The sequence below is a fragment of the Endozoicomonas sp. 2B-B genome (genome assembly GCF_053470045.1).
In genome coordinates, this window is record NZ_JBLZMU010000001.1 from 3376017 (window position 1) to 3433687 (window position 57671).

The window sequence follows — 57671 nt, forward strand, 5'->3', positions numbered from 1 at the left end:
CTGGAATCAGTTCAAGATCGGAGTCATCTTCTACTTCAACAGTAATACTGGAGGACAGGGCAGTGCCAGTGTCTTCAGGAAAAATTCTCTGACGGGAACCATCCGGTAATAGCTTCCAGACAACGCCTGAAACTTTCCCGATTCTGGCACCTTCAGATGGAATGACCAGCTTTCTCATGACCTTACTTCCCGGGTGGCATCCGGTCTGCGGGCAGAGTGAATTTCAGTGAGTCGAGCAGTCTTCCGGTGATATGCAGTAGTCGGTACTTGGCTTCCAGCTCATGGGTTAAAGCCCGGTTCCAGGCCATGTTGGCTTCCAGCTTTTCGTTTTCGGCATTCAGGACATCCACTAAGGTCCGCTCTCCCAGGATAAACTGTCTGCGATAGGCTTTGACGGTCATATTGATGGCCTCAAAGTGCTCTTCCAGTTTGGGAAGCTGTCTTTTGAGTTGCTGGCGAGCTTCCCAGGAAAGCCTGACTTCTTCCTGAACCTGTAGCCTTGCCTGTGAGTAAATGTCCTCAGCCTCCTCTCGCCGGGTCAGGGCAGCCTTCATCAGACCGGTATCTCTGCCACCACTGAACAGGTTGTATCGGGCGTGAAACATAATAGCGTAATCATCGTCTCTGCCCTTGATCCCGTTAAGGTTGTAATTCCAGGAACGACCCGCTTCGATAGACAACTCGGGATAAAAGCGTCCTTTGCTGGCCTCGTACTCATGATCGGCAGCCTTTTGGTCAAGTGTGGCTGACTGCAGGAGTGGATAGTCGCTTGTAGCCACTCTCAAAGTGTCGTCCAGTGTTTCTGGAATCAGGCTGGTATCGGGATCTGGTGCGATCAAATTATCTGGTTGAATACCCACCAGTTTCAGGAACTGTATCCTGGCGTCGTTCAGGTTATTCTCGGCAGCAATGACATTGGCATGCGCTACTGCCAGACGCCCTCTGATCTGGCTCAAATCGGCTACGCTCTGAACTCCATGCTCTGAGCGTTTAAAGATCGAGTAATAGATCTCTTCATGGGCATCCAGATTCTGATGAGCCATTTTCAGGGCTTTTTGCTGCATCAGGATCGTCAGAAAAGAGCGAGTCACATCAAGAGCCATTTCGGAGGCGATATTCAGGAGGCGGTATTGCTCTGAGTGAGTTGCTGCCTTCGTTCTGCGGTCATTGTTCAGGGTTGAGAAACCTTCGAAAATCATCTGGCGCAGTACAACAGAGGCTTCCCGTCGTCTGAGGTATTCGTCAGTAGAAGGTCCGCCGCTGCGGGTTGCCGGGCTGTCAGTGCGCTCATGACCGACGCCAGCATGAAGATCCAGAGTGGGGAGATAGCTTGATTTTGCAACGGTTTCATCGTGTTTGCGTTCCTGAACCTTATGAAGAGCCTGTTGCATTTTCGGGTTAGTGATGAGGGCAATACTGACCACTTCTTCAAGGTTCTGCCCGTGGGTCTGGTGGCTGGAAAGAGTGAGAAATACGACAAGAGCCAGACCTACTGACGGCTGACGTCGTTGAAATGGCAGTTTCATGTGAGCTAATTCAGTAAAGAACGGTGGCGAAAAAAACAGATGGAGCTAGAACTATTTAAGGGTAGGTGATTTTCCTCCGGTCTGCTTTTTCTTTATTGCTGCATGAATGGTGAGACCTTTCGAGGGATTATGGCGGTCCTGATATTCATGCTCTACTCTAACTTAGCGTTCCACTGTCGTTGAGAACATGACTAAGGCGAGCGAAATGAGCCGGGATCCCATACTGAATTGCCTGGTCTGGCTGGCAAACTATTATGAACGGTCGGTCTCTCCTGAAGTTGTTTTATCGGGTCTTCCTCTTGAGGATGGATTTATTCCTGAGCATCTGCTTAGAAGAGCGGCTGAAAATGCAGGACTACTGACGTATGAGAAAGCACTAAACCTTTCCGAAGCGGGTCTGCCAAAGGGTAGCCTTCCTTGCCTGGCATGGTGGCAGGATTTGCCCATCATTATTCTTGCTGTTGAGGATGGGAAAGTCAGGCTGCTGAATCCTTCGGAGCCATTAAAACCTTACAGTTTTTTAGTTGAAGAGTTTCAGAAAAGCACCCGTGATGTTCTTATTCTGTTTAGTCCTGCCAGTATCAGAGACGATCGAGAACCGGACCTGGAGCCCGCTTTGCATGAGCACTGGCTCTGGGGGGCTCTTCTGGCCGGAAGGGCCATCTATCGGGAGATATTGCTGGTTTCACTGCTGGTTAATCTCTTTGCGCTGTCTGTTCCCCTGTTTGTTCGTCTGGTCTATGACCGGGTGATCCCGGGTATGGCCATGGGAACGCTCAATGCTCTGACATTAGGAATATTGTTGGTCATTGTCTTTGAGTTTTCCTGCAGATACCTGAGAAACCGGTTTATTGATCTGGCTGCCAAAAAGTCTGACCTGCTGATAGCCAGCCGGATTTATGCCAAGGTTATGGCTATGCAGTTATCAGCCAAACCTGCTTCCACAGGAGCATTCGCCCGGCAGCTTCAGGACTTTGACGCCATCAGGGAATTTCTTACGTCCACCTGCCTTATCGCTGTGGTGGATATTCCTTTTGTTTTGGTTTTTCTTTTGGTGATTGGTCTTCTTGCCGGCGGACTGGTCTGGATACACATTGTTGCCATTGCGTTGATGGTTCTGGTGAGTTTGTTGATACAACCCGCATTGCGCCGCACTATAGAAGAGGGTGAGCGCTTGTCAGCAAGAAAGCAGGGAGATCTGGTTGAAAGCCTGACCGGTATGGAAACTCTGAGGCTGGCGGGTGCACAGTGGCGTTTCCAAAAACGTTGGGAGCAGGCTGTAGGTCAAATGGCCACCTGGGGGTTAAAGACTCGGACGATCACCGGAACAGTGACGGTGGTTGCACTTTGTGCACAGCAGCTGACGACAGTGGCCGTTATCTATTACGGGGTGAATGCCATCAGCATTGGCATGATCAATCTGGGGGCGCTCATAGCGGTTATGATGTTAACCGGCAGAGCTATGGCTCCTTTCATGCAACTGGCTCTATTGGCAACCCGCTACCATCAGGCAAAGACTGCCTTCAGGGTCACCGGGCAATTAATGGCTCAACCGGATGAACAACAGACCGGCCATCATTTTCGCAATCTGGGTCGGCTCGAAGGCAGGATTGGCTTTGAGCAGGTGTCCTTCAAATATCCGGGCGCAGCAGTGCCTGCGCTGGTGGACTTGACTCTGAAGATTCCATCAGGTGAAAAAGTAGCTATTGTGGGACGGTCTGGTTCCGGCAAGTCAACGCTGGCCAGAACTCTGGCTGCGCTCTATACGCCCGAACAGGGACGAATCACCTTGGATGATATTGATATCAATGATATTCATCCTCGCCACTTGAGGAAGAAAGTTGGTTTTCTTGCCCAGGAGCCCTGGCTTTTCCATGGCACGATAAAAGACAACATTATTCTGGGTCATAACGACATTGAAGAAGCAGCTCTCTTAGTTGCAGTAAAGGCATCTGGAGTCAGTGCTTTTACAGGGATGTCACTGGCTGGATTGGAATACCATGTTGGAGAAGCTGGACAGAGGCTCTCTGGTGGTCAGCGTAAAGCTGTCGCTTTGGCCAGAGTTCTTTTGAATAAGCCCGATGTGCTGGTGCTGGATGAGCCCACTGCTCATATGGACAGCCTGTTGGAGGACCAGATACGTCAGACTCTTGCTGATCTTCCAGCCACCACCACATTGATATTGATGACGCATAGAAGCAGTCTTTTGGATGTGGTCAGTAGAGTTATTCTGCTAGATGGAGGGCGATTGGTTTCAGATAAGGCCAGAGAAGACATCAGGGCTGAGTCGTCATGAAGGAAGAAAGTCGCTGGCAGAGATGGTTACTAGAAACAGCTGGAAGCCGCGATCAGGCTAGACTGCTTGATCTTTCTGTTCACAGCCGATGGTTTGTCTGGATGCTTCTGGCTCTTCTCGTTGTGCTGATTCTCTGGTCATGCTGGGCGGAACTTGACGAGGTTGTCACCGGTTATGGTCGGGTAGTACCTGACAGCCGGGTGCAGCTGGTACAGAGTCTGGACGGTGGCATATTGAAGTGGATAGGGGTCAGGGAGGGGGATCATGTCAACAGGGGCGATACACTGGTGCAGGTAGATGAAACCCGTTACCGGTCCAGCTTGATGGTGAATGAAACCGAACTGGAAGACACAGCATGGGAAGTTCTAAGACTTGAAGTGGAATTGAATTCACTCCACGAGAAGGAAGGTCAATGGCAGATTACTCGATCCGAATTACCGGATAAATTCCATGCAGAACCTGTTGATTTGATGAGACTTGAACAGCAGAATGCCATTCTTGACAAGAGATTAGAGTCGTTTATAAGTCAGCTCGATATATTGTCTATCCAGGAAAGTCAGAAGAGTCAGGAGCTGAAAGAGCATCGACAGAAAATAAAAACCCTGAGCCGAAGTGACAGCCTTATCGAAGAAGAACTGAAGCTGAAAGAGCCTCTCGTTCGCGAAGGGCTGGTCACTCAAGTGGATATTCTGGGGCTGCAGCGTCGAGCCAATGAATTGAAAGGCGAGCTAGAGAGTGCAAAATTGATGGAGCCCAGGCTGGCATCCGCTTTGAGTGAAGCCCGCAGTCGCTACAGAAGCACAGCTGTGCGCTACCGGGCAGATGTCCAAAAGGAACTGCAGTCGGCTCGCGAGCGTTTGGGAAGATTGACTGAAGGGCAGGTGGGGCTTAAGGACAAAGTCCACAGAACATCGCTTTCAGCCCCTGTCAGTGGGCTGATAAAAGTGGTCCATGTGAATACGCCGGGCAGTGTTATTCAACCCGGTGCCACGTTGATTGAAATTGTCCCTGAAGGGGACAGTCTGGTGGTTGAAGCTCAGGTGAAACCATCGGATATTGCTTTTCTGAGATCAGGTCAGAATGCCCAGGTGAAACTGACGGCTTATGAAAATGCTTCCTACGGAAGTCTTAAGGGAACATTGGAGTCGATCAGTGCGGACACGCTGGAAGATGATCGGGGGCAGCCTTATTACCGGATCAGGGTAAAGTTACCCACCACTGAAGATCAGTGGCCTGTTCTGCCAGGTATGACAGCCGTAGTCGATGTGCTTACCGGGAGGAGAACCGTCATGAATTATGTGATGGCGCCAGTCCTGAAAGCCATACAATGAAACGAACTTGAATCAGGCACAATATGTATTTCCGGATTGTAGTTGGTGGCTAACTTGCAGGTGGCTGAGCCAGTGTATACAGGGTATACCTCATCGACATTTGACCCACGAATCAACGACTATGCGGGTAATCCAGGCTCAGGAGGTGAGAATGTTGAGTATCTGGATTATGTAATGCTCAGCACTGAATTTGGTCGTAAGCAATCCACGATTAACCGAGTGGATGTCCCTCGAACCACCGATGACGCATTGTGGAAGCACTGGAATCTGTCAGATCACTTTCCTGTAACGGCAGTGATTAAAGAATGAAGTATGGTGTATGGCTATTCGTGATACTAGGGCTCGGTTATACAGTCTGGTTCGTAAAGAGTAGTGAAGGGGAACTAAGCAGAGCTCCTTATCTTGCGGTTACAAAACAGGATGCTGAATTACCAACGCTTGAGCATAGTAAAGCGTCGGCAAAGACTGATAATGAGACTGCTATGAGTGAGCAGCCTTTTGACAGCGATGCGCTGAGTGTTGGTGAAGGTCGCCAGTTGCGACAGGCTCTGGCGGATTTTTGGCAACGTTGTCAACAACAAAACAATTGCTCTGAACAGTTAATAAAGCTCAAGCATCAATTGACCGACGAGCGGTTTCATCTGGTGAGTCAATACCTCACCATAAATGCCCGGTGGCAGCGAGTATTGGGAGATATGGCGTTGTCAGATCTGAAAACGCTGAAAGAGCAAGTGAATAAGGTCAGGCAAGAAGCGTTCCGCGTCTGGACCAAGGATGGCTTTGCTTTTTTTGCTGATGAATTTGCCTTATACGACTACAAGCTGGATGCGCAAAGCCTGAAAGAGCTTCCTTCTGATGAGTTTGTTGATCGTTACCTGTCGTTACGAGAAAAATGGCAGAGTGAAGACGATGTATTTGGATTAACGACCAAGACAGCTCAGTATGAACAGGCGTTATCGCTAATGCCTGAGCAATATACAGCTTCAGAACGAGAGCAAGTCAGAACAGCGCTGGCTCAACATTATTTAAGTCGTGAACAAGAGTTTGTGATAATAAAGCGGCAACAGCAATTGATTGAGCAGCAACAAAACGTTCAGGATTATCAGGCAGGGTTACGAGAGCTCAAAGCACAACTGGCCATGCAGAGGGCTGGTCAGGACTCTGAGCTTGCTGGGGAGCGTTGGCAGTCCTACTATCAGAAACAAGTGGAAGACTATCGACGTCGTTTTTTTGCACAAGAGGAAAGCAAATGATGCTCTGCTCATTGGGATAAGAGGTGATGCCAATAGTCGTTCTGAAAAGCCTCTAGAGGCTAATGTCTATTTGTAGACCTGATGTGCCACCACTTCATTAAATTAGGCCTCGTCCTTAAAATCTGTGGGTCATCAAATTGCCTCCAGCGAGCCTGCACGTCGTCTGGCTCGGAGCTGCCTGATCTGTTTTTTATCTTCACCTGCCAGTGTTACCCGAACATAAATTACGTGCTCTTCTGCAGCCAGGCGAGCTTGTTCAGCCTGGCCTGCCAGTATGGCTGCCATAATGTCTCTATGCTGCTGAAGCAGCTGGGTACCCGTTTCCTGATTGTTATACATACCGCCAATATTGGCGGCAATATTATGCTCCAAAAGGCTGAAAATACCGCGCATGGCTTGCAGAAGGATAATGTTGTGAGAGGCCTCAGCAATAGCGAGGTGAAATGCAAGGTCTGCCTGACTTTCCTGATCAGTCCCCGTACTCTCTTCCAAGAGCCTGAAGGCCTTCTGCAGATTTTGTTTATCCTCTTCTGTTGCTCTTTGGGCAGCGTAGAATGCACAGGTACCTTCCAGAAGTACCCGAAATTCCAACACATCATCCTGAGCGTTCGGGTGCTTGCCCAATATGTCTACCAGTGGGTTGGTAACCGATCGCGTCAAGATATCTGTTATGTAATGTCCGCCGCCCTGACGGGACCGGAGAATGCCTTTGGCTGCCAGTGTCTTAAGAGCTGTGCGTAGTGATGGGCGGGAGACTTCTAGTTGCTCTGCCAGTTTTCTCTCTGGTGGAAGACGATCTCCTGGTTTGTAAACACCTTCCAAAATCATGGTTTCCAGCTTTCCGGTAATACGGTCTGCCAGGGTTTGTTGTTTCACTTCTCTTTCTCTCTATTAGCCCTTGGTGGTATTGGAACCGCCTCGATCTGTAGTTGCAAGATCTTTATTCAAATGAACAAAAATTAACATTTATTCATTGACAGTGATCATACATGATCATTACTCTGCGTGAAAATTGGGTAATTGGTAAGACCAATCCTTTTTTTAAGTGTTTTGTTGACTGCAAAATTAGTATAAGAGAGGTAACCTCCCATGAGTCCAGGTGTTCAGGCTTTGTTGGCTTTTGCTCCCATTCTTGTCACCGCTGTTCTGCTGCTTGGCTTTCGCCTGCCAGCCAGAACTGCGATGCCTGCAGTCTTTCTAATAACGGCAGGTATTGCTGTGTTTGCCTGGGATGTTTCATTTAAACGTGTCATGGCTTCCTCGCTGCAGGGGCTTGTCTTTACCATTGCTGTGCTCTGGATAATCTTTGGTGCAATTCTGCTGCTGAATACACTCAAACATTCCGGCGCAATAACTGCTATCAGGGCTGGCTTTGTGGGGATTACGCCAGATCAGCGTATTCAAGCCATCATTGTCGCCTGGCTATTTGGTTCGTTTATCGAAGGTGCATCGGGCTTTGGTACTCCAGCGGCTATCGCAGCGCCTCTTCTGGTTGCGATAGGCTTTCCGGCACTGGCCGCCGTTATGGTCGGCATGATGATTCAAAGTACACCAGTGTCGTTTGGTGCTGTGGGTACACCCATTATTATTGGGGTAAACAAAGGTCTGGATACCCAGACGATTGGTGAGCAACTGGTGGTTCAGGGGGGCAGCTGGGACGCCTTCTTGCAGCTGATTACCAGTGAAGTTGCCATCATCCACGCAGTAGTCGGCACATTGATGCCTCTGTTCATGGTAATGATGATGACCCGCTTCTTCGGACAAAATAAATCCTGGAGAGAAGGTTTACAGATTCTGCCATTTGCTATTTTTGCCGGTCTCTCATTCACCATTCCCTATGTCTTCACTGGCATTTTTCTGGGTCCTGAATTCCCGTCTCTGCTTGGTGGGCTGATAGGTCTGTCAGTCGTCACAACAGCGGCTAAAGCTGGCTTCCTGATGCCAGAGAAAGTATGGCAGTTTGCACCGGCTGAAAAGTGGCCTGTTGAGTGGACAGGGAAACTGGAAATCAAACTGGACAGCTTAAGTGCTAACAGGGACATGTCCCTTTTAAAAGCCTGGATGCCTTATGTACTGGTTGCAGTCCTGCTTGTTCTTAGCCGTACCAGTGACACTGTTAAAGCCTTCACCCAATCTGTTTCTTTAAGCTTCAGCAATATTCTGGGAGAAGCGGGTATCAGTGCCAGCATTCAACCTTTTTATCTACCCGGAGGAATACTGGTAGCAGTGGTATTATCTACAATTTTCTTACATCGTATTTCCCTAAAAGATATGAGAGCGGCTGTTGGGGAATCTACAGGTACTCTGCTGGGAGCAGGTTTTGTACTCATGTTCACGATTCCTATGGTTCGCATACTGATTAATTCTGGTGTAAATGGTGCAGGCCTCAGCAGTATGCCCGTGGCTATGGCCAGCTTTGTGGCAGACACTTTTGGTAGCGTTTACATGGTCTTTGCGCCGACTGTTGGCGCACTGGGTGCTTTCATTTCTGGATCCAATACTGTCAGTAACATGATGTTGTCTCAGTTCCAGTTTGGTGTGGCCGAAGCTTTGAGTGTTTCTGGTGCCATGATAGTGGCAATGCAGGCTGTTGGGGCTGCAGCAGGTAACATGATTGCCATCCACAATGTGGTGGCTGCCTCTGCTACAGTTGGTTTACTGGGGCGTGAGGGCGCAACTCTGAGAATGACCATCCTGCCCACCATCTACTACGTGATATTTGCCGGTATTCTGGGCGCATTAGCTGTGACCACTTTTGGAATCACTGATCCTCTGGTCAAATGACCAGAAATTCGGAGCCAGACTGCCTGGCTCCTGTTGTCGAGGTTTTCTGTATGTCTGAACTTTACGTGAATGCTATGGGCGACAGCAGTCAGCAACCCACATCCAGTCCCCGCAAAAAAAGAGTCTACCCTTCACCGCCTGAGACAGTGTATTTATACGGAACCTGTCTTGTTGATCTGTTGCAGCCTGAAGCGGGTCTTGATGCTTTAAAGCTGCTGGAGAGAGAAGGCATCAAGGTTGTGTTTGCAGAACAGCAAACCTGCTGCGGCCAACCCGCCTATACCTCCGGATACGATGATGAAGCCCGTGAGGTGGCCCGTCTACAGATGGGCATCATGCCAGAAGATTGGCCGGTTGTGATTCTGTCCGGTTCCTGTGGTGGCATGATGAATCAGCATTACCCCAAACTCTTTGCTGGCCACCCTGAAGAACAGCAGGCTCTGAAGTTTGCAGACAGGGTGTTTGAATTCACCGAATTCCTTGTGCATGTACTGGATTATCAGCCAGAAGATAAAGGTAAGTCGGAAATGGTCGCCGTTCATACTTCCTGCGCTGCACGAAGAGAGATGAATGTTCATCAAACCGGCTGGGCTTTGATTGATACTCTCACCAATGTTACCCGCGTTACCCAGGATCACGAATTTGAGTGCTGTGGATTTGGCGGTTCCTTCTGTGTGCGTTACCCGGATATTTCCGGCGCTATGGTAAACGACAAAGTAAAAGCTATTTCTGATACCGGAGCAGACCGGCTGGTGAGTGCAGACTTTGGTTGCCTCATGAATATAAACGGTGCCCTCGAGTTCCAGCAAAAGGAAATGAGAGGAGAACATTTTGCCTCTTATCTCTGGGAACGGATCGGAGGTGACAATCTATGAACGAACGCATTCCGGCCCGGAACCTGAGCTTTGACGAGCGGGTTGAACGTGATCTGAATAATCCACTGCTGCGCACCAACTTCCGGGAAGCCATGGACTTCCTGATGGATAAGCGAAGTGATCGCTTTACTGATGATCAGCAGCTGCAGAGCTTGCGTGATCTTGGGGCAAGCATTCGCAAGAGAGCGCTGTCAAAACTCCCAGATTTGCTCGAGCAGCTGGAAATGAAATTACGTGAGAATGGCGTTCGTGTGCACTGGGCTGAAACGCCTGAGCAGGCGAATCAGATTGTTCTGGATATTGCCCGGCATCACGGTGCTAAAACCATGATCAAAGGCAAATCGATGGTCAGTGAGGAGACTGAGTTAAACGAATTTCTTGGGCATGAAGGCATCACTCCGGTAGAAGCAGATATGGGGGAATATATTCTTCAGTTGGCTGGGGATAAGCCTTCTCATATTGTGATGCCCGCCATTCACAAGACTAAAGGAGACATTGCTCAACTGTTTGAGGAAAACCTGGACGAGTGTGAATACACAGAAGACGTTGATGAGCTGATTCAGGCTGCCCGCAAAGAACTACGAAAACGCTTTCACGAAGCGGATATTGGGCTCACCGGCGTAAATTTTATGGTGGCTGAAACGGGTACACTTGTTCTGGTTGAGAATGAGGGCAATGGTCGCATGGCCACCACTGTGCCAAAAATCCATATTGCCATGACCGGCATAGAAAAGGTTATTGAATACCTGGACGACCTGCCGCCTTTGCTGACTCTGCTGACCAATTCGGCCACCGGTCAGCCGATAACCACTTATGTGAATATGATTTCTTCTCCCCGTAAAGGCAGGGAAGACGGGCCAAAAGAAGTGCATCTGGTTTTGCTGGATAATGGTCGCAGCATTCCCTACGCCGACCAGGAAATGCGGCAAACTTTACAGTGTATTCGTTGTGCTGCCTGCATGAATCACTGCCCGGTTTACGCACGCCTGGGAGGCCATGCCTATGGCACCACTTACCCTGGCCCGATAGGTTCAATACTTTCTCCTCATCTGCTGGGCCTGGAAGAAACCAGAGACTTACCCAGTGCTTCCACTCTGTGCGGTGCCTGCTCAGAAGTCTGCCCGGTACGTATTCCAATTCCCGATATACTCAGACGACTGCGCCATGAGGGAGTCCGTAAACTCAAGAAAGGGGAAAAGGCGGTTATTCGCGGCCAGGGTGCCAAGTACACCCATACAGAAAAAGCGGTCTGGCTCAGTTGGAGTAAGCTCTACAGCTCGCCTGCCCTCTATAGAGGTTTTGTACTTTCAGCCACACTTCTCAGGGGCCTTACGCCATCGAAAATGAAAGGCTGGACAGATTTTCGAGCGTCTCCCCAACCTTCAAAGAGAAGCCTGCACAGTCTGGTAAAGCAATACAAAAAACAACAGGAAGGCGCTGAGCAATGAGTACTGGCATTGAATCCAGAACCAATATTTTAAATCGCCTGCGCAAGGGGTCAGGCAAAGACCCAAGTCTTTCTCTGGCTGACGATTGTGGGCAGACAGCTTGTTATGATTGGGATAAGAGTCAGCGCATGCAGAATTTTATTAATGCTATGACTGCGGTAAAAACAGAAATTCACCTCACCACTGAAGCGCTTTGGCCAGAACTTCTTACCGTGATACTCTCTGAGAAAAACATCAACAGCTTACTGGTGTCTTCCGAGAAAGAAACCGGTAGGCGTATGGCAACCCATAAATCCGTTGTTGAATCCGGGTTAATTTTGCAAACCGTGCCAGACGACCCGTTAAGCCTGAAGGACGAACTGTTCTTTGATATTCCGGCAACACTGACAACCTGCCGAAGTGCCATTGCCGAGACTGGCAGCCTGGTTATTTGGCCTGATGAGTTTGAGCCCCGGGCAATGTCGTTAGTCCCGCCTGTCCACTTTGTCCTGCTAAAAGCAAAACATATATATAGTACCCTGGCCGATGTTATTAGGCAGGAAGGCTGGGCCACAGGAATGCCTACCAATGCTTTACTGATTTCCGGACCATCCAAAACTGCAGATATTGCCCGCATTCTCGCTTACGGTGCCCATGGTCCGCGTGAACTCATTGTCCTGCTGGTGGAGTAGGTAGCTTGTTGTCCTGCTAGTGAGGTATAAGAGAGAACAACTGAGCGTTGCTGTGACCGGTTCTCATCTTCATTCGCGTAAGACCTTCAACGGCTTGGGGGGCTTACGCGAATTGAGGATGAAGATGCTAAGAATCTGTTGCTTTGAGATGGGAAATCCAGATAATTTTTCCTCTCACATAGGGTTATTGCTCAGCTCTGAGCCTTAACTCCATTCTTCAACACTCATTTCCTTCGATCATGTTGGTTTCATCATGCATCAATTCATACGTCACATCACCTGTGTTTTTCTCTTCCTGCTCACTCTCCAAGAAAGTAGCGCCGACGTCATTCTTCATGCTTTCAACTGGAAATACTCGGAAGTCAGCGAGAAAGCTCATGAGCTATCCAAGCTGGGGTACAAGATGGTGCTGGTATCCCCTCCACTGAAAAGCACCGGTAAAAAATGGTGGGCTCGGTATCAGCCCCAGGACTACCGTGTGATAGAAAACCCTTTGGGTGACACTAATGACTTCAAGCAGATGCTTAATGCCCTTAAACGTTATGATTTGGTCGTATATGCTGATATCGTCCTGAATCACATGGCTAACGAAGCTTCTGAAAGGAGTGATCTTAATTATCCCGGGCAAAAAATCCTTACACAATATACAGTCAGCCCTGCGAAGTACTCCTCCCTGAGGCTTTTTGGCGATCTGAGCAAGAACCTCTTCTCTGCCCCGGACTTTAACCCTTCAAAATGCATCAATAACTACAACTCGCCTTATGAGGTTCAAAACTGGCGGCTTTGTGGCGCACCTCCAGATACGGGTCTGCCCGATCTGGTGAACAATGACTGGGTTGTTGAGCAGCAACAGAACTATCTCAGGAGTTTGCGTGACATGGGGGTCAAGGGCTTCAGGATTGACGCAGCGAAGCATATACCTCTTGAGCATGTAAATCAGGTCATTACAGCTGACATCAGGCATGGCATGCACATATTTGGAGAGATCATTACCAGTGGTGGAGAGGGAAGCCCTGAATATGACAGGTTTCTGAAACCATACCTGGATGGTACAGGTTTTGCTGCTTATGATTTCCCGCTATTCAGTAGCCTTTATAATGCTTTCAAAATCGGAGGTAGCCTGAACCTTCTTGTTGATCCCCTTGCCTATGGTCAGGCTCTTCAGTCAGGAAGAGCAATAACTTTTGTTACTACGCATGACATTCCTAATAACCAGGGCTTTCGTTACCTGATCATGGACGAGACTGATGAGCAGTTGGCCTATGCCTATATCATGGGACGTGATGGAGGAGTTCCCCTGGTGTTCTCCGATCATAACGAGAGCGGGGATAATCGCTGGGTAGATGCATACAAGTCCAGCACCTTGAAAGCCATGCTCGAATTTCACAGAGCCAACCAGGGGCTACCAATGAGAATAATAGGGCAGGGTGATTGTTTTCTTCTGTTTAGCCGAGGTGAGCCAGACGCCGCTGCGGTGGTCGGTATCAACAAGTGTGAACATGGCCAGGAGTATTGGGTAAATACGGAGGAGTACAAATTCTTCTGGCATCAAACTTACTTTGATGCCATGGAACCTGCTGACACATTCATAGTAAACAGCCAATGGCATAGGCTATACATACCGGGGCGTAGGGCTAAAATGTGGATGCGGCGGTGATGATCTAACACGATAAGAACTTTTGACTGGCGCATTGCTGAAGTGCATTGTTAAAGGTACAACCAGACGAAAAAAAACGCCAATCTTGCGATTGACGTTTCCAGAGAAGCTTTGAAATGGCGTCAGCCTGTTGTTGGCCTTCCTTGCATGCATCTTGCAAGCAAGTCCTTTGCTCCCCCTTTGTCCATTGGTTGTAGTTTCTCAAACCTGTCTGGTTTTCATCATCTGTGGTTATACCTGATTTTCTTCGGCCAACCTGGTTCGATCCGGCTAATTTTTGCTGAAAGTCGCCAGATGCCTTCATGAGCTGCATTAAAAAGATAATGAAAGTACTTGGGACAGGTCTGTTGAATGCCTGCTTCTGTCATAGCCCTGCATGATTTACCTGCGGTGTGGGGTTTTGTGTAAGGAGGTTCGATTCGTAACAGATGGCTGCCCGTAATCCACCAATCTATAGATACTGTAAGTTTTCTAATGATTCGCAATCCACTGGGATTCCTTGAATTCTACATATTGGCACGCAGTATGCTGCATTCTACTTGCACGGCAAGCTCAGACCCGTTCCAGGAGGGATGTAATGGCCAAGGATGGCCACCAATAATAATTACAGCCGGGAAACCTGAGATATTTCAAGCCCTGCCAGCCAGGGCTTAGTTTTCTTAACATAGTCATAAGCGACTAGAGCCGGGTGTGGATTGTCTGGAAAAGCGATTATTTATTCAGGCTGGAGTCAGAAAGCGTTCCTATCTAACCATTTCAGCCCTTGAGCACAAAGTATTTATTCCGTCTTTGGATACTGAGGCTGAACGGGTTTATCTTATGGCTTCAATGGCTTTCTCAAAACTCTGGAACGTCATGGTCGATATAAAAAAACATTTGCTCTTTTCATGTTGGAAAAGACTGCCTTTCGAATTACCGTTCTCTAGCATGTATGATTAAATGTCTTAGGCCATTGTTGCAGGCTATAGCAATTGCTGTTGCAGTAACAAACACTAATCCATTCACAATAAATGTCACTAAAACTGCAGATGCTTCCGTCTCTTTAGTAGCTGAAATCGGACATCTTGCACATTGGCATGGAGAATGCGGGTCAAAGAACTCTTCATTTGTGCCATCAAAAGAACTGAAGTTTACAAAATTATAGAGTCTGGTTTTCAAAGGTTGTTCTAATAAGCGAGGATCAGAGATATTCTGAACATACATTTCAATTCTTGATATATTTCCGATAGGCAAGTCAAGTCGATTACGCACTTCGTCCATGACATTAACGAAAAGAGCATCGACTAATACTATTCCATGAACCAGGCAGCCTCCAAATGCATTGGCCGCACTTCTTCCTGTTTTAGTGCAAATGGGACACTGACATTGGAGTGAGTTGTCTGAGAAGCTAACGAACTCGCCTTTAGTCTTAAATGAGCGCACAGATCTGTTGCCTGATAAAACAAATTCGCTCATCGTATTGGCGTTGTTCAATAGGGGAAAACCTTTTTTAGGGTCAAACTTTAATACACCCTGTCGGTACATATCCTCTATCAAAGTCTCAGTGTTAATAAGGACAAAAACACGGCATCCTGTGAAGTTATAAGAAGGTTGTTCTATATAGTCAGTAAAAGTGTTTTCCAGTGGCTTTGTGTAGAGTGTTGAAAATATTGAAACAAATAATGCCCCTACAGGACTGAATCGAGTGAAAGTTGGATAGTAACTTCGGATCATTAACCAGCCTTTCCTGATCCAATGTGGAATTTCTTCATTCAGTCCATCAAGCTCATCCAGGTGGTTTACTATTTTTCCTATCTCTTCATGAATAGCTCTAGCTTTGTCAGAGTTCATCTGCACGGCCGAAGTCGTAAAGTAGATTTGAGTACCATCGGGATTTGCGCTATAGACAGCGGATTGCCTGAAAGTTTCTAAGGCATTTTTGATTGCTATAGGGGGAGCCTGAATGGGTAGCTCGCTTTCAATAACAGCAACATGATTTTTATTGAGACTAATTGCTCCTAAAACAGTTAAAGACAAGGAAGTTGATGTTTCTGCAAGTATATTGGTTATGACAATTTCGGTATAGCCTGAATAAATTTCAGGATCATCGGAGTTTGGTTGTTCACCCGTTTGGTTGATTGTAACAGCCTCCATTGAAATGGGCGTAACCTGACTCACAGTTTTTGAAAAAGTAGCTGCTTTGTTATTTTTTTTTGAGATGCAAAGAAAGTACTGATATGAACTGTCCCCCTTCAGTTTGGTGCCGTCTTCATCGCAGTATTCCGACAGGCTGTTAGAATATTTAAACTCCCAGGCAGGAAAAGCTGTCGACACAAAAAAAAAGACAATAGGACAGAGAAAAGTGTTTTTCTGTATTTTATTCTCCGGAATTGAGGTAAAAGCCAAATTGTAGCCATGAAAAAAATAACCTGCTGAAATACTGCCTAGATATAAGTCTAAACAATAGACGTCATTGGTAAATATTTCTAATCTCTGCTGTCTGCTAAAGCATAACTCAGCACTAGAAGCTTCTATTTATGGAGTCTGGTGTTAAGCTGGAGTTTATCCCACAGTTTTAATTAAGGAGTCTGATATAACAGTTGCAGGAATATCTCTGCTATGGACAGTCATGACTTAACCAATCATGCTCACAGGGTTGTGGCATGCGGTGCAAGAGAGACAGTCAGACACGGAAAAACGCTCGATTCTGATGATTACGAATGGAATACCAGAGACAGACAAGCATGGTTTGATTGCTGATCTCGTGAAACTCTTTGAGTATTCAGTGGAAGATGGAGTGGGGCAGTTAATCGTTATTAACGTGAGTTCGATGCTCGGCAAGCCATAGGTACACCCTCTGTTAGTGCTGAAATATCAATATGAGGCTTTGTGGTTTGTTGGGTGTAGGCTATGAGACCTGCTATCAGATTTATAGCAAAGCAGAATGGTGATTATATCATTCTGGTTCAAAAACCAGGTAGAAGTCATCAACATCACAGAGTACATTGGTCATAGACATGGGAGCCTCTGCTTAGCTATGTGTAGTGTGCGATCGGAAAATAGCTAAATTACTTGGGCTCCATTGACTTTTTTGAGTCGAACTCACGTTGATTATGTTGCAACAAAAATAGCTGGAGTTACGCTTATATATCATAATTTTCAACGCACTACTCCAGCATGTATGACTAAATGTCTTATGCCATTTTTGCAGACTATAGCAATTGCTGTTGCAGCAACAAACACTAATCCATTCACAATAAATGTCACTAAAATTGCAGATGCTTCGGACTCTTTCGTCGGTTCATTTGGACAGCTTTCACATTGGCACGGAGAATGCCGACCAAAAAACTTTTCACTCGTGTCATCAAAAGAACTGAAGTTTAAAAAATTATAGATTCTGGTTTTCAAAGGTCGGTCTAATAAACTAGGATCTGAGACGTTCTGAACATACATTTCAATCTTTGACATATTACCAATGGGCGAGTCAAGTCGATTAGTCACTTCATCCATGTTATTAACGAAAAGGTCATCGGCTGATACTATTCCATGAACCAGACAGCCTCCAAATGCACTGGCCGCATTTCTTCCTGTTTTGGTGCAAATGGGGCACTGACATTTTAGTGAGTTGTCTGAAAAGCTAACGAACTCGCCTTTAGTCTTAAATGAGCGCACAGATTTGTTGCCTGATAAAACAAATTCCCTCACCGTATTGGCGCTGGTCAATAGGGGGAAACCATTTTCAGGATCATACTTCAATACGTCCTGTTGGTACATATCCCTTATCAATCTCTCAGTGTTGATAATGACAAAAACACGGCAGCCTGTGAAGTTATAAGAAGGTTGTTCTATATAGTCAGTAAAAGTGTTTTTCAGTGCCTTTGTGTAGAGCGGTGAAAATACTGAAACAAATAACGCCCCCACAGGGCTGAATCTAGTGAAAGTCGGGTTGTAACTTCGGATCATTAACCAGCCTCTTCTGAGCCAATGTGGAATTTCTTCTTTCAATTCATCAAGATCATCCAGGTGTTTTACTATTTTTCCTATCTCTTCATGAATAGCTCTAGCTCTGTCAGAGTTCAACTGCGCGGCAGAAGTAGTAAAGTAGATTGGAGTACCATCAGGGTTTGTGCTGAATACAGTGGATCGCCTGAAAGTTTCTAAGGCATTTTTTATTGCTATAGGGGGAGCCTGAATGGGTAGCTCGCTTTCACTAACAGCAACATGATTTTTATTGAGACTAATTGCTCCTAAAACAGTTAAAGACGAGGAAGCTGATGTTGCTGCAAGTGTATTTGTTATAACAATTTCGGTGTAGCCTGAATAAATTTCAGGATCATCAGGGTTTGGTTGTTCGCTCGGTGGGTTGATTGGAACAGCCACCATTGGAATTGGCATAACCTGGCTCACAGCTTTTGAAACAGTAGCCGCTTTGTTCTTTTTCTTTGAGATGCACAGGAAATACTGATATGGACTGTCTCTCTTCAGTTTGGTGCCGTCTTCATCGCAGTATTCTGACAGGCTATTAGAATATTTAAACTCCCAAGCAGAAAAAGCTACTGGCACAAAAAAAAAGACAGCAGGGTACAGAGAAGTATTTTTCTGTTTTTTATTCTCCGAAATTGAGGTAAATGACAAACTTGAGCCATGATAGAAATAACCTACTGAATTACTACTTGAGTATAAATGTCAACAATAGACGTCATTGGTAAGTATTTCTAATCTCTGCTGTCTGGTGAAGTATATCTCAGCTCCAAAAGCTCCTGTTTATCGAGCCTGATGTTACTACCCGGATCCCATAGCTCCAGGTAGAGAGCCTGATATAAGAGTTGCAGGAATATTCTCTGCTCTGAACAGTCATGACTGAACCACCATGGTCACAGGGTCGGTGTTTTTCATGGTGGTTGTTCCGATAACCAGATTTCTGGCAGATATTTTCTTGCAGCCCACGTCTCTGATTCCTGATCTGGATTCTGAGCAATATGGCCTATTGGCTCCCAGTTCCGGATTTGACCTGATTAATGTAATGGATTCATTTCACATGCTTTCTTGTACACTTGTCTTCGCTGTTCCTACATCGCTTTGTTACGTCCAATATGACGCTGCTCGGGTGTAACAAAGCGAATAGCGCTGTGACGTTTTTTTCTTGTGAAATCTGTCAAACGATAGCACCCATTTCCGACTCTCTTTCAGTAACAGGTCAGATGGTTTGCTTCAGCGTAGCTTCCTGAAAGGATCGGAGGGCATTAAGCTGAAGGCGATCTTATGCGGAGCAGGTCATAACTTCCGGCTGATCCTTAAGAAGTTAAGGCTTTATTTGTCTGGATATTCTGGGTCTTCATAAATGTTAAAAATCAAGCTGGGATATATTCTGCCTTGTTTTTTATTTTTTAACCTGATTATTGAGGTACGATTGATTAGAAGTGCCTCTGTTTAGAAATAATATCAGGACATCATTTTACTTTTCACCGTTATTATGGACGACTACTGCCAAATTCTATCAGGAAGTTATGAATTCCGGAAATGAACATTGTCGGCGGTATCTTTGCGAATTATCAACCCTTTTATACTTTTTATGTATTTATATATCTATTTTTTATATTTTTTTTCAATTGATTGCTAAGTTTTAAAGTTGATTTTTAATTATGAAGTCAGTCCATCACGCTTTTCAGCATACGCATTTGATAAACTGCTACGCCAATGGGTGTGCAGTTATCGTCCAATAACACAGGGTTGTACTGTTTATCCAAAGGCTCCAGAAACCGGCCGTTATTGGTCAGCACGTAGCGACCAAAAAGCCAATTTGTACTTTTCTTGTGATTGAAGGAGTATTGTCTCAGGGCTAACACGAAGGTGTCTTTTTCTGCCCCCCAGCGATTAGGCCCGTCATTAACCCGTTCAAATATAATGATATCTCCGGGCAAGAACATGGGTTCAAGATCGTGATGGTTATAGCCTATAGCAAAGGCATTTTTGCTAAGTGTTAGATGGCCGGGAGAATCTATCCAGTCCAGGGACTCCATCTCAAGATTTTTACCGGAGAACCACTGACACAGCTTTTCAGCGGTATCCAGAAAAGGGATTCTATGAATGACCCTCATGGTATCGCCGTATAGCAGGTACTGAGGGGTAGTATCCAGTGCCGTGGCGATTTTCTCTATGGTCTTCTGGCGAGGCATGTGTAGGCCACGCATAGCCTGGTTCAGGGAGCCGGAGGATACTCCTGAGTGATAAGCTAAATCCTGATAAGTATGGATTCCTTTTCCGGGCATTAACGCTTTCACGCGCTCTATCCAGTCTCTCAAGTCTTCTCTGTTGTCTGCAACCATACTAGCAAAATCTCATGTTGAAACCTCGGGAGTGGGTTAAGTCTGGCTCAAAAAAATGATGTTGCAATCTAGAATTTAAATTCTATTATATGAATGTAGCTCGTTGATCCTTTCTCAAAAGAACTCCCCACTTAGCTCCATATCCGAACTATCTGATGGAGGTACGCCATGCACTATGCACTATGCAAACCCTCACACTGTCTTCTATCTTGCTCAACTCGATTTAACAGAAAATATTTTGTAGCTCCGATTTCCACCTGCCGTCGAAACACTAACGTTACTCTTTTCATGACCCCCCTCACTCCTGGTGATCTATCTTTTCAGGCTTTGATATCTAAATTGACGCCTGAAGCAGCTTGCTTATGCACTCAGGCATTTTTCTGAATAAGGCTTAATGGACGCTCCTATGAGAACAAAGAATCCATTTATGGATGGCAAGATGACTGATCGAATCAAAACCATTAGTAACTTTCAGGAAGCAGAGGTGCTGATGTGGCAATCCTTATCTCCTGAAGTGATTAGAACCAATGCAGAACTGTTCCGGCAATATCTCATTGATACCGGACTGCTAATCCACTCAGCCATGGAGCAGATTCTGGATCTGAGCGAAGAGTTGGTTGAAGAGGAGTTTGAGAATTTTTCCTGTGACAATCCACAGCAGGAAAAATCAAGGGATAACAGTTTTCAAACCATGCCGGAGTGAAACAGGTTTCAGAATTCATGAATCCATCCCGGGGATCTGAACGGCCAGAAAGACTGGTCAGGAGGAGAGTAAGATGTTTGGAATCAGTTATAGCCAGGCAGGGAGGCGGCTATGAATCCGTTGTTTAAACCCATGGACCGTTTGCTGGAAGAGTGGGCGGGATGGCGAATAACCTATGAAATTTATGAGGGCACGGGGGATAGCCCAGTGTCGAGGCTTTTGAACCCCGCACCCTCAACGACACCTGGTTCAAGGATTCTCTGGTCAGGGGCGATGAACAGCCAGTTATCTGCCCTGAACAAAGCTTTGATAGGGCGTCTGGGTGTTTATTATACAACGGTTACTGCCATTCTGTATGGAACAAGCGGAACAGATCGCCAGAAGGCAAAAGCTCTCAGACTTTCTTACAGCACCTTGTCCAGGCTCAGGAAAAAAGCCCGCCTGGTCGCATCCGCTTTTATTGAAGGAGATTTGATACCACAGCCCGAAGTCGAAAGAAATCGAGCCTGATAAATACTGGCGGCAAAGGAGTGCCGCTAATATTCACAGAGTTGGAAGGGGATAAATGAAACGAGTGGAGTTGTCTGAAGGAGGTAACAGCTCAAAACTTTATTAGTTGTGACTTGATGTGACACAACTCCTTAACTTAATGAGTTACCCGTTTAAGTTTGAGCTACCACTAACTAACAAACAAAAACAAAGCTAACTCTCTATTAGTCAGAATAATGATCCTACTGTCAAAGCATCTTTCAGTGCCCTCCAGCGACCCAGCTGACGGAACAGATTTTTCTGGACTCTGTTACCACACAAGGCAGGTGTTAACCAACACAACATCGACTTCTTCCGGATTTTCCGTTTACTCCAGAGTGTCAGTTTCTCCGAACAGGTCCGCCATTCGAGCTGAGTCGAAATCGTTCATCTGGCAACCGTGTGTCTTGATATAAAGCTTTTCAGGGATTAGGTGATAATCATTCGGTTACAGTTCGTCATTCAATCCTGTTTTGGGGGTGTAGACAGGCATTAATGTCATTTTTACAACCCCTTTTTTCATGATGACATAACTTTGTACGTCGGTTCTTTGCAGACGAACGGTATCCAGAAGGTCATCCGCATTTGTTCTGTCCAGGGCATGATAGAAGTCTGTTTCCTCCGATGAGGAGTGATTACTAAGTGTGCCAAGAGCATCCTGGATTTGGCCTATTTCAGGATAACTGACACCGGCCAGTTGCATTCCGACTGAAAAAGCCTTGCTAATGATTTTGCCGATCAGTCTGAAGGGTATTTCCCAGTCATTTTCCATCAAAGTCAATTGTACGGAGTCTGCATCCAGCCAGATAATTAGCTCCGTTTTGCCTTTATTGACGCCTTTTTGTACTGCCCAGGGGATCTCAATCGTATCTTCACGAATTGGCTGGTCGCCATTGTAGTAAATCAGATGCATGTAGATTTCAGGTTTAGCGAAATAATCGCCGATCTTTTGCATGTTCAGCTCTAAAAGATAAGTACGTTCAGGCAGGCGATCTGTGGTAGTGGTTTTGGGGTCGACAATGGGTTTTGTATGAACCACTGGTGTACTAAGTCGGGTAGGGCGATAAACCAGCAGGATGATATCTTTATCCAGATCATCGACGTTCTTTATAGTGAAGTCGCAGTGTCTATCCTGGCAAGATGAAGAACTGGCTACTTTCGCTTTAAGTGGCTGATCAGGCTCCTTTGGCAACAGGAAACCAATATAAGGGCTATCGGTTTCTTTGACCTTGCGGTAACGCAGTTTCATCATAGAATCTTTGCTTCGTTTACCCAGGTGGTAACAGTCTGAAACTCTATCGAGCGCTTCTATCTGCTCAGAGATATCTGCCTGAACGGTTTTGGACAATTCCGGATAATGTTTTTCAATGATTTCAGGGATGCTCTGCAGGGTGAGGTCCCCGACTTCATCTAATTGCGAGAAATTGGTGGTCTCTTTACTAATATCATCCAGACGTTTCCATGGCTTAAGGCTTCCGATGAAGTGCTCTTTCATATCAGTAAACCTTTGCTCTTTCTCTTTCAAACTAAGAGCTTCAATATCGGAACATTCACTGTCGGCAAAAGCGGGAGGGATAGAAAGAGACAAGAATATAGCAATAAACAGCGAGAGTCGTGTATTCATGAGGAACCTGACATGAGAGCTTGAGGAGTGAATGCGCAAGGCAGCGAGAGCAAAACGGCAGAATGTGAAAAGATTTATAGATAAGTTTGTCGAATCTGTCAAATTCCGCCATGGGCTATTGAGGTTTTGTTCGTAGGCTTGAGAAAGGCTCACAGATTCGTATCATTGCAGTTCCCAGAAAGCCTTGATACGAACCATTTATGCCCCGCCGTCATTAAGAAAGGTGTGATATTTCTATCACACCCTCTCGTGAAAGCTGAAAATTATCAATAAATGCTTAAGTACTCCTGAAACAGCTGGTTAATGTACTTGATGCTTTCGTTGTCACTGAACTCCGGCAGATATTCATTCACTGCATTTCTGACCTTGGCCTCAAGCTTGCCGACAGACAGATCCGGTTCATAGACATAGGGTTCCAACAGCGCCAGCAGCTGGTGATTGCTTGTGAATTTGTCTCCGATTTTATTCATAACACCTTTGGAGCCCGGTGCTCCTGATGAGGGAGGCAGGATGCGACTGACATAAGTGACCCGGTGAAGCAGACGCCATGGTTTTTGTTTCTCATTGTCTGCCAGTTGAACTCCGGGCTTTAACACCTGCCGCAAAGCTACGGCTGAAGGGCTGCCATTCTGCAGTAGCCAGGTCGGGTCAATGACCTGGTTTCTGAGACGCTCAAATGACTCTTCGCGAGGTTGCAGAAAGAATGTGTATCCGCGGTAGGCATCAACTTTTCCCGGTCTCAGTATGGGGGCTGATATGGTGTAGTTGGTTCCAGGGTAACCGGGATTTGCCAGGGTTCTGACACTCTTGAAGGCAGCATCGCCCACTTTATTAACGCCGAACTTGTTTTTCTCGGCATTATTCACGGTATACAGTTGAAGATCCCGGTCAGGAGACACATCGGCAGTCAGACTGAACCCGGCGCTCTCTGTTTTGGACTTAGTGCGGGATAATGTCAGGTTGACATCGGCTGTCGCACCCACATCAATACCAAACCCTACACCGGAGAACAGGGCTTTTAATTTGTAGTCGGCTTTCACACCAAACTTAAAATCAAAGCTACCGGTATATGATTCACTGATGCATTCTGTATAACTGCTGGATTCATTGTACATGCCTCCATCCGCTGTCCAGATGTACTTGCTGTATATGTCGACAGCGTGCACTAATTTCGGCGGGGTGTACTCTTTATGATCACCTTCTGAATCATTGGCATAGCCGACAACGGCGCTCTCTTTTGCCTCTGGTAATCCCAGTGCGTAATCGAATGTTCTCAGCTTCGCTGAATTCCAGCTTTCATACTCCGCTTCAATTTCTGATTGCTCGTCATCAACCTCCTTGACCAGCTCATAGGTTTCCGATGGTTTGTAATAACTGTACTCACCATAGCTTCCGCTCTGCAGATAGTCCGGGTCCTTGACCAGCTGGTAACTGGTGTCGGCTGTAGTAAAACCAAGTTTGCCGTCCAGGGTTCCCTGCTTGATATAGTTAGGGTTGATCGGGAAGGTAATAATGTTCCGATCCCTTGGTATCTCTTTATTGGGAACCACGAACATACCCACCAGAGCCTTGGTTTCCCTGACTCTCAGCCCGTAGATATCGGCAGTGAGTGATTCCACAAGCGCCGTTCCATAGTTCTTGGGAATAAACCGTCGCTGTGGAGTCCAGTAGCGGCCATCGACTCTTTCCGGTTCCCATTTACCACCAAGTGACTGTTTGAACTCCTGGCTCTTCGAAAGCGAGTTGCTCAGAGCTTTCTGGGCACTGAAGCCGCCACCGAAGTAAGTTGATATTCCTCCTGTTACGCTGCCTTCACCTTCGCCTCCGGTAAACCCAACCCCGAAGCCAAGAGGGGCAACTTCTACATCCGCCTCAAACTTCATTTGATAGCCGCCCTCAACAGATAGGCCAACACCACCGGAGTCAGATCGCGACAGGCTCCATGTATACTGGTCGCTCTCACTGGTAGCTATGTCGACTGAAGACGAACCGCCATAGGATTCCGCTTCACCTACGATCAATCCGGTTGAGGTCAGGTTTTCTCCAGGAACCGGAGGCGCCCCTTCGCTGTATCCAATGATCTGCGGATCTGTCTGTCCCTGGCTCAGCCACTCGGTATAGAGTTCGGCAACAGGAACGCCGGTGAAGATCTTGATATCTCCATTTTCAACAGAGGCATAGGCTGCTTTTCGCAGGGAGCCAGCCACCTTGTTGTTATCATCGAGATACACCGCATTATAGAAACCACAGGTCACAGGCTGGGAAGCACTGGTGCGAATATGGTAAGGCGAAGGCAGGGCCTGGAAGTAATTGGAAACATAAGGCGTTCCCTCATTACTGATCGGTGCCACCGACAGTTTGTTGGAAGCATCGCTTGCGCCTTTCTCAAGCAGGGTGAAACCTGTTCCCGCCCGGTTATAAGCTTTCTTCTCCCTGAGGTTGAAGTCATAAAGCAAAGCGAAGTCACTGAGCGCCCCCGGCGATGAGCTGAAAGCCGATTGAATGATATCAACCCTGGTTCTGGCTTTTTTCCAGACCCGCAATTCACCAAGATGACCATGTGCATACTTGGCATTCGTCGATACATTGGTTTTACCTAACAGCAGGTTCTTCCGATTGGAGAACACATTGTTGGGTGCGACGGTGTCCAGCAGTGTTATGTCGTCACCATCCACATACAGCTTGGGCCGATTGGAAGAGTCGTTCAAACTCCAGGATGTACTGCGAATTTTGAAGTAGCGTCCCTTGTTCGGAGTTTTCACGTCATAGGCGCGTTCACCTGTTTTCTCGTCGAACTTCCAGTAGGCCACCAAGCTGTTCTCAGAGGTTTTGATCTCGGCAAGGTGAGTACTTTCTGCCTTGTCTTCTCCCCAGATCACCAGTCGGCCGATCTCTCTGGTAATGCCAGTATCTCGTCCGAATTCCAGTTCGTTGGTTGAGCTGGAGTTAAAGCCATCAATGTAAAATGTTTCCGACTTGGGTGTACCAAGCCTAGTGCCAACACTTCTCTTCATTGAGTAGAGATAGATTTTGCAGACAACCTTTGAGTTTCCGCTATTGCCCGAGTCAGAGGGCGGAGTAGTGACATCGTTAACGGTATACTGCTCATTGTTCACGGTGACCCTGGCGCCACCAGGAACAAGTTCGGAGATATCTCCCATATTGGAGTAATTAATATTGGCGCTCTTGTTAACAGCCACAACAACTCTGTACTTCTTGTTAGCTTCCAGAGGAGTGCTGTGTATCACTTCGTGATCAGTGTTACTTGAGTCGGTAAACTCAAAGGCCATTTTTCCACTGTTCTTGATGGAGATCTTGAAGTTATCGCGAAACTCCAGCAGAGACTTGGTGCTATCAACAGTATCAACCGAAAAATCCATCGCAATTGTCTGTGACCCATTGATTCCCAGCGCATTATTCTTGGGCGCCGATTTGATGGCAGGCACATTGTCGGCAAGGCGTATGCCTGTGGTTGAAGGAGAAACAAAGGCAATATGTTTCATTATGCCTGCCGTGAATGAGTCTTCAGAGAGATAAGTCTTGCCTGATCTCTGCAGACGTACCTTTAGGGACTTGCCTGTCTTGTCTGCAGGAACCAGTGACATCTCAAGCCGCTTTCTGGCATTGGTACTGACATCATCCAGACAGAACAGGGTGTGAGGGTCAGAGCTGACAGCGGGCTTGTACCAGGCCTCAATAGTCAGATCGTTATGTTGATCAACCGGCCACTTCCCGATGGCTTTGCTGTCGACTTCAAGGTAATTGTTGCCGCCGAATTCAACCCCCCGGTCGAGTTTACCAACGCTCCAGCGATTACTGAGAATGGATTTTGTCGGCACCAGTTCGATGACATTTTTGACACTTCCGCCCTGGGAGGATTTTGGTGAAACCCGGATTAGCCGACTTCCTTTATCCAGAGAACCTCCAGCTTCAAGGGTCACGGAAGCATAGTTGTAAGTGACAATATCAGGTGCCAGATCACTATTGCCTGCTATCCTGGCCGCCTTGCCATTGAGAACTGTGGCAAACTTCTGGGCAGCCCTGGGAACATTGATCCAGGTCTCGCTGAGACCAAGTTGGCTATTGGCTATCACCACCTTGCATAGCAAGATGTCGCTGTCGTGATCCGAGATGGTGATGCGGGTGTTTTGATATTCAACCTCCGTCGTTGGTGCACTGGCCACCAGAGCGTCATTAAGGCTGGCCCGAAGAACAAATGTTGCCCGCTCTGAATCTGTCATATACGACAGGCATTCAAAACGGTGACAGTTATTCTTGTAAAAGAGTTTCAGACCTCCTGAACCGGTTCTGATAAGTGATGGGGATGTGCTGGTCCTGATACCCAAAAGCGAAGCTTTCACCGTCAGTCCGCCCGGGTTCATGCCAACAATCGGCATCAGCAGGTTTTTACTGCTCTGGTAGGTTTTGGTGAATCGTTCCAGACGGTCGTTGGCTTCGGCATAGTTGAAGTAGAGGTCCATCACTAGACCAAGCAGGAACAGCTTGGGATCAACCGTGATCTTTTTGATCTGGCCGGATTCAGAATAGCGATAGACCATGCTGGGCCAAAGGAAGGTGCTCGCGACATTGTCGGTCTTGCCTATAAACCTGGTCTGGTAGTCTGACCAGCCAAACTCACCGATTTCAGACAGGAACTTGCTATAACCTTCCAGCTTCTTGTGGCCAAGATCGGTATCAGGAAAGTGCTCTACCGTGTTCGGCAAAAAGTTTTCAGTAGAGCCATCCATGGCACTGTAGGTGTAATTAGAGAGATACGAGTTTGTGAAACTGATCTCGTTGGCATCAAGCTGTGGTTTTCTCAGGGTATTACCATCATAAACCGCAGTTTTGTCATAGGCGCTGAGCAGTGCAGCATTGTTCTCTACTAACTGTTTGAGGCTTGGGTTTGAACCCGAGAATGAGTAACCCATATCACAGGAATATTCGAACTTTTTCGACAGGTTCTCAATGGGTGCCGGGATAGGCTCAACTGTCAGTTTCTCCAGGAAGTTGTTTAAAGCCAGATGATTGACAGCAGAATCGTAATTATCTTTATGAGTTTTTAACTCCTTCTCAAGATATTTGATATGTTCAATTGCGCTGGTGCTGACAGAGTTGGGAGCAGCAATTTTTTTCAGATTTAGACGTGTGGCGGTGTTGGCCAGGGTTCCGTCTTTGTCGAGGCAGAAATCTATGGCAGCAAGATCGTTAACGCCCTGTTTCTCAACCTTGACAACCATCAACAGGTGGCGGTCGGCCAGGATACTGCTCCGGTCATTATTATTGGTCGCCAATAACTGCTCGCCCTGGTAGTACTCGATGGAGACTCCCGGAATATCGGTGAATTTGTTGCCATCGGCATCCGTAAGTTGATACAGCCTTTTCACCAGACCGGTGCTCTCGTATTGTTTGGCAGATGATCGTTTCCAGAACAGGTTAACGTCGAGTACTGCACTGCTGCCCTGGCCTGGTACCAGCGTTGCAGTATTTCCTTCCAGGGATGAGTCAAGTACCTCTGTGCCTGAACCTTCATTAAAGGCATAACAGCCTTTCAGACCCGGCTCGATGGTATTTGGCACAATCTGTGTGACTGAGTTCAGCACATGATCGCTAAGGCCATAGGACCAGATCTGCAGATCATCAATGAGTCCGGCGGTTGCCACGCCACCAAAAACGAACTTGTTGTTGTCAATGGTGTAGCTCCCCAGTGATGGTCTTGTTGGCAGGCTGGTTTCGGATACGTTGGAGCTCTTCAGAGTGCCATCAACATAAATACTGAAATTGCCGTCTTTTACGCATACCGCATATTGATGCCAGTCCAAATCGCCAATAATGGTGCCGACCTTATGGTGCCGGTTGTAGACACTGACGTGCAGATTGTTGGTGTCATCAATCCAGATATACTGCTGGTTATGGTCACTGGAATGCAGAAGCCAGACCGCGCCATCACCAATGGCCGGAATTTTTGATGGCTTGAACCGGAACAGGATACTGAAGTCCTGGGGTTTACCGTTGGCAGAAGACCATGACCCGGTTTCATAAAACGGGTTATCCACTTTCAGGTAGGAGTTCTGAGCCAGCAGCACAGCATACCCGGCCGTTCCCGGTTTACCCTGGGTTGGAATCAGTGGTTTGTTCTCGTAAGGGTCGGTTCCTGGATGGTTCTGGAACACCCGGTCACGGTAGGCAGGGTTGGCACTGGTATAGTAGGTTTTGCCCTCGGTGTTGAAGAGTCCGTCACTCCTTGAGGGAATACTGAAATACCGAAGCACTTTGCGCCTGCTTTCGGTGGCCAGAATTGTCCAACGCCAGTCACTGCCGTTTGATGTTGGTGTGACATTGACGGAGAACTGCCCGCTCAAATCATTAATAAACGGCAGTTCATGTGTAGGTTCAATAAAGTATTTGCCGTTGGGATCCTTGACGGACTTGACGTCATCCGAGCTGAAGGCACGGAACTTGTTGCCACTTCGCTGGTGCCGCGATTCCAGGCGGGTGATAAGGAATTTGCCCTGCACCAGAAATCGGTCAACGAGTAGCGTGCTGTTGACTATCGGTGTGTTATTTCTTTCCGGAACAATCTTGTCTTCGGTTCCAGGGTATTTATCATTTTCCGATGCTGACTGTCGGGCAAGAATGATACTGTTGCCATCCGACAATACATCAAAAGGAACATTGGGGGCGGACAGGTTACCTGTTGATTTCTTGAAAAGATCCCTGGCATAAGTTGCTGTTTCCCCACCGGCGTTCAGGCCACTGGTATCAAACTTATAGTCGTCAACAACGGTGTACCCGACCTGTCGCAGTTCCGTTGGGAATTTCAGCTGTCTGACTTCTGAAGGCCAGAACGAAGCATCGGTGACCGGTTTGTTTGCCTGCTCTGCCTCTGCACGGGTGTCCTTATCAACCTGAGGCTGGCATATGGCGTAGTAAATTCGTCTATCCGACGCCATGCCAAACAGGATCAGTTTTCCCTGGTGTTCCACCAGTTTGGCGAACTGGAATGAGTAGGAAGAGGGTAGGGAGAATGTTCTTTCCAGAGGGTCGGTGAAGGAGCAGGTGTCTTCATTCATGTACTGGCAGACGGCTGTTTCATCCAGTGCATCCATAAACATTCTGACAGGGCCGATTTTGACCCCGTTTTTCAGGGCCAGTCTGGAGGCATCGGGAGTTGCACCGTGGGTGGTTGTAGAAGATGGTGCTGCACCAATATATCCAAACCGCAGACCTTCACGGCCAAAGTTGCCGGGGTGGCCTGATGCTTCCTTACTGTCCAGCGCACCATCGATATAAATATATTTATTCTTATCAGTGCCATTAAACACCACGGTGATGAAATGCCATTTCCCGTCGTTGACTGTGACTGTTGATTTGGCATCGTTGGTCGTGTTGTTGCTGGAGGTTGTCACGAAGCTGATCTTGCCATCAGAGGCTATGGACAACTCGAAGTACTTATTCTTGTCGAAGGACAGCAGAACAGAATCGCTTCCTGAGGATGGGCAGTTAATCCATGCACACAGCGAAAGGTTTCTTATCGCCCCGTTGCCGTTAAAGCTGACGGTATAGTCGAGGTAGACATGAGGGCTGCTGTCATTTGTCTTGACCAGGAAAGGAACAGGGGCATCTCTTTCATGGGGTTTCACTTTGGCGTTTGATAGAACAGCACCGGGAACCGTGCAATATTCGCCATTGAGCCGGTCATTGGAAACCTGCAGGTTTGAGAAATCAACCTTCAGGCCTGAAGGCGCAGCATACTCAGTGTGATAGGCTGCGTGATCATCATTGCTGATAAACCGCTGTTCCAGTCTGACAAAGCCGATATCTCCGGCAAAGTTTGTGGCCTGCCCGGTGGCCGTTGGGGCAACACATTGACCCAGTGTGATTCTGCTGGTCTGGCTGACTTTACCAAAGTAGAGATCCTGCTTAACCTTTTTCACCTCATTTGATGCACCATCAACCAGTAACCCAATATTGCCTTTGGTGGCATCAACCCGGACAGAGAGCAGGTGCCAGTTGTTATCATCAACCTTCTCTGTGCTCACCATCTCGATAGGGTTGGCTGATGAGGAATTATCTCTGATCTGGGCAATCAGCTTTCCGCTGTTTGAACCTGTGTTCTCAACCCAGACTTCCATAAAGTGATTGCTGCCGGAGAGAATCACCTGTCTGCTGGCAGGGTCTGCAGCAATACGGAACCAGCAGCTGAATGAAAAGTTCTCAAGGTTACCATCATCGCTGCCAAAGGAAAGGTTGTCCGGAATGGACAGGCTGCAGGTCTGGCTGTCATCTCCCCGCAGGTAAGAGAAAAGCTGTCCACCGAAATACTCGCTGTTACGGTTGAAACCGGTTAACCGTGCATGAAGGTTATTGCCCGAATCGTCAATAACGTTATTTTCCCGAACCTGATTAAATGGATAGAGGGCAAGGTACCGGTTTTTGTTGGTCAGGCTGTGTGGTCTTGCCTTCATCATCTCCTGAATTTCAGTCTGGGTTTTCAGGGATGGGAAAAAACTGACAGGCCCCAGGGAACCATTGAAATTATCGGGGTCAGCCTCTTCTGATGGACGTGCATGCACCAGTTGTTTGTTGCATTTTGACAGCGAACCAACGCAGCCGACCTGGTAATCCTCGGTGACAGACTGGCCGGAGAGTGCAGTGGTGGTGGTTTTGACCCGCTTACCATCAAGATAGATCTTCGCGACATCCAGATCTTTGTCATAAACACCGGCAACAAAATGCCAGTTGTCATCTTCAATACAGGTGCCTTCAGATACTGTTCTTACGGCAGTGACACCGTTTTCAGTTTGCCTGGGGCTTACGAATGTCAGGCTGCCTTTAGCTGCCGAACTGTTTTTATAGGCTGAATTGACCGACAGCCTTATAGTGTCTCCATAGCTGATTAGTACCCGTTCTTCTGTACCATCAGTGTCGGAAGGGTTACCAAATTCATCCGGTAACTTGACCCAGCCGCACAGTGTCATGCAGGAGTTCTGGGTGTTATAGAAGTAATCTTTCCAATTAATATTGATAAAGCTGTCTGCGGTACCTTCGGACTCAAGGTAGTTGAATGGAGTGCCGTAGTTGGTTTCATTTCTGTGGGTAAAGCTACTGACAGGTGAGACAAGATCCGACTCTGTATCAATGACAGAGACGATTTCATTATTGCTCTTGATAATGTTGCTTTCTGCAAAATCAAAAGAGACTGCGGGGATATTATGTGGGAGATGGAAAGCGTTATAACGTTCGGTGATTTCTTCGCTGGTGAGTGGTTTGAAGTCTATTGTGATGTCAGCAACGGCAGCGTACTTTGCTGAAGGTCTGAAATAGCAATTGACTGGTACAAAACCTAAATCGAAAGAAGCGTCGATGAGTTTTACGCAATCATAATAGAGCTTTATTTTAGCGTTCTCTAAGTCAAAAACCCAAGTCGTATAGACAAAGCCGCTGGTGGCAGGATTACTTCCTGTCGTTCTTCCAAGCAATTCTACAGCGGAACTATTATACAAGCTAATGTTGTTGTTTGTGGGATGGTGCTCATAAGTTACCCATTGAGCTCCCCATGTCGTCTTACTAGCTAGATTGAATAGAGCGAAAATGTATCTCACCCCCCATTTGTTGGGAATATTCAGGAATGAAGTCCAGCAACTTATAGTTAGCCCTTTATCACCCAAGTTGGTCATATCATCAAAGTCTTCGGCTATTATAGAAAACTCATGTTCTCTCCAGCTCCTGGGTGGCTTCCATGGTAGATATTTTCGACCATTTATCCCCCGACTGTTTGTTATTATCCCATCTCGTGTATTTCTGTCCGGGGTACTGCCTATTCGATAATTCCCACACATTGATGTGATGGAATTATCTGTTACGGAATCTTCAAACAGAATAAAACGTGCAGATTTGTTAGTACTCATTTCTGATTTACCATATTTGGACAATAGAAGGTTGTGACATGATTTTGCACATGCCGGTGGATGGATCTTTTATATCGGGTGATGATTGATGATCAGTGTTGGAATGTTTTGATAAGTGAATACCTGCCTGTTAGCTATCTTAAACTGGGTGTAATTTATCTCTTTGATTGAATGTTCATTGATATACGGCCTTCGATTTGATTAATATCCTGTTTTATATGAATCATGGTCTTACTTTTCCAGATTGATAGTATTTCACAGTGATTTAATCGGGTTATGGTTTTTGGTAATCCTCCTCTTGATTTCAAAGCCCCTTAAAAATACTGAGCCAACCAGTGCAATAATAGTCAGAAGATGTCTTATGTTTAACTGGTTATTCTTGGCCATAGTAAATATTCCACGCATTCTCATACATTAAACAAGTCGCCTTTCCTTTATTGGAGTTCCAGTAAAACTTGGCATACCTTGCTAATGCGGCTATATCACTCTTGTCTGGTATTGGCTCAGTGAATCTAAGGAAGAATATTCTTGCTATGGCCGCTGCAAAAGCCGGGTCAAACAGCAGTCTCTTTACTGATAAGTTTTCCTCTTTGTTTAGATACCCTCTAGAACAGCCGTAGGCTACAACATCCTGATAGGTACGTGGCTCTATCTGGAATATTGATAGGGCAGGCCCGTGAACCTGCTTGTTGTAATGAAACCCTCCTGATTCATGTGCAGCTATCATGCAGAGAAGTTGAATAGCTGACTCACTGACTGGCAGATGGTATTTTTCCAGTGCAGCTCTGATCATGGTACGACATTGTCGGCCTTCCTCTTCTTTATTACTAAACATTGTATTTTCCAGTTCGGTTGCAAATATTCTGATAGACTCATTCTCCAGACGCGATCAGGCTGCCAGAGAATACAAGTATTCCCAATCATTGACGGTTTCGTTTTTGCCATGACCCCAGCCTGATTTGCCTTTTAAAAAGGGGCGAGCACTCACAATGACACACGATTATAAACGTCATGGAACAACTACCTTATTTGCATTACTCAGTTTTTTTAAAAGCCCTATACCTGGACAGCCAAAGCAAATGACATATTGGAAAAGGTGTTTCTTGCGAACCGTTGATTAAGCTCTAAACCGAGTGAGGTACTTTACTAATATCCCTTTTTGATCCCGGTAACTCAGATTGTAACGCCTATGTCAGCGAACGTACTGGAAGATAAGATTTTGGAATAGTGGTGATCAGAAAGTGATTTTGTAAAGAAATCGATAAACTAATGATAATTTGATTGACTGTTTCGTAATTGTTCCTCAATAACAATGATGTCACGGCGAAGCGTTTCCAAAGATCGCTCGGCCTGATTCCACCGAACCTCCTGAACTTTTTCAAAGGCGTCTACGCTGGCGCTATTATCGCCCACCTGCCGCTCCAGTTTTATGCCCCAGATCATTAACGAACTGATGAAACCAAGTAGTGTAACGATGCTGGTAATGTCGAAATTCTCAGGTAGCTTCAAAGTATTTCCTCCAAGTATTGGTGTACGTATCAGCAGTCGCCCTGCAAAGTGAGGTATTCCAATAATTCCAGGGGCATCGAGCGAGAGCTTTAATGTCCTTATTAATGAGAAGAGGTTCGGTGAACCTAAGAAAGAATATTCTCCCCATAGCTGCTGCAAAACCTGTATCGAAAATTAGCCGCTTTTCCGGACAGGGAATCTCGCTCTGAGGGAATCCTTTTCTGAAGACTTACTTACAAATTATTGTTGAATATCGTAGCCTCCATCTGAAATATTGACAATGCCGGACTGTTGTTCTGTTTGATATAGACAAAGTCACCTGATTTATGGACGGCAATCACACATAGCAACCAAGTAGCAGATTCTGTGTTCGGCAAATGGCGTTGTTCCAGTATCTGTTTGATCATAAGACGGCACAGAAAATTTTCGGGTGACATGAATACATTTGTACAGGAACTAAGAGTGCTAGAAATTCATCACAATCCATAAAGTCAAGGCATAAAAAAGCCACTACTGGTAGTGGCAGAGGTTGGGGGCCTTACAAGGCTCTATGTGACAGCAAGATTGAAAGCATCTCATAGAAAACCCATCCTATGGACGAAGGATAGAAAAGATGTCAGCTTTTGCTAGAAAATAATTGGATTTTTTTAGAATAAATAATGCTTAGGATGACTCAGTTGATGCGAACTTTTTACGCGTAGATTCCTCTGATGTCTCCAACTAGTGGGAACGGTGGAATAGGCCGGGTATAATGACGTCGGATGTCGTTGGTTTATCAATATATTTGTATAACTTACTTAAGTGATAGCTGTTAAGTGTTTCTACCAGTGTATGACAATCATAAGGGTTATCATTCAACGCTTGATAGCAAACGACAAAGTTATTACGGTAAGTTACCGCAATGCTGACTTTGCTACCAAACTCATAGCGTCTGAGTGCTTTGCATTTGTTGATACAGACCGTGTCCGGTTCATGAAGGCTGTATATACAATCGTTTCAGTTGCTGGTGCTCGGAAGGTATATGGAATGGAATCCTTGAAGTACTGAATAAAGATTGTGATATGGAGTACCTCTTGGTTGATGGTTCAATTACCCGTGTTCATCAGTATGGTACCCCCCAAAAAAACAGCTCAAGCGACTGAAGCGATTGGTAGGTCGAGAGTAAGCGCCAAATAAACCAGCGTACTGGCTGCCGCCCCCAAGATTTCTTATTCTTTGCCTGTCTTAACATTCCAGGGGAGAAGCTGTTCCAGTTTCTCAACGGTATCGGCGTAAGGCAGCTCTTTTAAAATATGGTTCAGGTAATTGAAAGGCTCCAGACCATTCACCTTTGCGCTTTCAATCAGGCTGTATAAAAGGGCACTGGCTTGCGCCCCTTTTGGCGTGTCTGCAAACATCCAGTTCTTGCGGCCAATAGCGAAGGGGCGGATGGTGTTTTCCGCTGCGGCATTACTGATATCCAGGTGGCCGTTGTCACAGTAAACGACCAGTTTTGGCCATTGGTTCAATGCATAGCTCATGGCTTGGTGCGACAGGCTGCCCGGGTCTAGCCTGGTTATGTTTTTCTCCAGCCATACATGAAAGTCGTCCAGTAGTGGCTTACTCTTTTGCTGACGCAGGATGGCTTTTTCTGATGGAGGAAGATCTCCTATTTCTTTCTCAATGGCGTAAAGCTTACCGATTTTGCCTAAAGCGACATTCGCCTTGCTAACGCGGGTGTTTTTCACCTTTTTGCCCGGTTTGGCTTCGCCCTTCCTGGCATCCAGAAATTTCCTGCGAACGTGGTCGAAGCAACCCGCCTGGGTGATGCCTTCTTGTTTGCATACAGCGTCGTAACTGGCATACCCGTCAGTTTGCAGGTAACCGCTGAACCCTTCGAACAGACGCAGGGGAACCTCCTTGCCTCTTGAGGGATCGTATTCAAACACCACCGATGTTTGTCCGGGTGGCCCACCAAGGCTGACCCACATATATTTGTCAGAGTTGATGGACTTGCTGGTTTCCTTGATCACCTGAATTCGGGTTTCGTCAGCATGGATCACCGAACCGGTCTTTTGATGATCTCTCATCAAATTGATGAGTGGCCGCAGTTCTGTAGACAGCCGAATCAAAGAGTTGGCCATCGTCGTCCGGGTGACAGAGCCACCGTATCGCTTGAGGATATTCTCTTGCCTGTACAAAGGCAGTGCGTCGCAGTACTTGGAGACAATGATCCAGGCCAGTGTGCAAACAGAGAGTGAAGATTTGGGCAGTGGGTGTTTTGGCAGCTCTGCAACTTTAATGACCCGCTTCTCCTGTCCATGCTCATCGACTTCTGGAAAGACTGCTTTCTCTTGCAGAATTTCTTTCACCTGAACCTTGGTCGGAACGATATCAAGCTCTTCACGGACTTTGACAAAGAAGGTATCAATGGCTCCGGCTTTTTCTTCTTCACTGAGTTCAGAGCGTTCCTGCACTCTGGGCAGAGACTCTGAAAATGACTTGCGCCCTGTTTTCTTTTTGCGTGGTTTTGGAGGCTCTTGCTCTGGCTGACCTTCAGCTTCGTCTTGCTCTCCGGTGCAGCCTTCCAGCTCCACCTCGTTGAAAATGTCGACCTGGCTGTTGTTTTTTTCAGTGCTTCTTCCGTACAGGCGGGATCGGGAGAGCCTCAGGTACTCTTCCAGTTGCGCAATGCGTTTTTTTTGAGAATCGATGACCTCTGACTTCTTTTGAATAATGTCGTCTTTTTCAAGAAGGGCATTTTCTTTTTCAAGAAGGGCATTTTCTTTTTCAAGAAGGGCATTTTCTTTTTCAAGAATGACACTTTCCTGCGAATGGATCGCCTCAAACAAGGCGACCATTTCAGGGTTAGTCTCAGCCTGATGAAAGGGCAAATCCAGTGCGGATTTCGGCTGAAAAATCAGAGTGTCGGCGGTCGATTTCATGGTCGCTATTTTACCATAAAACCCTGAAAAACAGGACTAAAAACAGCTCTCATAATGCCTTTTTTTATGGGGTTGCATGGCATTGAGATTGTAGCCGTCCAGCAGCCAGTTTAATTGTTTCCCGGTTAATGTAACCAGCTCTTCGTCCGGTTTGGGCCAGTGGAATTTGTCCTCAGACAGGCTCTTGTAATAAAGCACAAAACCATTATCTTCCCAGAACAGGCACTTGATTTTATTACGCTGCCGGTTGGTAAACGCATATAAATAGCCGTCAAAGGGGTTGTGCCCCAGCTCTTGTTCAACCAACACAGCAAGCCCACGAAATGACTTGCGAAAGTCAATCGGCTCCCGGTAGAGAAACACCTTTGGTAATACCTCTGACGGTCGCATAACCGGGGTGTTCATAGCATATCCCTCACCAGTTGCTCACAAAGCGACAGGTTACTTTCATCAATACCGGACACTGTTACACCACTGGGTAGGGTGATGGAGAGTGGTGTTATCCGAGAAGGCGCACCAGGTTCTGGTTGGGGTGTTACCTGGACAAAGCCAGAGTTGTTCGGGGTCGGTTTTACGCTGGGGGTTGTGTCGAGTTTACGCTTCCAGTATCCGAATTTGGATACCCTTATACCATGCTGTTGGCACCACGCACTCTGAGTCAAACCTGAATCCCGCCACGACTGAACACGCTCTAGCCATTCACTGTCTGCGGGTAATTTCTTTGACATATTGGCCTCCTTATATCGGGAGGCTAATCATTTCAAATGGGGTTTTGATTCTGAAGGGCGTGGGTTTATTTGGCGTTTACGGTCGAGAGGTGGCTTAACAACCAAAATTCATGCTGCCACGGATGCTCTTGGTAACCCTGTTCGCTTTATTCTCACTGCTGGGCAGGTCTCAGAGTATGGTCAGGCAAATGCACTGATAGAGGGTTTCTCTGCTGATTTTATTCTTGCCGATGAAGGTTATGACTTCAATGAGTTTCTCCTTCAGATCAAGGGATCTGTGCATGCCATTGCTCATAATGTGGGTGCCAAATACGGTGTACCACATTGCGTGGCTAGCTCGACTGTCTTGCCCAAAGTTATGGGATTTTCGTTTGATAAAGCGTCAGCCAAAATGGCTCTAATAGCCAAAGAGTGTAGTTTAGCCAAGTCGGAAGACAGTGAAATTACAGTGTCTAAAACCCTCATCGATCACATTATTGTTATGAGCGAGGAGTTTAATGTTCCGCCGTATTTTGAAGCGCTGCAAGCAGCGGGTATTCCTCAGATTGCCGCTGCAGCACTTAAGGGGGCACACTTTATGCTATTTATTAAAAATCGAGCTAAGTAGCCAACTGAGTAATCAATGCGCCCTGCACACCATAGCACTAGGCCGTGGTGAGCGGTAATTAGCGCTAATTAATTCCCCCAGTGGATGGTTTGTGCTGCGCTACCATCTGCATCCCACAGCCACAACGGCTGCCCATTGATGTTATCACCCCACTTCAAATCCAGCGCTAGATAAGGTGCAACACGTGGTCGAATCGTGTGGCCTTGCCAATCCCATTTGAGGTTGATGTGATCTTCACAGAGCCATTGACCAATATCACTTCCCGATACCGTATGGCCGCGGCTATCAAGACACATGTCAGGATTGTGTTGATTGCGGATCAAGCCCGTCGCAGATTCATACACCCAGGTTTGCCAAGCGCCACCGTGACAATCCCACACAAAAACCTCGGCGCCATTGTCGCCACTGCGGCCATTTTCAATACATTTGCCCATTACCTTTAGTTCGCGATATGGCTGCACGGCTTGGTGTGGCGTATCAATCACCGCCTCTGGACCAGCAAGCCAGTGAACCTTGGTCAGATCAAGCACCTTGTTACTATCAATCACATTAATATCAAAGGTATTCACGCTTAAGCCTAAGTTAACATCCAGTCCCACTTTGGTGGTATTGAGATAAGCCGTGGCATCATACTGCCCACCTGAGCCACCATCGCTCCAATCCCACATATAGCCACCATCTCTGAGTAAATCATTGCGTACGCAACGCAGCATGTCGGTACTAGGCTGGTTGAAACTGTGATTAGTAATCGCAATATCGCCTAAGCAGGTATAGCCAGCCGATGGCACAGGACTCCATAAGGTCACATCTTGATCGCCACCGGTCTTGGTGTCATTCCAGCGCCACTGATAAGACACTGGCTTGGCCAACATCCCACTGCCATCATCATAGGCAATAATGCTACTGCCAGGCTTGCGCCCATAGCTAGAGGCATAAGGTCCGCTGGTTGCCAAGCCGACGGTATCCCCTAAGCGATACCAACCTGGTGGTATGTCCTTAGCTCGCCAAATCATAATATTGTTATTGCCGCCCGTGCCGGTGTCGGCGTAATTCCAGCTGTAGCGATTCCAGCTAGTCACCTGTAAGGCCTTTGTGGAGTTTTGTTTGGCGATATAGGCTTTATCGGCGCCCGTTAGCCACGTGCCTTCCAGATCAATATCCGAATAATTTAGCCAAAATTCGCTATGGCCAGCCTGTTGCGCAGCGCTTATGGCCGCTTTGTTTTGTTTAGCCGTTCTGGGGACGTCAAACGCAAAACTTGCGCCAAATTCGCTTTGGCATTGGGCAGGCCCTTGTTGCCAATTCCCGCTGGCACTGGTCACTTTCCATTGCGAACCATCGCTGCAAAAATACGCAAAGCTCATATCACAGGGCACATCGTTAAACCCACCATGACCACTAACGGCGCAGTCTTCATTGCCACCAGTGTTATTCGGTTCATTGTTCTGCCAACTCCAGATGGCCGTTGTGGTACGCGGGTCATTGTGCTGTAACCAGTCAAATCCAAATACTGAACCACCGCATTGCATTAACGGCTGAATCATATCGTTAGGTACAAACTGATCGAACATGAAATCGCCTTCGGCGGCTGAGTCATAAAACAGTGAATAACGGGTATCCGAATGGCTAGAGCAATTGAGTAATGCTGCACGGTTCGCTTTAACATCACCGCCATCGTTCTCGGGGTTGGTGGTGCCAAAGATCCAATGGCGCCCGATAGGTGTGCCGGAGGCACCAGCATAGCCCTGAAAAATTACCTGCTTGCCCTTTGCCAGCATATCTGCGGGAGTCAAATCACTGGGGAAATACACAATCCCACCAGCGCCCTCCGGGCGCTCAGGGCGGTAAACAATATCCCCCATCGTTCGTTGTATCGCTTCGGCAAAATAGTGATAGTCGTCATCATCCATTTGGTCTTCAAGCTTAATCACAATCACTTGGTCGCGGTTTTGCCTGGCCCAATCTGCTATTTCACGTAGTGCATTATCTGTATAAATAAAATCACCGGTAATAATGCCGCAGCGTCCGCCGTTGTGGCACAAAACCGTAGAGACGTACTCCATATGGGTATTGCGCCATAGATCAAGCTCTAAAAACCTGGCACCCTCATTGAGCTGGGCGGTGATACTCATGTCCTGATTTTCGTATAGATTCATGCCGTACGCATTAGAGCTATATGAGTTATGCGTACCGATAATATTGTTTTGTACAAGAGGCGTATGTTTTTGTAGATTGTACTGTAAGGTCAACGCTTCTTGAGCCCAGCCTGCAGAAGCGGCCTTACTTAACAGCACGGTAGATAGACCTACCAAGGGTAACTTTAGAGGTGTTTTTTTCATTATTATTTTCTAAATGTATTTGGAACGATTGGTAGTAAAGTCATGGTTAGGTTGCCCCACTATCCTTGTACGACAATCACGAATACGTTATTCGCACGTTCTTTATACCACAACTTTATAATTGAAGTCGTCGCCACAGTTCATTGAGATATCTGAGTCCAGATAACTATGAGTTAGCGGAAGTAGCTTAATCCGGTGTCTATTTTTACTTCCTCAGATCAAGTGGTAATACCACCTTTACTTTCAACCCCTGCGGATTATTTTCGAGATAAATTTCTCCGCCATGATTGCGAATCATATTCCGGGAAATAGCCATACCCAGGCCAATACCACCAGTATTCCTGTTTCTGGAACTTTCTATACGGAAGAATGGCTCAAATACTTTATTCATTTGATCTTCAGGAATGCCGGGGCCGTAATCCTGAATAATCACAAACACATTATTCCCTGAAACCTCCATACGCACTTCAGCTCTGTTACCGTATTTCACGGCGTTTTCCACCAGATTTCGAATGGCTCGTTTCAGACTTGTAAGGCGACATTCGACTACAATTTTGCCAGCTTTAGCAAACCGAACATCATGTCCTAAATGCAGCTGATCATCACAGAGACTTTCCATCATGGCATTAAGATCAACTTTTTGTGTCTGCTCATTATCTGAAGATTGACGTATGAAGGCCAGGGTCGCTTCAGACATCTGCTTCATTTCATCCAAAGTTGCTCGTAAACGATTTCTATCATTACTCTCGGGCATTAACTCAACCCTAAGCTGCATGGTAGTGATAGGCGTTCTCAAATCGTGTGAAAGTGCTGCCAGCATGTGAATCCGGTCAGACACAAAGCGCTGAAGACGGCTATTCATAAGGTTAAATGCCCGAATCGTTTCCCGCATATCCTCCGGTCCTTTTTCTGGCAGATCGTCGACATGCTCTCCTTTCCCCAGACGATAAGATGCATTGGCCAGCATCTGCATTGGGCGAGTAATTTTGCCTACCATAAAGGCCAATGCCAGCAGAACAAAAAAGATCGAGACCGCCAGGAAGATAACTGTCTGTCCCGGAGCCAGAGGCGGTACAGCAGGTGTTGTTGCTTTGACGTTTAACCACAAACCATTGTTCAGATGCACCGAAGCCTTAAAATGCCCCTGTTTTGGTGGGCGTAACAAAAAACTTTCTGACTTGTCACCCCATGTCTCCTGCCTTGAGTTATAGTCTTTGTTTTCAAATGATTTGATTTTAATTCTTGCTTGACCATTATAATTTTCGCCCAGTTGTTCTTCCAGCTTTCTAGCTAGTGTAGTGCGTCGTTCTTTTTGCAACTTAACCGGCGATTAGCCCGAACGACTTTTTCTAAGATATCATTTGCCTTAGCAGTCCAGATAAACGGCTTTGGATTTTGATTATGCTTTTCAATATATTCATCAATCGCACTGACTAGCTGTGGCACACTGACAAACACACCACGGCGTAAACGCTGACTCGTGAGATCCCGAAAAAATCTCTCAACCATGTTTAACCATGATGCTGACGTTGGCGTAAAGTGCATATGAAAACGAGGATGTTTTTCCAGCCATTCTCGCACCTTCGGGTGTTTGTGAGTCGCATAGTTGTCGCAAATCAGGTGCAGCTCTTTGTCTTTTGCCGTTTCCCTATTTATCTGTTTAAGAAACTTCAACCATTCCACATGGGTATGACGCTGCTGGCACTGACCGATGACAGCACCATCAAGTACATTCAGTGCTGCAAAGAGAGTGGTTGTACCATGTCGTTTATAATCATGAGTCATTGTTGCGGCACGCCCTTTCTTCAACGGTAAGCCAGGCTGTGTTCGATCGAGTGCCTGAACCTGACTTTTTTCATCACAGCACAGCACCAACGCATGTTCAGGAGGAGACAGATAGAGTCCGACAATATCTTCAAGCTTCTCCACAAATTTCGGGTCTCGGGACACCTTGAATGTCTTTTCCAGGTGAGGCTTGAGGCCATATGCATGCCATATCCGGCGAACACTTCTCTCACTGATACCGCTAACAGCAGCCATAGTTCGGGTGCTCCAGTGAGTGGCATTTTCCGGAAGGGTGTTTGTGGTCAGACTCACAATCTCAGCAGCATCAATCTTCTTTTTACGGCCACTGCGAGCTCGATCCTGTTCAATCCCGGAGAAGCCTTCCTGAGCATATCGGTCACGCCAGCGGCTGACCTGATGACGACCGATCTTCAGTATTTGCGCAATCTCAAGATTGCTTTTTCCTTCTGCAGAGAGAAGAACAATCTGGGCACGGCGGGCCAAGCGAAGAGGGCAAGTATTTGATGAAGTAATCTTTCTGAGTCGTATTTCTTCAGAAGCATCAAGTATTATCTCTGTGGCAACTCGCATAGTAAAAACAGGCAGTGGTTGGAATAACATCCATAGTAGACCGTTAGGAGTCTTTATGTACTGTTAATTAGGTCGCACTACACTAGCGTTAGTTCAGGACATCAGACAGAAGACGATTGCAGCGCTATATACTGTTGTAGAGAATGAGCCGCTCTGATCGGGCAACAAAAAAACCTCATCCAGTCATACAGCCATTCCACATCAAATCAGGTTATTATTGTAAATATTTTCTATACAGGAGTGTGCTATGCAGCCGGTCTCTGACGACAAGCAGCTGACTCACCTCAGAATTGGTGGCTTCAAGTCTATACGTTCGTGCGATTTGGAGCTGGGTTCCCTGAATATTTTGATAGGTGCGAATGGCGCAGGTAAGACGAACTTTATCAGCTTTTTCCGCCTTATTGGTCAGATTCTGTCGGGCAACCTGCAAAGAACTGTAGGCAAGCAGGGAGGCCCGGACGCTCTTTTAAGGCATGGGCGTAAGGTGACCCGGTCATTTGAGTCAGAACTGTATTTTGGTGACAAGGTATACATGTTGGAGCTGGAGCCAACAGCAGATAACCGAATGATGTTTCATCATGAATCTCTGGCGGCTGGGGGGCATATCAGCAATGCGGGGCATTTCGAAAGTTATGTCGGTCAGCATGTGACGGATGGTACAGAACAATCAGTATGTAATGCCATCACTAACTGGCGGGTTTATCATTTTCACGATACCAGTGAAACTGCGCTTGTAAAACAACCGAGCCAGATTAATGATAATGAATATCTACGACAGGATGCCAGAAATCTAGCTGCATTTTTGCTGCGTCTTAAACAGAACCATCCTGCGCATTACAAAAAAATAGTACGGGCTATCCAACTGGTGGCTCCATTTTTTGGGGATTTCCACCTTCGGTCCACTACACATAATGCAGATCAAATAGAGTTGGAATGGACCGAGAAGGGGATGGATGTTCCCCTTAAGGCTCATGCGCTTTCTGATGGTACTTTGCGTTTTATTTGTTTGGCTACCGTATTAAATCAGCCTGAAGACTTCATGCCCAGCACCCTGCTGATTGATGAACCTGAACTAGGGCTGCATCCTTATGCCATAGCGTTATTGTCAGCACAGTTGAAAGCTGTGTCACTCAGTCATCAGGTGATCGTTTCCACGCAGTCCGTTGAACTGGTGAATGAGTTTGAAGCTGATGATCTGGTGATTGTTAATCGGCGAAATGGTGAAACAGTTTTTGAACGAACGAGTGAGGAGAAACTCAAAGGCTGGTTGGAAGATTATTCTCTTGGGGATATCTGGAAGAAGAACCTCCTGGGAGGAAGGCCGTCAAAATGATTCGTCTGAACATAGTTGTAGAAGGACAGACGGAAGAGGCCTTCGTGAATGAAGTTCTGCAGGAGCATCTTCAACGGTTGGATATTTATACAACAGCTATTTTGCTCCGAACCAGCAAAACCGGGCGTGGAGGTGTATCCACATTCGCTAAGATCGAGAATCAGGTCAGTCGGCTTTGCAAGGAAGATACCGGAGCGTATGTGACCACGATGCTGGATTATTACGGCTTGCCGGGTGATTTCCCTTCTGTGGATCTGAAAAATCCAAAGGATATTTATGCTTCAGTGCAGCGGATAGAGGCAGATTTTCAAGCTCGCATTGGTTTCAGCCATCGTTTTATTCCTGGCATTATTCTGCATGAATTTGAAGCTTTGCTTTTCTCTGATGTGAATGGATTTGAAATACTGGAAGCAGACAGGCCTGGCTTGGTCGCTGACTTGGAAGAAGAAGTCGAAGGTCTGAAGCCGGAAGCTATCAACGATAGGCCTGAAACAGCGCCTTCCAAGCGTATCATCAAACATTTCAGAAGTTACCAGAAACCTTTCCATGGTAGTTTGGTTGCAATGGATATTGGGCTTGATGCCATGAGGGTCAAGTGTCCGCACTTTGCACAGTGGCTTGAAAAGCTGGAGCGATTAAAGCCAATAGTTTCCTGATTTTGTTTAAGCGCTTTCCACAGATCAGACCAGCGGCTCTGAGATATTGCCATTTACTGGTTAATTGCTGAATAAGCAATGTTCCACTTGAGCTGAGTGTCGGTACCGTAAACGCTATAGCAGCCCTGAGGTTTTATGGATTTTCACAGACTTGTCGGACTTCGCAGTCATCCCGCCTGGCGTCTATTACAGGCTGACAGCGCGCCGCTGATTATCAGCTTCCTGCATCGTTCTTTTATCGTGACCAATCAGCGTTCCATCGCTGCTGAAGAGCTGGCGACCCGGCTGGACGATTATCTGCACCATTTGCGTGAGAGCAGCGGTGAAAACAAATACCCCCGCAAAGGTCGGGACTACCTGAACGACTGGGCATCCGGGGAGCAGGGATATTTGCGCAAATATTATCCGGCTGCCAGTGTAGGCGATGAACCCCTGTTTGATTTGACACCGGCCACGGAGAAAGTGATCGAATGGCTGTCCGGGTTTGAGCAGAAACAGTTTGTGGGTACCGAGTCCCGTTTGTTGACGGTCTTTCGTCTTCTCAATGAAATTGCCCATGAGACGGAGGTCGACCCGCAGTTGAGAATCGATCGTCTGGAGCAGGAAAAAGCCGGGCTTGAACTCGAAATTGCTCGTTTGAAAAGTGGCCAGATGGCGCCTCATGACCCGACAAGAGTCAAAGAGAAATTCTTGCAGGCTGAAGATACCGCACGACAGTTATTATCAGATTTCCGCCAGGTAGAAGAGAACTTTCGCAGCCTTGACCGGGGCGTTCGGGAACGAATCACGATCAGCAATAGCGGCAAGGGGCAGATGCTGGATGATATTTTCTCGGAACAGGACGCCATCACCGAATCGGATCAGGGGCGTAGTTTCAAGGCGTTCTGGAGCTGGCTGATGTCGCCGTCCAGTCAGGATGAATTACAGACAATTCTGGAAAAAGTGCTGGCACTGCCCGAAGTGCGTAGCCTGCAACACGATGAGCTGCTGGGCCAAATTCGCTTCCGCTTGCTGGAGGCCGGAGAAAAAGTGAACAGCACTTGTGCGCAACTGGTGGAACAGCTCCGGCACTACCTGGCGGATCAGGCCTGGCTGGAAAATCGTCGCATCATGGAGATTGTCCGGGAGATCGAGCAGAGCGCTATCGCTGTGCGCCAGAGCCCGCCACCGGATAAACTCTTTACTACATTGCAGCCTTGTAAACCCGAGATTGAACTTCCTATGTCCCGTGGTCTGTTCCGCCCGGCTGTGCGCCCGGTGATTGAAGAGGTGCCGGAAGAAGGGCAGGCCGAATTTGACAGCACCGCTTTGTATAGCCAGCACTATGTGGATGAGCGGGAGCTGCGGGCACGTATTCGCCATGCGCTCCAGAATCGTCAGCAGATCAGTTTATCGGAACTGGTGAAACAGTATCCGGTTCGAAAGGGCTTGAGCGAAGTGGTGGCCTATCTGCATATAGCATCTGAATCGGATCATGCGCTGGTCAATGCTGAACAGGTTGAAGTGATTATCTGGCTGGATGACAAAGGACATCAGAAAGAAGCCTCAATGCCGGAAGTCATCTTTACCCGATGACGCTGAAATCAGACGACAGTTTACTGGAGAAAAGTTTTTGTGAATGATGACGTAGAAACAGCACAGGATGCCTCGCTCGGTGTAGTGGTTATTCATTTGATGAAAGGCGTTTTATATCGGGACAATAACCCTGCGGTCTGGCAGCAGTTACAGGATTTACATGCCAGAGTGATTGATTATGTCAAAGTGATTGGACTTGACCTGGTACTGGATGAAGCAGAAGGTTACGCTTTTCTGAAGCAGGTTAATGACGAAGAGCTGGCATTGCCGAAACTGGTCACCCGTCGTCCGTTAAGTTTTCCGGTCAGCTTACTCTGTGTGCTGCTGCGCAAGAAAATGGTGGAGCAGGATGCCGGTGGTGGTGAATCCAGGCTGATTTTGTCGCGGGAGCAAATTGTGGAAATGATGCGAGTCTTTCTGCCAGACCGCGCTAATGAAGCGCGTCTGTTTGATCAGATTGATACTCACCTCAATAAAGTCGCCGAATTCGGATTTCTGAAAAAACTGAACAGCAATCCGCCCGCCTGGGAAGTTCGCCGGATCATCAAGGCATTGGTAGATGCCGACTGGCTGGCGGATTTTAATGACAAGCTAAAGGTATACCGGGAACATGCAGAATCAAATAGTTGAGTTCAACGAGGACGATGGCAAGGCAGGATTCCGGCTCGAAAAACTGGAAGTGTTGAATTGGGGGACCTTCCATAAAAAAATCTGGTCGGCACAGCCGGATGGCAACAACAGTTTGTTAACCGGAGATATCGGTTCCGGTAAATCGACCCTGGTGGACGGGTTAACGACACTGTTAGTGCCCAGCCAGAAGATCACCTACAACAAAGCGGCAGGTGCGGAAACCCGTGAACGAAGCCTGACGTCTTATGTTCGCGGCTATTTCAAAAGCGCTAAAGATGATGACACGCTCAGTGCCAAAGCCGTCGCCCTGCGTGACCACAACAGTTACAGCGTGATCCTCGCCCGGTTCAGGAATGAAGGCTATGACCAGACGATCACTCTGGCACAGGTATTCTGGAGTCGGGATAACGCCAATACACCGGAACGCTTTTATATTGTTGCCCGAAAGCCGTTAACCATTGCCAGGCATTTCAGTGGTTTTGGCAGTGATATCGGTGACTTGAAAAAACAACTTAAACGTAAAGATCACCTGAAACTGTTTGACAGCTTCTCTCAGTATCAAGCGGAATTTCGTCGGCAGATGGGGATTGAAAACGATCAGGCGCTGGACTTGCTTTATCAGACTGTCTCGATGAAATCCGTGGGTAACTTAACAGAGTTTGTCCGCAGCCATATGCTCAAAAGCACCGATGTGGCGGATCGGGTAGATGAACTCAGTCGTCAGTTTGATAACCTCAATCGTGCCCATGAAGCCGTACTGAAAGCCCGCCAGCAAATAGAAAAACTGTCGCCACTGGTTCAGGATTGTGAGCGCTATTCGGAACTGGAAGCCGCCATTCATTCTTTAAAGCAGTGCCGGGAAGCGCTGTACGGATTCTTTGCTGACAAGAAAATTCAACTGTTAAATGATCGCATTGTTCGTCGGGAACAGGAGCAGACCAAACTCACCGCCAGACTGGAAGAAGCCCGGCAGCTGTTAACGGATTTGCGCTCGGAGTTGCGGGACATAGAGCGGGCGATAGATCAGAACGGCGGGCAACGACTCTCGGATCTGAAAACTGAAATAGAACGTTTGAACAGGGAAAGGGAGCGGTTGTCTGATGCCTGTGACAAATACCTTGGCCTGTGTCGTGAACTGGATATGCCGGAGCCAAAAGACGACGAAGGTTTTTATGGCAACCAGAAAGAGGCGCAGGAAAGTCGGCAACGGCTGGAACAGAAGCAGGCTGATTTACAGAACGAACAGGTGGAACAGGCCGTTGTTCTGAAGCAACTGCGGAATGAACATTCAGAACTGGAGCAGGAAATTGCTTCCCTGAAAGGGCGTAAGTCCAATATCCCAAGCCGTAACCTTGCCATTCGTGAAGCGCTTTGTGAGAACCTGTCCCTGTCGGAAGACACCCTGCCTTTTGCCGGTGAGCTGCTGCAAATCCGGGAAGAAGAAAAACAGTGGGAAGGGGCGGCTGAAAGAGTGCTGCATAATTTCGCCCTGAGCCTGCTGGTGCCCGACGATCATTATCAGGCAGTGGCCGACTATGTTAACCAGACCCATCTGAAAGGACGGCTGGTGTATTACCGGGTTCGGGAGCCTTCACGTCCAGTGCATGATGCCATAGACGAACACTCGCTGAGCCGTAAAATCTCGGTGAAAACCGACAGCCTGTTTTACGGCTGGCTGGAACAAGAGCTGATTCAGCGATTCGACTATACCTGCTGCGATAACATGGCAGACTTCCGCAGGATGAGCCGGGCGATTACCCCCAATGGCCAGATCAAAAGCAGCGGCAGCCGCCATGAAAAAGACGACCGCTACCGTATTGATGACCGATCTCGATATGTACTGGGTTGGAGTAATCGGGAAAAGATTTTTGCCCTGGAAACAGAACAAAAGCGGAAAGAGCAGACGATTCAAAAGGCGGCTGCGAAGCAGGCGCAATTTACCCATCGGCTGAAGGGGTTACAGAACAGTCAGTTGAAGCTGGAACTGTTATTGAATGTGCAAAGCTTTGCCGAGATTAACTGGCAGCCACTGGCGCTGCAGATTCAAACTCTTGAGAAAGAAAAACAACAGCTGGAAACCGGTTCGGACATCCTGAAAACCCTGCGGGAGCGCCAATCCCGATCCGAAGCCCTGATTGCTGAACAGGATCGGCTAAAGGAGAAGCTTGGGCAGGATGTGGGCAACCTGAACTCAAAGCTGGAGCGAGATCGTGACGATCGGGATCAGGCACAACGACTATTGGATGAACTGCCTGGCGAACACCGGGAAGCCTGTTTCCCTGAATTGGAGTTGCTGGAGCCAGAAGCACTGCCCGATAAAAAAATCACTATTGAAAGCTGTGACAGTGGTCAAGTCGTCATGCGTAAATGGCTGACCAGCCGGATTGATACACGTCAGAATACCGCCAAAAACCTGATCTCAAAAATTACCGGACAGATGTCCGATTATAAAAACGCTTACCCCCAGGAAACCCGGGAAGTGGATGCCGATGTTGCTTCTGCCGGAGAATTTTCCGGTATGCTGCAAACCTTGCAGGGTGAAGACCTGCCAAGGCATGAGCAGCGCTTCAAGCAAATGCTCAACGAAGGCACCATTCACAATATGGCGATGTTTCAGAACTGGCTGGATCATCAGCAGCAAACCATCAGGGACAAGATTGACACCATTAACCGCTCGCTGTCGGCGATTGATTACAGTGAAGGTTCTTATATCCGTCTGGTGGCGGATAGTAACCGTGACCCGGAAATCAATCAGTTCAAAATCGACCTGCGTAATTGTCTGGGGGACAGCCTGTCGCCCGATACCAGTGAACACTATGCAGAAAACAAGTTTCTTCAGGTGAAAGAGATTATTGAACGGTTTAATGGCCGGGAAGGGCAGAGCGACCTTGATAAGCGCTGGACCAAAAAAGTCACGGACGTGCGCAACTGGTTCCTGTTTAATGCCTCTGAACGTTACCGTGAAGACGACTCCGAAAAGGAATTTTATTCCGATTCGGCGGGAAAATCCGGGGGGCAGAAAGAAAAGCTGGCCTACACTATCCTGGCGGCGGCACTGGTCTACCAGTTTGGTCTCGAGTGGGGAGAGAAACGCTCACGGTCATTCCGTTTCGTGATGATTGATGAAGCCTTTGGCCGGGGATCTGATGAATCTGCCCGATATGGACTGGAGTTGTTCCGCAAGCTCAATCTGCAACTGTTGATTGTGACGCCTCTACAGAAAATTCATGTGATAGAAGACTACGTCAGCTCGGTGCATTTTGTTCATAACGAAGGCGGCTGCAACTCGGTCTTGCAGAACCTGACCATTGAGGAGTATCGCAGGGATAAACAGCAATATCTGCTGGAGCAAAAAGAGCAGATGCTCGCAGGCATTGATCCTGTTTCGGTGACTGTGAATTAGTATGATTTCCCAGAAAGAACTGAAAAAGAAAGCCCTGCGCCCCTGGGTGTCTGGGACTTTCCTGAAAAGCTGGCTGAATGATGAGGTGTTTTTCCCCTTTGAGGTTCCTTTCAAAACACCGTCAGGGCGTACCCTGAGCAGTGAATTTATTCAGGTTCGGGACTGGGTTGCAGAATTGCACCGTCATTCCAGGGCCGTCACCGGTAGCGGCTATCAACTGGAATATCGCACCATCAGTCACCAGCAGTTAGGGCAGCAAAGGCTACCCCATAAAATCCTGTTTGAAAGCAGGGACGACTGGCTGACCTTTATTGGGCAGCAGTCGGCTTTCAAACAGTTTCAGGCCTTGGCCAATCAGACCCGACGACAGCTTCCGCAGGTCATGCCGTTGGTTAACAGCAAACCAGTGAAATTACTGGATTATGCTGATGTCTGGCCTCAGCTGATTAAAGTCTGCCGCTATTTTCAGCTCAACCCTCAGCCATACCGGTATATCCGGCAACTGGATATTCAGGGTGTTGATACCAAATTTATTGAATCTCACAAAGGCGTGCTATCAGATCTACTCATGCTGGCACTTGAACCGGGAGAATTCGACGACAGCGTATCGGGTATAGCCGAGAATGGCTTTGAGCGTCGCTTTGGGTTGTGTTATGACGAGCCATTGATCCGCTTTCGCCTGCTGGACTCAGCGGCCCCGGCCACAGATATGAGTGTGCCGCTATCACAGTTTGTTGATCCGGGTGTAAGCCGGGTCTTTATCACCGAGAATAAAATAAATGGCCTGACTTTCCCGTCAGTAAAAGATGCCATAGTCATTTTCGGGCTGGGATATGGCATTCGATCTCTGTTCTCACTGAACTGGCTTGAGGACAAACAAATCAGCTATTGGGGGGATATTGATACCCACGGTTTTTCTATATTGTCGCAACTGCGAGGTCGCTTCCGGCAAACAGAGTCGCTATTAATGGATCAGGCAACACTGGACATGCACATGCCTCTTTGTGTGGAAGAACCTGAAAGCAAGCGTTTTTTGGCGGAGCTTACCAACCTGACGAACAGAGAGCAGGTGTTGTTTGACGCTTTGCGTCAAAACAAACTGAGCAAAAATCTTAGGCTCGAGCAGGAGCGCATTGCTTTTTCTTGCCTGAGGGAGGCTTTAGCGGCTGGGGCTTGCTGAAGCATGAAATTGGGTTATAGCTCGAGCAGCTAGTGCATAGGGATTTTTTAGAAGCGATTGTATAAAACGCCACTCATGACATTTTGAGCAGTAGAGTGGCGTTTTCTTCCTGAGCAACTAAATCTTGCCATAAGGCACGATCCGGAATTATTGCTTCTTTTTGGGCATGTTTGGGAACGAAAATTGAGCTTGGGAGTAACAAAAAATTACTCCCAAACACCTGCCCTAGTCATCTAACTCGTTGATATCATTATCAAATCCCATATCATGAAACTCATACCACATGACATTGATGATACCAAAGGCACACGCAAGGAGTACGCCCAGAATCCAGGCAAAATACCACATAGTCTGCCCTCCTTAGTAAAGTGAGTGGGTGTTTTCGTTAAGGTGTTCTGCTGTCATACGACCCCACAATTTGTAGAAACACCAGATGGTGTATCCCAGAATGATGGGAACAAATATCATGGCAACCACTGTCATAATTCCCAGCGTCAGGTAACTGGACGTTGCATCCCACAGTGTCAGGCTAACGTTAGGGTGGGTGCTGGACGGCAGAATAAATGGAAACAGTGAGAACCCGGCTGTCATGATAATGCCTGCCTGGGTGATTGAACTGCAGGTAAAGGCCAGGCCGTGCAGACGGCTGTTGGCCAGCAGGAAGACACCAATGGCGCCAGCAAAACCCATGACCGGTGCAATCAGCATAACCGGGTACTTGGTGTAATTAGCCAACCAGATGCCTGCGTCAGCTATGTGAACTGTTTTGATCAGAGGGTTGGCTTCGCCATTCATAACCAGACCGCTGACGACCTCAAAGCCGGGCAGGTTAGCTACCCAGACACCCGCAAGTGCAAAGGTGACAATGGTCGCAAGGGCAGAGATGCGGGCGACAATGGTCGCACGCTCTTTGATCGGGCTACCAGAGCGCATGCTTTGCCACACAGATCCCTGCATGGTTAGCATAGAGACACTGACAACACCACAAAGAAGGGCAAAGGGGTTCAACAATGAGAAGAAACCCTGAGTAAAACTGGAGCGCATTGTGTCATCCAGATTAAAACCAAAGCCCAGGAACAGGTTGCCAAAGGCTACGCCGAATACCAGAGAAGGTACGATGCCGCTGATAAAGAGACCCCAGTCACAGTACTTTGTCTGCTCAGGTTTAACCTTGGAGCGATAATCAAAGGCCAGCGGACGGACAATCAGTGCGAACAGAACCAGCAGCATGGCCCAGTAGAAGCCAGAGAAAGCTGTGGCATAAACGATAGGCCAGGCCGCAAACAGTGCGCCACCTGAAGTGATCAGCCAAACCTGGTTGCCGTCCCAGTGAGGGGCGACGGCATTGATCATGATACGACGCTCTTCGTCGGTTTTGCTCATGAAAGGTAGCAGGTTGGCGGTCCCCAGATCGTACCCGTCCATTATGGCAAAGCCAATGAACAGGACACCGATCAGAACCCACCAGATGAATTTGAGAACTTCGTAGTCCATAAGGGCCTCCTTTTATGCCTGAGCCATATCGTCGGTACGATTACGTTCAAAGTGGTAGCGGCCAGTGTGCAGGCTGCTAGGACCTTTGCGGGCATATTTAACGATCAGGTAAATTTCGATAATGATGCAGATACTGTAGAGCGCAGTAAAACCAATGATGCTGAGCCAGAGGTCTGCTTCTGTCCGGGTAGAAGCAGACAGATAGGTAGGCAGTATGCCTGAGATCGACCAGGGCTGACGACCAAACTCAGCAACGAACCATCCCATTTCACTGGCAATGAATGGCAGTGGCAACGAATAGAAACAGAGTTTAAGGAATGTTGGGCTGTTGTACTCAGTTCTGCGGGCTGTCTTGTAGAAGGCGGTTACAAGCAGCAGGAGCATCACAACACCGAGACCCACCATGATTCTGAAAGAGAAAAACAGTGGCCACACGGTCGGAATAGCCTCTTCTGCAGCCTGCCGAACCATTTGGGGTGTCGCGCTTCGAATGTCGTCGGTATATCGGCTGAGTAACAAGCCATAACCCAGGTCATCCACGACTTTATCAAACTCGCGACGATTGTCGGGTGTATCTTCACCATTTTTAAGTTTTTCAAGCAGTTCGTAGGCTTTGATACCATTGTTGATTCTCTGAATCTTGTCGTCGATCAGATCTTTGATACCCAGTACTTCTGTGTTTGTTGAGCGGGTTGCGATTATGCCCATGACGTAAGGGATTTTGATCGCGTAATCTGTTTTCTGCTCTTCCTGGTTGGGGAGTCCAAAAACAGTAAAAGCGGCCGGTGCAGGTTCGGTGTCCCACTCGGCCTCAATCGCTGCCAGCTTGACCTGCTGAACGTCTCCCAGTTCATAACCGGATTCATCGCCTAGCAGAAGCGTAGAGAGGATGGATGCCAGACCAAAGCCTGCGGCTACCGCAAATGAACGACGTGCGAAACCTATATCACGGCCTTTAAGCATGTACCAGGCACTGATAGACAGTACAAATATGGCACCTGTTGTATAACCGGCAGAAACCGTATGAATAAATTTCACCTGAGCTACAGGGTTCAGAATCAGGTCAGCAAAGTTGGTCATTTCCATGCGCATGGTTTCATAATTGAACTCTGCACCCACCGGGTTCTGCATCCAGGCGTTAGCAATCAGTATCCACATGGCCGATAGGTTAGTACCTATAGCCATGAGCCAGGTACAAGCCAGATGCTGAACTTTACTGAGTCGGTCCCAGCCGAAGAAGAACATGCCGACAAACGTTGACTCGAGGAAGAAGGCCATCAGGGCTTCAATGGCCAGTGGAGCACCAAAAATGTCACCAACATAATGGGAGTAGTATGACCAGTTGGTTCCGAACTGAAATTCCATGGTGAGGCCGGTAGCAACGCCGAGTGCAAAGTTAATACCGAACAATTTACCCCAGAATTTGGTCATATCCCGATAGACTTGTTTGCCGGTCATAACATAAACCGACTCCATGATCGCCAGAATGAAGGTCATGCCCAGGGTCAGCGGCACAAAGAGGAAGTGATAGAGTGCTGTCATCGCGAACTGGAATCGCGACAGGTCGATGATTTCGTCTGTAATCATGGTGCTCCTCGTTTATGACAGTGTTAAATCAAATCCGTACTGGAAATCAGAAAATGCATGCTGCCACAGAGGTCCTTTTTGTGCTGCAGTTACCGCGCATTCTGGATAATAGATACATGCTAAATGCATGTATGTGGCCGGTGCGCCGGTATATACGAGTTTTAGATGGGTCTGGATCAATCTGTGGCTGGTTAAACAGATTTGTGGACATGTTACTCGGATTTGTTACGTATATGAACTACAGTAGGACGCAAAGTTTGATCTTCATCAAAAATGTTTAAAATATATTGTTATCCAGGTGTTTTTTAGGGATATAAATGTTTTTTGTTTGAATATAAAGAATAAATCACTGTGTAAAAACGAAACATTCGAAATGTAAAGTGAATTTTTGGCTATAAGGAATGCTGATAGATGTAATAACTGTCTATCAGTATTTCTGATTGGCATATAGAAAATATTTGCTCGGTTGATTGTTATCAGGATGGGCTGAGAGGTGACTCAGCCATGGCTTCTGGCAGAGCTGTATTTGCTGATGACTTTATTGGCGTTGTATAAGTCAATTTGCCATTTGTTACTGGCAGGGGGAACTTCGATGGGCGAAATATTATCCAGTGAATAGCGAGCGCTCATAGGGCTCTCGAACTGGGCAATGAACTGTAATCGTTTCAAATCGGCCTGATAGGTGTGTACCAGGAAGTTAATGGTTCTCTCACTCAGGGGGACGCGATAGTAACGGATCAGGTTCTGGGCCAGTTTCTCGGCACTGGCCGAGAGGTTTTTGTCAACATCTGCGGCCAAAGCTTCTCCCAGCGCTGCCTTGGTCCTGGCGCTCATACCGGGCTCAAGAAAAGCCAGGCTGGAAGCATTGGAACTCTCAATAGCCCTCTGAATCTGTGGGTCATGAAGATGTATGTAAGGGTCTAGAATAGTTGCCACCTCGATGGCCACCTCCCTGGCACGTGTTTCTGTCAGGTATCTCCGTGCAGGCGACAGGGAGTGGACTCGATGGCTATCTTTTCTCAAGCGGGTTTCCTTTGAAAACGCTTCCAGACGGTTGGCAACCTCCATTCTGGTATCATCGTCCAGTTCGATACTCTGCTCTGAAATAGTCAGGCTGCGTTTTAAGTTCTCTTTAGGGTTGTGCTGATGGAGTGTGGAGAGTTTTTGCCAGTACTTCAGGGCGCGTTTGAGTTTGTCGCTGTCCCGTCCCTGTTTCAGGTAGGCGCGGTGAGCTTCATTGTAGAGTTGAATGGCTTTATCGAGTTGTTTGCGTTTTATGTTCAGGGCCTTAACGTGTTTGCCGGTTTTATGGGTCAGGTCCCTGGCCTGGCGAACCTGCAAACTGAGAGTGTCGAGTGACTCCCTGACCGCCGCCAGCAAATTCCGGGGGCTCAGGCCGTGATCGGTAATAATGTCATTCTGGATATCAACATTATGGAGCCAGGTAGCCAGAGCCTTGAGGCGGGAGTAAACCCTGGCCCGGCTGATCCGGAAATCATTGCGTTCTTCCTCGAGCCTGTCCAAAGCCTTGGCCAGATCCCAGCGACCGGTATACTCAATTTTTAGCCAGGAAATTTTGCGCCCGCAAATCAGCTCGAAGCATAATATGAGTATTTCCTCGACATCGTGAAGAGTCATCAATTCTTCATTATCTCGCTCGCTGGCAGTGAGAATCCGCTCAATAAACAGAGGCTCCCTGGGCTGCCCTTCATGGGGTCTGGCCACGATCCCGCTTAACCTGTTTTTGAGCGCTTTGGCTATGCGTGGGTGAAGTTCTTTGAGTTCGTTTTGATAACGCTCTGTGTCATCGGAGACTTCGTGAACAATGTCATGCATTCTGTGATAAAGGCCAGCCCTGCGAAATATTTCAATCTGTTCGGCCTTGCGGGCCAGATCGGGGTCACCCGTAATATCTTCGATGGCTGTTGATATCCATTCCGGACCAAGATCGAACTTTTGCAAAAGAATACCGGCAGAGTGGATGCGACGTGCATCTTCGGTCATATTACGTTGGGTCAGATCACGCACCATGTAAATGATTTCGGGAATTCGGTCGATGATGCTGAGCAGGTTGTTTTTGTCTTGATTGATCCGTCGGCCGTGGGTAACGTCGTAAATCAGCTTGGTGAACAGACCCAGACCGATGGCAACAACAGAATAGCCAACAAAATACAGGGTTTTGTCCAAAGGCATCATGGTGCCGTAACCAATATAGTAGCCTGCAAAGGCGGCCAGAAGTGTGACCGGACCGGCAGTCCAGGCGTATTGCAGTATGGTGACACTCCAGGGCTCCTGGTGAGGAGCGCGTGCCACTTTCTCCAGCCAGCTTGAATTTCGTTCTTCAAGCTGCAGGTCTGCGTCATTCCGTTGCCGTCTCCAGCGACTGAAAAGAGCGGTCATTGTCGTGTATTACGTTTT

Annotated in this window: 38 protein-coding genes and 1 pseudogene (1 of these 39 only partly in view); 18 read left to right on the forward strand and 21 right to left on the reverse strand. The window is 47.3% G+C overall.

Features of this window, described 5'->3' with window-relative positions; all coding sequences use genetic code 11:
* Both ACOMHB_RS12880 and ACOMHB_RS12885 read right to left on the reverse strand, forming a co-directional pair.
* Nucleotides 1–178, reverse strand: partial view of a VCBS domain-containing protein gene (locus ACOMHB_RS12880; protein WP_448216926.1) — the beginning only. It extends 12302 nt beyond the left edge of the window; the window shows 178 of its 12480 coding nt (coding positions 1–178); it begins with the start codon at nt 176–178; its stop codon lies off the left edge, out of view.
* A gap of 4 nt (nt 179–182) precedes the next feature.
* Complete coding sequence (locus tag ACOMHB_RS12885; RefSeq protein WP_448216927.1) at nt 183–1526, reverse strand: TolC family outer membrane protein; 1344 nt, start codon at nt 1524–1526, stop codon at nt 183–185.
* A 205-nt stretch (nt 1527–1731) separates the two neighbouring features.
* Between ACOMHB_RS12885 and ACOMHB_RS12890 the strand changes: the two genes are divergently transcribed.
* From ACOMHB_RS12890 to ACOMHB_RS12905, 4 genes are all read left to right on the forward strand, one after another.
* On the forward strand, nt 1732–3822 hold the full coding sequence (locus ACOMHB_RS12890; RefSeq protein ID WP_448216928.1) for a type I secretion system permease/ATPase: 2091 nt from the start codon (nt 1732–1734) through the stop codon (nt 3820–3822).
* Nucleotides 3819–5153, forward strand: a complete 1335-nt coding sequence (locus ACOMHB_RS12895) for an HlyD family type I secretion periplasmic adaptor subunit (RefSeq protein ID WP_448216929.1) — start codon at nt 3819–3821, stop codon at nt 5151–5153. The genes ACOMHB_RS12890 and ACOMHB_RS12895 overlap by 4 nt, the downstream gene beginning before the upstream one ends.
* Nucleotides 5154–5198: 45 nt before the next feature.
* Nucleotides 5199–5462, forward strand: coding sequence for an exonuclease/endonuclease/phosphatase family protein (locus ACOMHB_RS12900; protein WP_448216930.1), 264 nt, complete (start codon nt 5199–5201; stop codon nt 5460–5462).
* 173 nt (nt 5463–5635) lie between these two features.
* On the forward strand, nt 5636–6406 hold the full coding sequence (locus tag ACOMHB_RS12905; protein ID WP_448216931.1) for a hypothetical protein: 771 nt from the start codon (nt 5636–5638) through the stop codon (nt 6404–6406).
* Between the two features lie 132 nt (nt 6407–6538).
* On the opposite strand, the gene ACOMHB_RS12910 is transcribed toward ACOMHB_RS12905, so the two are convergent.
* Nucleotides 6539–7282 carry an FCD domain-containing protein gene (locus tag ACOMHB_RS12910; RefSeq protein WP_448216932.1) on the reverse strand — a complete coding sequence of 248 codons (744 nt, stop codon included), beginning with the start codon at nt 7280–7282 and terminating at the stop codon, nt 6539–6541.
* Nucleotides 7283–7495: 213 nt separating this feature from the next.
* Between ACOMHB_RS12910 and ACOMHB_RS12915 the strand changes: the two genes are divergently transcribed.
* From ACOMHB_RS12915 to ACOMHB_RS12935, 5 genes are all read left to right on the forward strand, one after another.
* A complete protein-coding gene (locus ACOMHB_RS12915) occupies nt 7496–9190 on the forward strand; it encodes an L-lactate permease (protein WP_448216933.1) in 1695 nt (564 codons plus the stop codon).
* A gap of 50 nt (nt 9191–9240) precedes the next feature.
* The gene (locus tag ACOMHB_RS12920; protein WP_448216934.1) at nt 9241–10065 is read left to right on the forward strand and encodes a (Fe-S)-binding protein; all 825 of its coding nucleotides are present in this window, start codon (nt 9241–9243) and stop codon (nt 10063–10065) included.
* Nucleotides 10062–11513 carry a LutB/LldF family L-lactate oxidation iron-sulfur protein gene (locus tag ACOMHB_RS12925; protein WP_448216935.1) on the forward strand — a complete coding sequence of 484 codons (1452 nt, stop codon included), beginning with the start codon at nt 10062–10064 and terminating at the stop codon, nt 11511–11513. The genes ACOMHB_RS12920 and ACOMHB_RS12925 overlap by 4 nt, the downstream gene beginning before the upstream one ends.
* Nucleotides 11510–12184: a LutC/YkgG family protein gene (locus ACOMHB_RS12930; RefSeq protein WP_448216936.1), complete on the forward strand. Its 675-nt coding sequence runs from the start codon at nt 11510–11512 to the stop codon at nt 12182–12184. Before ACOMHB_RS12925 ends, ACOMHB_RS12930 begins: the two co-directional genes overlap by 4 nt.
* Nucleotides 12185–12437: 253 nt before the next feature.
* A complete protein-coding gene (locus ACOMHB_RS12935; protein WP_448216937.1) occupies nt 12438–13841 on the forward strand; it encodes an alpha-amylase family protein in 1404 nt (467 codons plus the stop codon).
* Between the two features lie 912 nt (nt 13842–14753).
* On the opposite strand, the gene ACOMHB_RS12940 is transcribed toward ACOMHB_RS12935, so the two are convergent.
* The 3 genes from ACOMHB_RS12940 to ACOMHB_RS12950 all read right to left on the reverse strand — a co-directional run bounded on the left by ACOMHB_RS12940 (nt 14754) and on the right by ACOMHB_RS12950 (nt 20146).
* Nucleotides 14754–16226 carry a hypothetical protein gene (locus ACOMHB_RS12940; RefSeq protein WP_448216938.1) on the reverse strand — a complete coding sequence of 491 codons (1473 nt, stop codon included), beginning with the start codon at nt 16224–16226 and terminating at the stop codon, nt 14754–14756.
* Nucleotides 16227–16979: 753 nt separating this feature from the next.
* Nucleotides 16980–18455 (reverse strand): hypothetical protein, encoded by a 1476-nt coding sequence (locus ACOMHB_RS12945; protein WP_448216939.1) that lies wholly within the window; start codon nt 18453–18455, stop codon nt 16980–16982.
* Between the two features lie 1013 nt (nt 18456–19468).
* A complete protein-coding gene (locus ACOMHB_RS12950) occupies nt 19469–20146 on the reverse strand; it encodes a helix-turn-helix domain-containing protein (protein ID WP_448216940.1) in 678 nt (225 codons plus the stop codon).
* A gap of 406 nt (nt 20147–20552) precedes the next feature.
* Between ACOMHB_RS12950 and ACOMHB_RS12955 the strand changes: the two genes are divergently transcribed.
* Entirely contained in the window at nt 20553–20849 is a 297-nt protein-coding gene (locus tag ACOMHB_RS12955; RefSeq protein WP_448216941.1) for a hypothetical protein, read from the forward strand.
* A gap of 111 nt (nt 20850–20960) precedes the next feature.
* Nucleotides 20961–21359, forward strand: coding sequence for a hypothetical protein (locus ACOMHB_RS12960; protein ID WP_448216942.1), 399 nt, complete (start codon nt 20961–20963; stop codon nt 21357–21359).
* A gap of 466 nt (nt 21360–21825) precedes the next feature.
* Here the strand turns inward: ACOMHB_RS12960 and ACOMHB_RS12965 are convergent, their stop codons facing one another.
* The 8 genes and pseudogenes from ACOMHB_RS12965 to tnpA form a co-directional block, all read right to left on the reverse strand.
* Nucleotides 21826–23001 carry a hypothetical protein gene (locus tag ACOMHB_RS12965; RefSeq protein WP_448216943.1) on the reverse strand — a complete coding sequence of 392 codons (1176 nt, stop codon included), beginning with the start codon at nt 22999–23001 and terminating at the stop codon, nt 21826–21828.
* Between the two features lie 266 nt (nt 23002–23267).
* Complete coding sequence (locus tag ACOMHB_RS12970) at nt 23268–32483, reverse strand: LamG-like jellyroll fold domain-containing protein (RefSeq protein ID WP_448216944.1); 9216 nt, start codon at nt 32481–32483, stop codon at nt 23268–23270.
* A gap of 802 nt (nt 32484–33285) precedes the next feature.
* Nucleotides 33286–33747 carry a hypothetical protein gene (locus ACOMHB_RS12975; RefSeq protein ID WP_448216945.1) on the reverse strand — a complete coding sequence of 154 codons (462 nt, stop codon included), beginning with the start codon at nt 33745–33747 and terminating at the stop codon, nt 33286–33288.
* 431 nt (nt 33748–34178) lie between these two features.
* On the reverse strand, nt 34179–34580 hold the full coding sequence (locus ACOMHB_RS12980) for a hypothetical protein (protein WP_448216946.1): 402 nt from the start codon (nt 34578–34580) through the stop codon (nt 34179–34181).
* Between the two features lie 654 nt (nt 34581–35234).
* A pseudogene (locus ACOMHB_RS12985) lies at nt 35235–35408 on the reverse strand (IS5/IS1182 family transposase); the annotation flags it as partial.
* 221 nt (nt 35409–35629) lie between these two features.
* A complete protein-coding gene (gene tnpC, locus ACOMHB_RS12990) occupies nt 35630–37345 on the reverse strand; it encodes an IS66 family transposase (protein WP_448215655.1) in 1716 nt (571 codons plus the stop codon).
* Between the two features lie 36 nt (nt 37346–37381).
* Nucleotides 37382–37750, reverse strand: a complete 369-nt coding sequence (gene tnpB / locus ACOMHB_RS12995) for an IS66 family insertion sequence element accessory protein TnpB (protein ID WP_448215654.1) — start codon at nt 37748–37750, stop codon at nt 37382–37384.
* Nucleotides 37747–38073, reverse strand: coding sequence for an IS66 family insertion sequence element accessory protein TnpA (tnpA, locus tag ACOMHB_RS13000; RefSeq protein ID WP_448215653.1), 327 nt, complete (start codon nt 38071–38073; stop codon nt 37747–37749). Before tnpA ends, tnpB begins: the two co-directional genes overlap by 4 nt.
* Before the next feature lies 1 nt (nt 38074).
* Between tnpA and ACOMHB_RS13005 the strand changes: the two genes are divergently transcribed.
* Nucleotides 38075–38680: a transposase gene (locus ACOMHB_RS13005; RefSeq protein ID WP_448216947.1), complete on the forward strand. Its 606-nt coding sequence runs from the start codon at nt 38075–38077 to the stop codon at nt 38678–38680.
* Between the two features lie 68 nt (nt 38681–38748).
* Here ACOMHB_RS13005 and ACOMHB_RS13010 read toward each other — a convergent pair whose 3' ends face one another.
* The 3 genes from ACOMHB_RS13010 to ACOMHB_RS13020 all read right to left on the reverse strand — a co-directional run bounded on the left by ACOMHB_RS13010 (nt 38749) and on the right by ACOMHB_RS13020 (nt 43395).
* Entirely contained in the window at nt 38749–41019 is a 2271-nt protein-coding gene (locus tag ACOMHB_RS13010) for a phosphatidylinositol-specific phospholipase C domain-containing protein (protein WP_448216948.1), read from the reverse strand.
* 205 nt (nt 41020–41224) lie between these two features.
* Nucleotides 41225–42184: an ATP-binding protein gene (locus tag ACOMHB_RS13015; protein ID WP_448216949.1), complete on the reverse strand. Its 960-nt coding sequence runs from the start codon at nt 42182–42184 to the stop codon at nt 41225–41227.
* Nucleotides 42185–42309: 125 nt separating this feature from the next.
* Nucleotides 42310–43395: an IS630 family transposase gene (locus ACOMHB_RS13020; protein ID WP_448218589.1), complete on the reverse strand. Its 1086-nt coding sequence runs from the start codon at nt 43393–43395 to the stop codon at nt 42310–42312.
* Nucleotides 43396–43642: 247 nt separating this feature from the next.
* On the opposite strand from ACOMHB_RS13020, the gene ACOMHB_RS13025 reads away from it, so the two are divergent.
* The 6 genes from ACOMHB_RS13025 (at nt 43643) to ACOMHB_RS13050 (ending at nt 52172) form a co-directional block, all read left to right on the forward strand.
* Nucleotides 43643–44728: an AAA family ATPase gene (locus tag ACOMHB_RS13025; protein WP_448216950.1), complete on the forward strand. Its 1086-nt coding sequence runs from the start codon at nt 43643–43645 to the stop codon at nt 44726–44728.
* Nucleotides 44725–45384: a DUF4276 family protein gene (locus ACOMHB_RS13030; RefSeq protein WP_448216951.1), complete on the forward strand. Its 660-nt coding sequence runs from the start codon at nt 44725–44727 to the stop codon at nt 45382–45384. The genes ACOMHB_RS13025 and ACOMHB_RS13030 overlap by 4 nt, the downstream gene beginning before the upstream one ends.
* A 135-nt stretch (nt 45385–45519) precedes the next feature.
* Nucleotides 45520–46959, forward strand: a complete 1440-nt coding sequence (locus ACOMHB_RS13035) for a DUF3375 domain-containing protein (protein WP_448216952.1) — start codon at nt 45520–45522, stop codon at nt 46957–46959.
* Nucleotides 46960–46998: 39 nt separating this feature from the next.
* Nucleotides 46999–47589, forward strand: a complete 591-nt coding sequence (locus tag ACOMHB_RS13040) for a DUF4194 domain-containing protein (protein ID WP_448216953.1) — start codon at nt 46999–47001, stop codon at nt 47587–47589.
* Nucleotides 47570–50992, forward strand: coding sequence for an ATP-binding protein (locus ACOMHB_RS13045; RefSeq protein WP_448216954.1), 3423 nt, complete (start codon nt 47570–47572; stop codon nt 50990–50992). The genes ACOMHB_RS13040 and ACOMHB_RS13045 overlap by 20 nt, the downstream gene beginning before the upstream one ends.
* A gap of 1 nt (nt 50993) precedes the next feature.
* Nucleotides 50994–52172 carry a DUF3322 domain-containing protein gene (locus tag ACOMHB_RS13050; RefSeq protein ID WP_448216955.1) on the forward strand — a complete coding sequence of 393 codons (1179 nt, stop codon included), beginning with the start codon at nt 50994–50996 and terminating at the stop codon, nt 52170–52172.
* A gap of 225 nt (nt 52173–52397) precedes the next feature.
* On the opposite strand, the gene cydX is transcribed toward ACOMHB_RS13050, so the two are convergent.
* The 4 genes from cydX to ACOMHB_RS13070 all read right to left on the reverse strand — a co-directional run bounded on the left by cydX (nt 52398) and on the right by ACOMHB_RS13070 (nt 57653).
* On the reverse strand, nt 52398–52520 hold the full coding sequence (gene cydX, locus ACOMHB_RS13055) for a cytochrome bd-I oxidase subunit CydX (RefSeq protein ID WP_422137889.1): 123 nt from the start codon (nt 52518–52520) through the stop codon (nt 52398–52400).
* 12 nt (nt 52521–52532) lie between these two features.
* Complete coding sequence (gene cydB, locus ACOMHB_RS13060; RefSeq protein WP_422133609.1) at nt 52533–53666, reverse strand: cytochrome d ubiquinol oxidase subunit II; 1134 nt, start codon at nt 53664–53666, stop codon at nt 52533–52535.
* A gap of 12 nt (nt 53667–53678) precedes the next feature.
* Nucleotides 53679–55253: a cytochrome ubiquinol oxidase subunit I gene (locus ACOMHB_RS13065; protein ID WP_448216956.1), complete on the reverse strand. Its 1575-nt coding sequence runs from the start codon at nt 55251–55253 to the stop codon at nt 53679–53681.
* A gap of 498 nt (nt 55254–55751) precedes the next feature.
* On the reverse strand, nt 55752–57653 hold the full coding sequence (locus tag ACOMHB_RS13070; RefSeq protein WP_448216957.1) for a hypothetical protein: 1902 nt from the start codon (nt 57651–57653) through the stop codon (nt 55752–55754).
* Between the last annotated feature and the right edge of the window lie 18 nt (nt 57654–57671).

Bases quoted from the DNA above. Each gene is read 5' to 3' on its own strand.
- ACOMHB_RS13010 (WP_448216948.1), bottom strand. From the start codon at position 41,019: ATGAAAAAAACACCTCTAAAGTTACCCTTGGTAGGTCTATCTACCGTG.
- ACOMHB_RS12885 (WP_448216927.1), bottom strand. From the start codon at position 1,526: ATGAAACTGCCATTTCAACGACGTCAGCCGTCAGTAGGTCTGGCTCTT.
- ACOMHB_RS12895 (WP_448216929.1), top strand. From the start codon at position 3,819: ATGAAGGAAGAAAGTCGCTGGCAGAGATGGTTACTAGAAACAGCTGGA.
- ACOMHB_RS13030 (WP_448216951.1), top strand. From the start codon at position 44,725: ATGATTCGTCTGAACATAGTTGTAGAAGGACAGACGGAAGAGGCCTTC.
- ACOMHB_RS12920 (WP_448216934.1), top strand. From the start codon at position 9,241: ATGTCTGAACTTTACGTGAATGCTATGGGCGACAGCAGTCAGCAACCC.
- ACOMHB_RS13035 (WP_448216952.1), top strand. From the start codon at position 45,520: ATGGATTTTCACAGACTTGTCGGACTTCGCAGTCATCCCGCCTGGCGT.
- ACOMHB_RS13050 (WP_448216955.1), top strand. From the start codon at position 50,994: ATGATTTCCCAGAAAGAACTGAAAAAGAAAGCCCTGCGCCCCTGGGTG.
- ACOMHB_RS12975 (WP_448216945.1), bottom strand. From the start codon at position 33,747: ATGTTTAGTAATAAAGAAGAGGAAGGCCGACAATGTCGTACCATGATC.
- ACOMHB_RS13070 (WP_448216957.1), bottom strand. From the start codon at position 57,653: ATGACCGCTCTTTTCAGTCGCTGGAGACGGCAACGGAATGACGCAGAC.
- ACOMHB_RS12935 (WP_448216937.1), top strand. From the start codon at position 12,438: ATGCATCAATTCATACGTCACATCACCTGTGTTTTTCTCTTCCTGCTC.
- ACOMHB_RS13065 (WP_448216956.1), bottom strand. From the start codon at position 55,253: ATGATTACAGACGAAATCATCGACCTGTCGCGATTCCAGTTCGCGATG.
- ACOMHB_RS12960 (WP_448216942.1), top strand. From the start codon at position 20,961: ATGAATCCGTTGTTTAAACCCATGGACCGTTTGCTGGAAGAGTGGGCG.
- ACOMHB_RS13020 (WP_448218589.1), bottom strand. From the start codon at position 43,395: ATGCGAGTTGCCACAGAGATAATACTTGATGCTTCTGAAGAAATACGA.
- ACOMHB_RS12905 (WP_448216931.1), top strand. From the start codon at position 5,636: ATGAGTGAGCAGCCTTTTGACAGCGATGCGCTGAGTGTTGGTGAAGGT.
- cydX (WP_422137889.1), bottom strand. From the start codon at position 52,520: ATGTGGTATTTTGCCTGGATTCTGGGCGTACTCCTTGCGTGTGCCTTT.
- tnpC (WP_448215655.1), bottom strand. From the start codon at position 37,345: ATGAAATCGACCGCCGACACTCTGATTTTTCAGCCGAAATCCGCACTG.
- tnpA (WP_448215653.1), bottom strand. From the start codon at position 38,073: ATGTCAAAGAAATTACCCGCAGACAGTGAATGGCTAGAGCGTGTTCAG.
- tnpB (WP_448215654.1), bottom strand. From the start codon at position 37,750: ATGAACACCCCGGTTATGCGACCGTCAGAGGTATTACCAAAGGTGTTT.
- ACOMHB_RS12915 (WP_448216933.1), top strand. From the start codon at position 7,496: ATGAGTCCAGGTGTTCAGGCTTTGTTGGCTTTTGCTCCCATTCTTGTC.
- ACOMHB_RS12925 (WP_448216935.1), top strand. From the start codon at position 10,062: ATGAACGAACGCATTCCGGCCCGGAACCTGAGCTTTGACGAGCGGGTT.
- ACOMHB_RS12930 (WP_448216936.1), top strand. From the start codon at position 11,510: ATGAGTACTGGCATTGAATCCAGAACCAATATTTTAAATCGCCTGCGC.
- cydB (WP_422133609.1), bottom strand. From the start codon at position 53,666: ATGGACTACGAAGTTCTCAAATTCATCTGGTGGGTTCTGATCGGTGTC.
- ACOMHB_RS12950 (WP_448216940.1), bottom strand. From the start codon at position 20,146: ATGGTTGCAGACAACAGAGAAGACTTGAGAGACTGGATAGAGCGCGTG.
- ACOMHB_RS12965 (WP_448216943.1), bottom strand. From the start codon at position 23,001: ATGAATACACGACTCTCGCTGTTTATTGCTATATTCTTGTCTCTTTCT.
- ACOMHB_RS12890 (WP_448216928.1), top strand. From the start codon at position 1,732: ATGAGCCGGGATCCCATACTGAATTGCCTGGTCTGGCTGGCAAACTAT.
- ACOMHB_RS13045 (WP_448216954.1), top strand. From the start codon at position 47,570: ATGCAGAATCAAATAGTTGAGTTCAACGAGGACGATGGCAAGGCAGGA.
- ACOMHB_RS13025 (WP_448216950.1), top strand. From the start codon at position 43,643: ATGCAGCCGGTCTCTGACGACAAGCAGCTGACTCACCTCAGAATTGGT.
- ACOMHB_RS12955 (WP_448216941.1), top strand. From the start codon at position 20,553: ATGAGAACAAAGAATCCATTTATGGATGGCAAGATGACTGATCGAATC.